Below are 57,671 nucleotides of genomic sequence, written 5' to 3' on the forward strand. Positions count from 1 at the left end.
GGGCGTGCACCCGGACCCAGGTGCGCCACCGGCGCGGCAGCGACTCGCGGACGAGCTCAAGCAGCCCGTCGAGGACGGCGTCCCCGGTGCGGGAGTCCAGGTCGGCGGGGGTGGCGATGCCCTCGTCGTCGGTGAGCAGACCGCGCTGGGCCAGCTCGGTCAGCGCGCCGGCCCGCACCAGGTGGTGGACCCGGGCGGTGTCGGTAGCCGTGGACCGCGCGGGGTCCCAGGCCAGCAGGCAGAGCCGGGCCGGCAGTGAGAGCGAGCCGTTGGGCACGGGGCCTCCTCGGGGCCGTGGACGGAAGCTGGGTCCGGGGTCCGGGCGAGTCCTGACCGGCGCCCCGCCCGGGTCCCGCGTAAATGCGTTGACAGGCCGACCGGTCTCTCCTAGGTTCGACATCGCTTCTGTTGCCGCCGATCGGAGAAGGACGTTGCTCGTCTGAGGTCCTGAGACACCGCGTCACACGTGTCCCACGTGTGTGCGCCGCGTGCGACCTCGGCGTTGAGCCGTCCGATCCGTCCCTTGCGGAGCAGGTACCCCCTCCTCCCCTCGTCCGACGGCGGCCGCCCGCTTCGGTGTCTCGATACGCGTTTGCCCCTGACCGCTTCGAGCAACCGCGGAGACCCCGTATGTCTACCCACTCTGCTTCCCCCGCTTCCCTCACCTGTACGTCCCTGTCCTTCGCCTGGCCCGACGGCACCGGCGTCTTCGAGGGCCTCGACGTCTCCTTCGGCCCCGGCAGGACCGGCCTCGTCGGCGTCAACGGGGCGGGCAAGTCGACCCTGTTGAAACTGATCGCCGGGCGGCTCGCTCCGGCCGGCGGCACCGTCCGGGTGACCGGCGAGGTGGGCTACCTGCCGCAGAACGTCACGCTCGACACCGGCCTGCGCGTCGACGAGGCGCTCGGCATCCGGGCACGGCGGGCCGCACTGCACGCCATCGAGGCGGGCGACGTGGACGAGGAGCACTTCGAGACCGTCGGCGACGACTGGGACGTCGAGGAACGCGCTCTCGCGACGCTCGGCGCGCTGGGTCTCGGCCACATCGGGCTCGACCGCACCGTCGGCGAGGTCTCGGGCGGCGAGTCGGTGCTGCTGCGGCTGGCCGCGCTGCTGCTGAGCCGGCCGGACGTCCTGCTCCTGGACGAGCCCACCAACAACCTCGACCTCTACGCGCGCCGGCGGCTGTACGCGGCCGTCCGGTCCTGGCCCGGCGTGCTCGTCGTGGTCAGCCACGACCGCGAGCTGCTCGAACTGGTAGACCAGATCGCCGACCTGCGGTCCGGCTCGGTCACCTGGTACGGCGGGAACCTCTCGGCGTACGAGGAGGCTCTGGCCGTGGAGCGGGAGGCGGCCGAGCGGATGGTGCGGGTCGCCGAGTCGGACCTGCGCAAGCAGAAGCGCGAACTGGCCGACGCACAGGTCGTCCTCGCCCGGCGCAGGCGCTACGGACAGAAGATGTACGACACGAAGCGCGAGCCCCGGGCGGTGATGAAGCTGCGCGCCCGCACGGCCCAGCAGTCGGCCGGCAAGTACCGCGTCATGCACGAGGAGAAGCTCGCCGAGGCCAGGGAGCGGCTGGACGACGCCGCGGAGGCCGTGCGGGACGACGACGAGATCCGCGTCGACCTGCCGTACACGGCCGTGCCCCCGGGCCGGACCGTGCTCACCCTGCGGGACCTGGAGCTGGCCCACGGCGCCCGGGTGACGGGCGGTCTCGACCTGCACGGTCCCGAGCGGATCGCGCTGGTCGGGCGCAACGGCGCGGGCAAGACCACGCTGCTGCGCACCGTCGCCGGGGAGCTGGCGCCGGTGGCGGGCGAGGCGACGGCCCATGTGCCGCTGCGCTTCCTGCCGCAGCGCCTCGACGTCCTCGACGGCGACCTGAGCGTCGCGCAGAACGTGGCCCGGTTCGCGCCGGGCGCCACCGACAACCGGATCCGGGCGCGGCTGGCGCGCTTCCTGTTCCGGGGGAGCCGCGCCGACCAGCGGGCGGCGACGCTGTCCGGCGGCGAACGTTTCCGGGCCACGCTGGCCGCGCTGATGCTGGCCGAGCCCGCGCCGCAGCTGCTGATGCTGGACGAGCCGACGAACAACCTGGACATGGCGAGCGTGCGGCAGCTCACCACGGCGCTGGAGGCGTACGAGGGTGCGCTGATCGTGGCCGGTCACGACATGCCGTTCCTGGAGTCGCTGGGCATCACCCGCTGGCTGCTGTTCGAGGAGGGCGAGCTGAAGGAGACCACGCCGGAAGCGCTCGGGGAGACCGGCACCGCCGAGCATCTCAGGAGGGCCACGGACGACTGACGGGGGTTCCGTCGACCCGGGTCCCCGCTGCATGATGACGGACCGGCGCCCGTGACGCGGCGCCGGACCGCCGGCGTCGCCCCGCGCCGGTCCCACGCCCCCGAGGAAGGCCCCGCGTGCCCAGCAAGAAGGCCCTCGTCCGCCGCCCCGGCCCCCGGCTCGCCGAGGGGCTGGTGACACACGTCGAGCGGCAGAAGGTCGACCGCGGCCTGGCCCTCGAACAGTGGGAGGCCTACGTCGAGGCCCTCGGGGCGCACGGCTGGGAGACGCTGGAGGTGGACCCGGCGGACGACTGCCCGGACTCCGTCTTCGTCGAGGACGCGGTGGTCATGTACCGCAACGTCGCGCTGATCACGCGGCCCGGCGCCGAGTCGCGGCGCGCGGAGACGGCCGGGGTCGAGGAGGCGGTGGCCCGGCTCGGCTGCTCGGTCAACTGGGTGTGGGAGCCGGGCACCCTGGACGGCGGCGACGTCCTGAAGGTCGGCGACACGATCTACGTGGGGCGCGGTGGGCGCACCAACGCGGCCGGCGTGCAGCAGCTTCGGGCGGTGTTCGAGCCGCTGGGCGCCCGGGTGGTCGCGGTGCCCGTGAGCAAGGTGCTGCACCTGAAGTCGGCGGTCACGGCGCTGCCGGACGGGACGGTGCTCGGGCACATCCCGATGACGGACGTGCCGTCGCTCTTCCCCCGCTTCCTGCCGGTGCCGGAGGAGTCGGGGGCACACGTGGTCCTGCTCGGCGGGAGCAAGCTGCTGATGGCGGCGAGCGCGCCGAAGACGGCGGAGCTGCTCGCCGACCTCGGCCACGAGCCGGTGCTGGTCGACATCGGGGAGTTCGAGAAGCTCGAGGGCTGTGTGACGTGCCTCTCGGTCCGGCTGCGGGAGCTGTACGCCTGAAGACGGCGGGCGAGGTGTCCTCACGGCCTCGGACCTGAGGCTCTCGGGGGCCGTGTCGCATCCCGCCGAACGCCTGCTGATCAGCGACCTTTACAGTGCGTTTAACCTACGCCCTCGTAACCTACGGTTTCGTAGCCTACGATCCCGTAGGTTCCCGGCACCGCTCGCCGGCTGCTCCGCTCTGTCGCACGTCCCCTGGAGTTCTCCGTGACGATCGTCTCCCCGCACCTCGGCACCTCCGCCGAATGGACCGACGCCCGGCTGCTGTACGCGCTTGAAGAAGTGGTCGAGAAGGAACTCGACCGGCATCTGCAGGTCGCCAAGGACTGGATGCCGCACGAGTACGTGCCCTGGACCGACGCGCGGAACTTCCCGGGGTTGTTCGAGGACGGCGAGCCCTGGGAGAAGGAGCAGTCCAAGGTCACCGAGATCGGCCGCATCGCCCTCGTGGTGAACCTGCTGACGGAGGACAACCTCCCCAGCTACCACCACGAGATCGCCAGCCTCTTCGGCCGCGACGGCGCCTGGGGCACCTGGGTGCACCGCTGGACCGCGGAAGAGGGCCGGCACGGCATCGTGATGCGCGACTACCTGCTCGCCTCGCGCGCGGTCGACCCGGACAAGCTGGAGCAGTTCCGCATGGCCCACATGAGCGAGGGCTTCGAGTCGGACAACCGGCACTCGATGCTGCACTCGGTGGCGTACGTGGCCTTCCAGGAGCTGGCCACCCGCATCTCGCACCGCAACACGGGCCACCAGTCCGGCGACCCGGTCTGCGACCGGATGCTGGCCCGCATCGCGACCGACGAGAACCTGCACATGGTGTTCTACCGGAACCTGCTGAAGGCGGCCTTCGAGCTGGCGCCCGACCTGACGATGCAGGCGGTCCGGGACGTGGTCGTCAACTTCCGGATGCCCGGTCACGGCATGCCCGGCTTCGAGCGGGCCGCCGCGCAGATGGCGATCGGCGAGGTCTACAACCTGCGCATCCACCACGACGACGTGATCCAGCCGGTCCTGCGTTTCCTGAAGATCATGGAGATCGACGGCCTCGGTCCCGAGGGGCAGCAGGCGCAGGAGGAACTCGGGCTGTACATGGGCGGGCTGGACGCGGAGGCCGCCAAGTTCGACGAGAAGCTGGCGGCGCGCAAGGTCCGGATGGCGGCCCGGGCGGCCGGCTGACCGCACCCGGCCCGACCCCAGCGGCCGGCTGACCGCACCGGCCCGACCCAGCGGCCGTCCGGCCCTGCCCCGCTCCGACCCCCGCCCCGGGCGCTCCGCGCGCCCGGGGCGGACCGCGCTCGGGGCGGGTAGCGCTCGCGCCGGGTAGCGCTCCGGCCGGGGCAGCTCGGGGCGGTGCTCAGGGCGCGGTGCGCCGCAGGGCCATCCGTTCCTTCTCCGACAGCCCGCCCCAGACGCCGAAGCGCTCGTCGTTGCTCAGCGCGAAATCCAGGCAGGTCGAGCGGATCGGGCACAGGGCGCAGATGCGCTTCGCGTCGCGTACGGAGCTGCCGGGCTCGGGGAAGAAGAAGTCTCCCCCGGTCTGTGCGCACAACGCCTGCTCCTGCCAGCTGAGGTCGGGCGCCGCGGTCGTCTCGATGTGCATGGGCAGCAGCGTGCCGGGAGGCGAAAAACGTTCGATCAACGCGGCATCAACGCCGCGCCCGCGCACCCCCGGCCGTACGGATGCTCCTCTGCCGCGCGACGCCGTGCACGGCGGCGCGCGGAAGCGCGTGTCAGTGGTCGGTGGAAGACTCGTCAGTGCAGGCAACGGGACCCTTCCGAGGAGGGCGATCATGCTCACCACCCGTTTCGTCACCGGCGCTCCGAACTGGCTCGACGTCGGCACCTCCGACCTCGACGGCGCCACGCGCTTCTACGGCGGCCTCTTCGGCTGGCGGTTCAGGTCGGCGGGGCCGGACGCCGGCGGCTACGGCTTCTTCGAACTGGACGGCAGGATCGCGGCCGGCGGCATGCAGACGCCGGAGGAGCAGGGTCCGCCGTCCTGGACGGTGTACTTCCAGGTTCCGGACGCCGGGGCCGCCGCCGAGAACTCCGAGCAGGCCCGCGGCGGCGTCCTGCTGCGGCCGGTGGACGTCATGGGCCAGGGCACCGTGGCGATCCTCGCCGACCGGGCGGGGGTGCCGTTCGGCATCTGGCAGCCGGGGCAGCGCGCCGGGCTTGACGTGGCCGGCGAGACCGGCACGCTCTGCTGGGTCGAGCTGCACACTGCGGACATCGCGGCCGCGGCCGCGTACTACCGGGAGGTGCTGGGCCTGGAGACCTCCGCCGTTTCCTTCCCCGGGGGCTCCTACACCTGCGTCAATCCGGCCGGGGAGGGCGAGGAGGCCATGTTCGGCGGCCTCGTCCCGCTCGCCGAGGACCCGGCGGACACCGACGCCGGATGGCTGCCGTACTTCGCGGTCGACGACGCGGACGCCGTGGTCGCCCGGACCACGGAGCTGGGCGGCACGGTGCGGATGCCCGCGACGGACATCGAGGGCGTCGGCCGTGTCGCCCGGCTCGCCGACCCGTACGGTGCCCGCTTCGCGGTGCTCAAGCCGATGCCGCGCGGGGCGTAGGCGCCGGGTTCTGCCGCGCCGGGCGCGGGGTGCCGGGTCCTCCCGCGCCGCCCGGGCTCACGCGGTGGCGCGGTGGACCAGGGTGGTCGGCAGGACGACACCGGGCGCGGTGGCCGACGGGGTCTCCGTGTCGTCGTCGGCCGCGGTGCCGTCCAGGCCGCGCAGCAGCAGGCGGGCCATCAGCCGGCCCATGCCCTCGATGTCCTGGCGGACGGTGGTCAGCGGCGGGTCGGTCTGTTCGGCGACGGGCAGCATGTCGTCGAAGCCGACGACGGCCACGTCCTGCGGCACCCGTCGTCCGCGCTCGCGCAGCACCCGCAGTGCTCCCGCCGCGGTGAGGTCGTTGGCGGCGAACACGGCGTCGAGCCCGGGGCACCGGTCGAGCAGCTCCCGCATCGCCCGCTCCCCGCCGCCCGGGGTGAAGTCCCCCTGCGCGATCAGCCCCGGGTCGGCGCCGGCCCGGACGTCGCGGAAGCCCGCGAGGCGGTCGGCCGCGGAGGTCTGGTCGAGCGGGCCGGTGATGTGCGCGATGCGGGTGCGGCCGAGTCCGGCCAGGTGGTGGACGGCCGAGCGGGCCCCGCCGCGGTTGTCGCTGTCCACGTAGACCACGCCGCCCCGTCCGTCGTCCCAGTCGGGGCGCCCGCCGAAGACGGTCGGTACACCGGCACTGCGCACCAGACCGGGCAGCGGGTCGTCGAGGTGCAGGGAGAAGACGAGGGCGCCGTCGACGTGGCCGCCGGCCAGGTAGCGGCCGACGCGGGCGTGGTCCTCGCGGCCCTCGGTGAGCAGCAGCACGAGCTGGTTGTCGTGGGCCGTCAGTTCCTTGCTGATGCCGCGCAGTTGCTGGGCGAAGTAAGGGTCGGCGAAGACCCGGGTCTCCGGTTCGGCGGCGACGACGGCGACGGCCCGGTGCCGCCGGGTCACCAGGGAGCGGGCGGCCTGGTTGGGCACGTACCCGAGTTCCTCCACCGCGCGCCGGACCCGCTCGGCCAGTGCCTCCCGCACCCCGTGCGATCCGTTGACGACGCGGGACACGGTGGCTCGTGAGACCCCGGCGCGTTCGGCGACGGCCTCCAGCGTGGGGCGCGGCGCGGTCTCGGTCACGGGCGGCTCCTCCTCGGCGGCTGCGGCTCAGGATAGCGGCAGGCCGTCGGGCGGAAGCGGGCCGTCGGGGCGGGGGACGCCCTGCGCGGAGGGGGCCGTCGGGGGCCCTCCGGCACCGGACCTCCGAGTGCGGGCCGGCCGAGGCCGGCACACCGGCGCGGTACCGGCGTCGACGCGGGCCACCGGCGCGGAGCCGGTCGACGCCGGACCGCCGGCACGGAGCCGGTCGACGCCGGGCCACCGGCACGGAGCCGGTCGACGCCGGACCACCGGCACGGAGCCCGTCGACGCCGGACCACCGGCACGCAGCCCGTCGACGCCGGACCACCGGCACGGAGCCGATCGAAGCCGGGCCCCCGGCGCCGGGCTGTCGTCGGCGCCGGGCCGTCGTCGGCGCCGGTTCAGTGCTCGTGCGCGTGGGCCGGTGCCTCCCCGGTCGTCGTCTCCCCGGTCCCTTCGGCCGCCGCGCCGTGCTCGTGCGGTTCGTACCCGGGGATCGTGCCGTCCGGCTTCTTCACCAGGAACAGGCCCACCATCCCCATGTCGGAGTGGCTCTGCACGTGGCAGTGGTACATCCACGCCCCGGCGCCCACCCCCTCCCCCGCGACGACCTGGAAGCCGAAGGAGTCGGCCGGGCCCGTGATCTTGTTGTCGATGACGCGGGACGGGTCGTCGGGGCCGGTGAGTATGCCGGTGCGGTTGTCCGCCCAGCGGTGACCGTGCATGTGGAAGGTGTGGTAGTACTCGCCGTGCGTGATCATGACGATCTCGACGCGGTCGCCCACGGTGGCCTCGAAGTCGGGCCCGGTGTGCGGCTTGCGGTTGTTGATGGTCATGTCGTTGAAGACGATCGTGTGCGTGGCGTCCGGCAGCACGTCCCCCTTGCGGCGCACGATCACCGGACCGTACAGGCCGTTGCGGATGCCCCCGGTGCCGTGCTCGGTGCCGACGACGTGGTCGTGGTAGTGCCAGTAGCCCGCGCTGCCCGGCCGCCAGGTGCCGTCGTCGCGGCGGCCCGGCTTGTGGGTGCGCCACGTGTAGGTGCGGGTGCCGCCGGGCTCGACGTCGCTCCTGTTCATCGCGGTGCCGTCGCTGGAGATCTCGTAGTCCAGGCCGTGGACGTGCAGGCTCGCCCGCACGTCCATGGTGTTGGTGAACTCGATGTGCACCGTGTCGCCCTCGTTGAGCTCGATCAGCGGGCCCGGTACGGTCGCCTTGCCCTTCTCGAAGCCGTAGCCCATCTGACCGTCCGCCAGCTTCTCGGCGTACATCCTGAGGTGTCTCACCTCGCCCCCGGCCGGCGCCGTCCGCGCGGTGACGGCCTTGGCCCCGGTGGCCGCGCCAGCGACCTCCGGAGCGATGGACAACGATGTCGCGGCGGCCGCACCGCCCAGCAGCACGCGTCGGTTGAAGCCTCGCCTGTCCATGCCGAACTCCCCACGCCGATAAGGAATGTGCGCAGTCTCAGGGTCTGATTGGCTGTGACGAACCTGTGGGACCGTACCGGTTGCCGACGGGTTTATCCACACTCAGGACAAAGTTCGTTCGATCCCGGTCATACCTATTGGCGGATCGAGCAAAGAGGTCTAGCTTCCTTGGCGCTGCTGCCGTGACCGAGGAGGTGCCCATGCCCTTGAGTGGGTTGAGCGCGAGAAGAAAAGGCTGGGCGGCGTGTGCCACCGCCGCCTTCGTCGCCGCGGGACTGCTGGCCGGCCCTGCCGCCAGCGCACGTCCGGCGCCGGACCCATCTCTGACAACGATGTCGATCAAGTCGCCACCGGGCGGCTCCAATGTGAAGGTGCTGGTCTTCTACGGGTCCGCCGCGGCCGGGGACGAGTCACCGGTCGTCAACGCCGGGATCGCGGCCGTCGAACGGATCGGTCTCTCCGGGCCCGCCTCGGAGCAGTTCCAGGTCGAGGCCACGGACAACGCCGGCGTCTTCACCAACGAGAAGAAGCTCGGCCGCTTCAACGCGATCGTGTTCCTGACCGGCGGCGGCGACGTGCTGACGGCCGCTCAGGAGGCGGGGCTGGAGGCGTACATGGAGGCCGGCGGCGGGTTCGTCGGCATCCACGACGCGGCCCGCGCGGAGCCGTACTCGGACTGGTTCACCGGTCTGGTCGGCGCCCGCCCGGCCGCCGGTGCTCCGGCCAAGGTCCAGCGGGCCACGGTCGAGGTCGGTGACCGGCGTCATCCGGCCACCAAGGACCTGCCGCTGGAGTGGAAGCGGCCCGACGAGTGGCTGAACTGGCAGAAGAACCCGTCCGGCGAGGTCCACACCGTGGCCCGGGTACGCGAGTCGACGTACTCGCCGGGAGCGGGCGCCAACGGAGCGGACCACCCGGTCAGCTGGTGCCGCGACTACGACGGCGGCCGGTCCTTCTACACCGGCATGGGCGGCACGGTGTCGTCGTACGACGAGACCGACTTCCGCAGCCACCTGCGCGGCGCCCTGCTGTGGACGACCCGTCTCTCGCAGGCCGACTGCAAGGCGACCATCAACGCCAACTACAAGGCCGAGCGGCTCACCGACCCCAACCAGCCCGGGCAGAACGACCAGATCGGCGAACCGCACGGCCTGGTCACCGCGCCCGACGGCCGGGTGTTCTACATCGGCCGCGGCGGCACGGACTCCTCCCACCCCGTGGTGACCGACTGGAACGACCCGAACGTCGGCAAGGGCACGGGCGAGATCCACGTCTGGGACCCGAAGACCGACAAGGTCACCCTCGCGGGCGCGCTGACCGTCTTCGGCAACAAGGGCGGCGGCGACGAGCTGACCAAGGTCGAGGAGGGTCTGCTCGGCATCGAGCTGGACCCGCGGTTCGAGGAGAACGGGTGGGTGTACCTGCACTACACCCCGCACTCGCAGATCAACCGGGACACCCACATGGCCGAGCGGCGGGTCTCCCGCTTCACCCTCGACCGGGCGACGAACAAGCTGGACCTGGGCAGCGAGAAGGTGCTGCTGAAGTGGCCGGTGCAGATCCACAGCTGCTGCCACGCGGGCGGCGGGATGGCCTGGGACTCCAAGGGGAACCTGTACATCGCCACCGGTGACAACAACTCCAGCGGCTTCAGCGACGGTTACTCCGGCAACAACCCGGAGCCCAACTTCAAGGGCGTGTCCTTCGCCGACGCGCGCCGCACCGCCGGCAACACCAACAACCTCAACGGCAAGATCCTGCGCATCCACCCGGAGCCGGACGGGACGTACACGCTCCCCGAGGGCAACCTCTTCACCGGCAAGGAGACCGCCGAGGGCGGTGGCAAGACGCGGGGAGAGATCTACGTGATGGGCGTCCGCAACCCGGCGCGCATCTCGGTCGACAAGAAGACCGACACCCTGTACGCGGGCTGGGTCGGCCCGGACGCCGGCGCCCCGTCCACGACGTGGGGTCCGGCCAAGTACGACACGTTCGCCACCATCACCAAGGCGAGCAACCGGGGCTGGCCGTACTGCATGGGCAACAAGCAGCCGTACCGGGACCGGAACCTGCCGGACCCGTCGAAGCCGCTGGGCTGGTACGACTGCGACCACCCGAAGAACGAGTCGCCGAACAACGACGGCCTGGTCAACCTGCCGCCGGTGACCGGCAACAACATCTGGTACTCGCCGCAGGGCGGCGGCCCCGACTTCCCGCGCGACGAGAACGGCGTCCCGTCGTACAAGCAGGACGAGGCCGTCTACCGGCTGCCCTGGCTCAAGGGCGGCGGCCAGGCCGCGATGAACGGCCCGGTCTACCGCTACGACGCCGGCAACGCCAGCGACACCAAGTGGCCGGCGTACTGGGACGGCAAGTGGTTCGTCGGTGACTTCTACGACGCCGACCAGCCGCGCAACGCGGTGCTGATGGACCCGAAGACGCAGGGCGACGGCGGACTGCCGGTGCACTCGGAGTCCCTGAAGAAGATCGTGCCGATCGGCAACGACGGCATCAAGAACCTGATGGGCTGGAAGTTCGGCCCGGACGGCGCGCTGTACGTCCTGGACTACGGCCGCGGCTTCTTCACCTCGGACTCCAAGTCCGCCCTGTGGCGGGTCACCTACAAGGGCGGTGGGCCGACGCCCGCCGCCGGACAGCTGGCGAGGGGGTCCGAGTGATACGCCGACGAAGAATGTGGGCCGCGTTGTTGGCCGGCCTGCTGATGGTGCTCGGTCTGCAGGCGACGTCCGCCTCCGGACAGCCCGCGGCGGCGCCCGCCGCGGCGGCCGCCGACCAGGTACTGACCTGGACGGCGGGCGACGACATCACCAAGTACGTGTCGGCGCCCGAGACGGCGGTGGCCGGACCGGCCACGATCGTCTTCGAGAACAGTGAGGCCACCGGCAACACCACCGGCATGCCGCACACGCTGACCTTCATGACCAGCGATCCCGCGTACAACCAGGACGTCCAGCTGAACATCCTGGCCAACCCGAACGACGCCCAGGGCGGCAAGCACACCGCCGAGGTCACCCTCACGCCCGGCAAGTACATGTACCACTGCACGATCCCGGGCCACGGCCAGATGACGGGCGTGCTCGTGGTCACCGAGGGCGGCGGTGGCGAGGACACCACGGCGCCGGCGACCTCGGCCGAGGTGGGCGGCACGCAGAACGCCGACGGCGCGTACGTCGGTTCCGCGACCGTGACGCTCGCCGCCACCGACGAGGGCGGCTCCGGCGTCGAGCGGATCGAGTACGCCCTCGGTGCCGACGGTGCCTGGCAGCCGTACACCACGCCGGTCGTCGTCGACCAGGTCGGCGAGCACACCGTGCGCTACCGCGCCTTCGACAAGGCGGGCAACGCCGCCGAGGAGAAGAGCGTCACCTTCGCGGTGGCCGCGCCGGACACCGACGACACGACCGCGCCGGAGACCTCGGCGACGGTCAGCGGCGAGAAGAACCCCGACGGGGCCTACATCGACATGGCGACGGTGACCGTCACCGCCTCCGACACCGGTTCCGGCGTCAACACCATCGAGTACGCGGTCGGCGACGGTGCCTGGACGGCGTACACGGCGCCGGTCATGGTGCACGAGACCGGCGAGCACACCGTGCGCTACCGGGCCACCGACAAGGCGGGCAACGTCGCGGCGGAGAAGAGCGTCGCCTTCACCGTGGCCGCCGCTCCCCCGCAGGACACCACCGCGCCGGTGACCGGCGCGACCGTGGACGGCACCAGGAACTCCGACGGCGCCTACGTCGGCAGCGCGAAGGTGACCGTGAACGCCGCGGACGAGGGCGGCTCCGGCGTCGCCGCGGTGGAGTACTCGCTGGACGCCGGGCCCTACCTGGCGTACTCGGCCCCGGTGGTCGTCGACCGGGTGGGCCGCCACACCGTGGCCTACCGGGCCAGCGACAAGGCGGGCAACACCTCCGAGCCGCTGACCGTGAGCTTCACGGTGGTGGCCGGCGGGGTGCCGGCGCCGCCCTGCCCGGAGTACGACGAGCGCCTCACGGTGATCGTCGGCACGGTCGACTCGGGGGTGCCGAACCGGGTCACCGACAACCGGTGCCGGATCAACGAGCTGATCGAGGACGAGAAGGAGTGGACGTCCCAGGCGCTCTTCCTCAAGCACGTCGGGCACGTCCTGGACGCGCTGCGCGCCCAGGGCGTCGTCGACAAGCGTGAGGTCAAGGCGATCAACAAGGCCGCCAAGCAGTCGAAGATCGGTCTGCCCGGCCAGACCGAGGGCTACCGCACCATCATGGACGGCAGCCAGGACTCCTTCGCCAAGTGGGAGCAGGTGGGCGGCGGTTCGTTCGGGCTGAACGCGGACGGGTCGATCACCTCCAGCACCAGCACGCCCGGCATGGGCATGCTGTGGTTCCCCGAGCGCACGTACGGCGACTTCTCGCTGAAGCTGCAGTGGCGGGACGACGCGGCGGGCACCGCGAACACCAACGGCGGCGTCTTCGTGCGCTTCCCGCAGGTGCACGACCACCCGGAGGAGTCGCGCCCCGAGTGGGTCGCCATCAAGTACGGGCACGAGGTGCAGGTGTTCGACAGCCCCACCGGCGACATGTACAAGACGGGCTCCCTCTACGGCTTCGACCGGGTCGGCCTGGCCGGCGCGGGCGTGACGGAGAAGGGCACCTGGAACGACTACGAGATCCGGGTGGTGGACCAGCACTACTCGGTCTACCGCAACGGCGTGCTGATCAACGAGTTCGACAACATCGGCGGCCAGACCTTCTACCCCGAGCGCTCGGACGACCCGGGCACCGACGGGCGCCGGTTCGCCTCCGGCTACGTCGGACTGCAGGTGCACAGCACCTCGGACGTCGTCTCGTACCGGGACGTCCGGATCAAGGAGCTGTAGCCGGGCCCGGTGTCGTGGCTCAGTCCGGGCCGGGAGCCTTCTTCCTGGCCCGGCTGGGCTGCACCCGGCTCGGCTCGCCCGGCATCTTCGGATACTCGGGCGGGTAGGGCAGGTCGCCGAGCCCGTGTTCGTGCTCGTCCTTCGTCGCCAGCTCCAGCAGGGCGTCGAGGGAGTACCGCACCTCGTCCATGCCCGCGTGCACGTCGCCGAGTTCGGCGAAGCGAGCGGGCATCGTCGTGATGTCGAAGTCCTGCGGGTGGGCGACCCCCACCTCGTCCCAGGTCAGCGGCGCGGAGACCGGGGCATGGGGGCGGGGGCGCACGGAGTAGGCGGAGGCGATGGTGCGGTCGCGGGCGGTCTGGTTGTAGTCGATGAAGATGCGCTCGCCGCGCTCCTCCTTCCACCACTTGATGGTGACCCGGTCGGGCATCCGCCGTTCCATCTCGCGGCCGACGGCGATCGCGGCGCGCCGCACCTGGGTGAAGGTCCAGCGGGGCTCGATCGGCACGAAGACGTGGATACCCCGTCCGCCCGAGGTCTTGGGCCAGCCGCGCAGTCCCCCGAACTCCTCCAGCACCGCCCGCAGTTCGTGGGCGGCGCGGGCGGCGTCGTCGTAGTCGGTGCCGGGCTGCGGGTCGAGGTCGATGCGCAGCTCGTCGGGGTGGTCGACGTCGTCGCGGCGCACCGGCCAGGGGTGGAAGGTGAGGGTGCCGTACTGCGCGGCCCACAGCACGGCCGCCTCCTCGGTCGGGCACATCTCGTCGGCGCTGCGTCCGCTGGGGAAGGTGATGTGCGCGGTCGGGATCCAGTCGGGCATCCCCTTGGGCGCGCGCTTCTGGTAGAACCACTCGCCGGTGATCCCGTCGGGGTAGCGCTGCAGGGTGGTGGGCCGGTCCCGCAGGGCGCGCAGGATGCCGGGGGCGACGGCCTGGTAGTACCGGGCCACGTCGAGCTTGGTGTAGCCGCGCTCCGGGAAGAACACCTTGCCGGGGCTGGACAGCCGCACGCTCCGCCCGCCCGCCTCCAGTTCCACCGCTTCCGCCATGCGAGCCACCGTAGGCGCAGCGCCCCCGCTTCGCATATCGGACGTCCAGGCGAAGGAACGTCCGGCCGCGACCCGTTCGACCGCCGGCCGCCTATTTGCCGAGGCTGATCCTCTCGTTGTCGAGGAGCGCGGTGTGCGTGGCAGCGGTGATGATCAGCAGCACGAGGAGGAACCCCGGGACAGGGTTGGTGTCGTCGGGATCCGGGCTGATCGCGATGGCGGCGGAGAAGACGGCGATCTCTCCGACGATGTACACGCCCGCCAGCCAGGGCTTCACGACGCCCTTGACCGCGGCGACGACGAACGGAACCGCGGCTGCGAGTCCCAGCGTGACGACCGGAACCAGCGTCCAGATCACCTTGGCCGCGACGGACGCGTACATGCGGGGGCGGACCGGTGTGAGCGGGGCGTTGAGGTAGGGACTGGCCACGAGTGCTCCCGTCGCGTCGAAGGTGTGTAGGCAGTGTGGTGGCAACGCGCCGATCCGTCAGCCGAATCGCCCGGATCGACCCGACCGGGTTCCGTCGGCGGTACCGGACCACTTGCTGCGCGCCGGGTCCCTCGGATGTTGCGCTCGACGGGCAGGCTGCCATCGCAGCCGTACAGAATCGGACCATGGACCTCCCCGTCATGCCGCCCGTGAAGCCGATGCTCGCCAAGTCCGTGGCGAGGATCCCGCCGGGTATGCACTACGAGGCGAAGTGGGACGGGTTCCGCGCGATCGTGTTCCGGGACGGCGACGAGGTGGAGCTGGGCAGCCGGACGGGCAAGCCGCTGACCAGGTACTTCCCCGAGCTGGTGACGGCGGTGCGGGAGCGGTTGCCCGGGCGGTGCGTGGTGGACGGGGAGATCGTGATCGCGCGGGAGGGGCATCTGGACTTCGACGCGCTGACCGAGCGGATCCATCCCGCGCAGTCCCGGGTGCGGACGCTGGCCGAGCGCACGCCGGCCTCGCTGGTCGCCTTCGACCTGCTGGCCCTGGACGACGAGTCCCTGCTCGACGTGGGGCTGGCCGATCGGCGGGCGCTGCTGGTGCGGGCGCTGGCCGGGGTGACGCCGCCGGTGCACGTGGCTCCGGCGACGGACGACATCGAGGTGGCCCGGCGATGGTTCGAGCAGTACGAGGGCGCCGGACTCGACGGTGTCGTCGCCAAGCCGCTGGACCTGCGGTACCGGCAGGACGAGCGGGCCATGTTCAAGATCAAGCACGAGCGCACGGCCGACGTGGTCGTCGCCGGGTACCGCTTCCACAAGAGCGGCCCCGTGGTCGGCTCGCTGCTGCTCGGCCTCAACGACGACCGGGGCGTCCTCCAGCACGTGGGGGTGAGCGCGGCCTTCACGATGAAGCGCCGGGCCGAACTGGTGGAGGAGCTGGAGCCGCTGCGCATGGACGACGCCGGGGACCATCCGTGGGCGGCGTGGGCCGAGGAGGCGGCGCACGAGTCGGCCCGCCTGCCGGGCGCGCCCAGCCGGTGGTCCGGCAAGAAGGACCTGTCCTGGGTGCCGCTGCGGCCGGAGCGCGTCGCCGAGGTCGCGTACGACCACATGGAGAACGGGGCGCGCTTCCGGCACACGGCCCGCTTCCGCCGCTGGCGCCCGGACCGGACTCCCGAGAGCTGCACGTACGCGCAGCTGGAGGAGCCGGTCCGGTACGACCTGGCGGAGATCCTCGGCGGGCCGTGACGTCCGTGGGCGCTACGGCTTCATCAGCACCTTGACCGCGCCGTCCTGCTTCTTCTGGAACATCTCGTACGCGTGCGGCGCCTCGGCCAGCGGCACCCGGTGGGTGGCGAAGTCGTCGACGCCCAGCGGGTCGTCGTCGGTCAGGTACGGGACGATGTCGTCGCTCCAGCGGCGTACGTTCGCCTGGCCCATGCGGAGCTGGATCTGCTTGTCGAACATCGTGAGCAGCGGCATCGGGTCGGCCATGCCGCCGTACACGCCGGACAGCGAGATGGTGCCGCCGCGGCGCACCAGGTCGATCGCGGTGTAGAGGGCCGAGAGCCGGTCGACGCTCATCCGCTCCGCGAGGGGCCCGCTGAGGGCCCTCGGCATCACCGCGGCGGCCTGCTGCACCAGCTTGGCGACGGCACCGCCGTGCGCCTCGGTGCCGACCGCGTCGATCACGGCGTCGGGGCCGCGCCCGTCCGTCCGGTCCTTGATCGCCGCGACGAGGTCCTTCTCCTTGTCGAAGGACCGCAGGTCGAACGTCTCCACGCCGCGCGCCCTGGCCCGCTCCAGCCGCTCCGGCACGAGGTCGACGCCGAAGACCTTCTCGACCCCCTTGAGCCGGGCGATCCGGCAGGCCATGTCGCCGATCGGGCCGAGGCCCAGCACGGCGAGGCTGCCGCCCTTCGGGACGGCCGCGTACTCGACCGCCTGCCAGGCGGTGGGCAGCACGTCGGAGAGGTAGACGAAGCGGTCGTCCGCCGGCCCCTCGGGCACCTTGATCGGACCGAACTGGGCCTGCGGCACGCGCAGGTACTCGGCCTGGCCGCCGGGCACCGCGCCGTACAGGCGGGTGTAGCCGAACAGCGGGGCGCCCATGCCCTCGCCCGTGACCTGGGTGGTCTCGCACTGGGTGGGAAGTCCGGTGCCGCACATGTGGCAGTGGCCGCACGCGATCTGGAACGGCACCACGACCCGGTCGCCGGGCTTCAGGTTGGTCACCTCCGCGCCGACCTCCTCGACGATGCCCATCGGCTCGTGGCCGAGGATGTCGCCCGGTGTCATGAACGGCGTGAGCACCTCGTAGAGGTGCAGGTCCGACCCGCACAGTCCGGACGAGGTGACGCGGATGACCGCGTCGGTCGGCTGTTCGATCCTGGGGTCCGGTACCTCCTCGACCCGCACGTCCCGCTTGCCCTGCCACGTCACTGCCTTCATCGCCCCGTGCTCCCTCCGTCGCCGTGCGGGTCCGTTCCGCGTGGCGGCCGGGTACCCCGAGGCTCCGGCCGTCGAACCCGGTGGTCTTTTCGGCCGAACAGCGGATTATCCACCCGGTTCCGTGTGCCGTATCCGATCCGGTCAGGTATGGCCCTGAATGCTTACAGAAGCGCACAATCGATGACACGGGACGGGTGGTCGCATGGCCGGAACACGAAGAGGACAGCGCAGGGGGCGGTGTGCCGCCCTGCTGACGGCGGCGGTGGCGGTCTCGCTGGCCGCGGCGGGCTGCACGGCGGGGCCCGGGGCCGAGGACGACGGACGGACGCCGGACCACGCGCGGTCGCCCAGTGCGGCCCCCGCGTCGGGGCCGGTGCTCGCCGTGAAGGTCGACAACGTGCCCGCGGCCCGCCCGCAGTCGGGCCTGGAGGACGCGGACGTGGTCTACGCCGAGCCGGTGGAGGCGGGACTGAGCCGGCTGATGGCGGTCTACGCCTCCGAGCTGCCCGCGTCGGTCGGGCCGGTGCGCAGCGCCCGCGAGTCCGACCTGGAGCTGCTCGGCCAGTTCGACCGGCCGGTGCTGGCCTTCTCCGGCGCGCAGAGCAAGCTCCTGCCGCTCATCGACAAGGCTCCCCTGCGCGCGGAGCCGGCCCGCGAGGACTCCGACGCCTACGTCCGCGCCGACGACCGCCGGGCCCCGCACAACCTCTACCTGCACCCCCGCAAGCTGCTCGACGAGCCGTCGGGTCCGGCGGCGCTCACGACCGGGTTCGCCTACGGCAAGGCCCCCGCGGGCGGGCGGCCGGAGTCCACGCACACGGTGCGCTACCCCTCGGCGAGCTTCACCTTCACCTGGTCCGGCGGCGAGAACCGGTGGCTGGTCTCCATGGACGGCACCCCGGCGCGCACGGCCGACGGCGGGCGGCTGGCCCCTGCCACGGTCGTCGTGCAGCACGTGACCGTGCGCGAGTCCGGCTTCCGCGACTTCCGCGGCAGCAACTCGCCCTACGTCGAGTCGGTGGGCTCCGGAGAGGCGGAGGTACTGCGCGACGGGCGCGCCTACGAGGCCACCTGGAAGCGCGGGGCGGCCGGGGACGGCACGGCCTTCACCGCCGAGGACGGCAAGCCGCTGAAGTTCGCCGAGGGCCAGGTGTGGGTGGTCTTCGCGGGCACGTCCTGACCCTGCGGGCCCCCGTCAGCCCGGTGCGGCTGCCGGCTCCGTCGGGTTGCGGAGCCCTTCCGCGGCGTCCGAGACCCGGCGGATGAGGTCGATGAAGACCGCCTGCTCGTCGGCGGCGAGCGGCGCGAGGAACACCTGGTTCATCCGGGCGATGCGCACGCCCAGCCTGCGGTGGACGCGCACACCGTCGTCGGTGAGCCGGAGCAGGGACCGGCGGCCGTCCTGCGGGTCGCGGACCTTGTCGAGCAGCCCGCGGCGGCCGAGCCGGCTGACCACCTCCGCGATGGTGGAGCGGTCGAGGCCCACCCGCTCCCCCACACTGCGCTGGTCGAGCCCCGGCTCGGCGACCAGGGCGTTGAGGACGGCGTACTGCGGCGAGGTGGTCTCCTCGGAGACCATCGTGTTCCACAGCAGGTAGTGCGCCTGCTGCAGCCGCCGGGCCAGATGGCCGGGGTGGGTGGCCAGATCGACCGCTGCCATACGCGCGCTCCCGTGGGTGACTTTCATCGGTGCACTGACGATACACGGCGGCGAGGGCGACCACCGGGAAGCTCCTCACACGATCTACCTCGTCTTTCTCGGGTCTTGACGCCTCGCCCGCCCGATGGCAGCGTGTGGACGACCTCGCTGAAATAATCAGTGCCCTGACTATCTGCTTCCGGGGCACGTGCAAGGGATGGGGCTTCTCGGATGGACAAGGTGGTGGCCACAGCCGGTGAGGCGGTGGCCGACGTGCCCGACGGCGCGTCGCTCGCGGTGGGCGGTTTCGGGCTGAGCGGTGTGCCGAACGTGCTGATCCGGGCGCTGTACGAGCGCGGGACCGGTGGGCTGTCGGTGGTCTCCAACAACTGCGGGGCGATGGACACCGGGCTGGCCGTCCTGCTGGCCGCCGGCCGCATCGCCCGGGTGACCGGGTCCTACATCGGCGCCAACAAGGAGTTCGCCCGCCAGTACCTCGGCGGCGAGCTGGAGGTCGAGATGATCCCGCAGGGCACCCTGGCCGAGCGGCTGCGGGCCGGCGGAGCGGGCATCCCCGCCTTCTACACCCCCGCCGGGGTGGGCACCCAGGTCGCCGACGGCGGGCTGCCGTGGCGGTACGACGGGTCCGGCGGGGTCGCGCTGGCCTCGCCCCCGAAGGAGGTCCGCGAGTTCGACGGGACCCCGTACGTCCTGGAGCGCGGCATCCGCACGGACTTCGCGCTGGTCCGCGCCGCGAAGGGCGACCGGCACGGCAACCTGGTCTTCGCGAAGTCGTCCCGGAACTTCAATCCGCTGGCCGCGATGGCCGGACGGGTGACGATCGCCGAGGTGGAGGAACTGGTCGAGCCGGGCGGGATCGACCCGGACGCCGTGCACCTGCCGGGGATCTTCGTCCAGCGGGTGGTGGCCCTGACGCCCGAGCAGGCCGCCGACAAGAAGATCGAGCGGCGTACGGTCTCCGTGCCTCCCGCACGAGGGACGGTGACCTCCTGATGGCCTGGACGCGTGAACAGATGGCCGCGCGGGCCGCCCTCGAGCTGCGGGACGGCCAGTACGTCAACCTCGGCATCGGCCTGCCCACCCTGATCCCGAACCACCTGCCCGAGGGCGTCGAGGTCACCCTGGAGTCGGAGAACGGCATCCTCGGCACCGGCCGGTACCCCACCGAGGCCGAGGTGGACCCCGACCTGATCAACGCGGGCAAGGAGACGGTCACGGTCCGGCCGGGCGCCGCGTTCTTCGACTCGGCCCTGTCCTTCGGCATGATCCGGGGCGGGCACATCGACGTGGCGGTGCTCGGCGCGATGCAGGTCAGCGCCGGCGGCGACCTGGCCAACTGGGCCGTCCCGGGAAAGATGATCACCGGCATCGGCGGCGCGATGGACCTCGTCCACGGCGCACGGACCGTCATCGTGGTCATGACCCACACCGCCAAGGACGGCTCTCCCAAGATCCTCGAGGAGTGCGCCCTGCCGCTCACCGGCAAGGCCTGCGTCGACCGCGTCATCACCGACCTGGGCGTCCTCGACGTCACCGCCGACGGCCTGGTCCTGGTGGAGACCGCCCCGGGCGTGACCGCCGACGAGGTCGCCGACCGGACCGGCGCCGGACTCCTCGTCGCGGAGGGACTGAAGTGAGGGACGTCTACATCGTCGACGCGGTGCGCACCCCGTTCGGCAAGTACGGCGGGGGCCTGGCGGGCGTACGCCCCGACGACCTGGCGGCGCACGCGATCCGCCGGCTGCTCGGCCGTGCTCCGGACCTGGACCCGTCCCGGATCGACGACGTGTACGTCGGCAACGCCAACGGCGCCGGCGAGGAGAACCGCAACGTCGCCCGCATGGCCGCCCTCCTGGCCGGCCTGCCGACCACCGTCCCCGGCGTCACGGTGAACCGGCTGTGCGCGTCCGGTCTGGAAGCGGTGATCCAGGCGGCCCGCGCCATCGCCGTGGGCGACGCCTCGGTCGTGCTCGCGGGCGGCGTGGAGTCGATGACCCGGGCACCGTACGTGCTGCCCAAGGCGGACCGGCCGTTCCCCGCCGGGCACGCCGAGATGTACTCGACCACCCTGGGCTGGCGGATGGTCAACCCGGCGATGGACCCGCAGTGGACGATCCCGCTCGGCGAGTCGGCGGAGCTGATCGCCGACAAGCACGGGATCACCCGCGAGCAGCAGGACGCGTACGCCCTCGCCTCGCACCGCAAGGCCGCCCGTGCCCGGGCCGAGGGCCTCTTCGACGCCGAGCTGGCGCCCGTGCCCGTGCCGCGCCGCAAGGGCGACCCGGTGGACTTCGCCGCCGACGAGTGTGTACGCCCGGACGCCTCCCTGGAGGCGATGGCGAAGCTCGGGCCGTCCTTCCGGACGACCGGCGGCACGGTGACCGCCGGGAACGCCTCCCCGCTCAACGACGGCGCCGCGGCGCTGCTCCTGGCCGACGAGGAGGGGCTGAGGGCCGTCGGACGCGAGCCGCTCGCCCGGGTCTCGGCGACCGGCGTCTCGGCGACCGACCCGCAGTACTTCGGTCTCGCCCCCGTCGAGGCCGTGAACCGCGCGCTCACCAGGGCCGGCCGGACGTTCGCCGACCTGGACGTGCTCGAACTCAACGAGGCCTTCGCCGCCCAGGTGCTGGGCTGCGTGGCCGAGTGGCCCGAGTTCGACCCCGCGATCCTCAACCCGCAGGGCGGGGCCATCGCCCTCGGCCACCCCCTCGGCGCGTCGGGCGCGCGTCTCGCGGGCACCGTCGCCCACCAGCTCGCCCGCAGGGGCGGCGGCACCGGTGTCGCCGCCCTCTGCATCGGTGTCGGCCAGGGCCTGGCCCTGGTCCTCGACCGCTAGTCACCCCAGGGAATCCCCATGACTCTCACCCAGCACGACATCGACGCGGAGATCGCGGCCGAGCACGCCGCCTACGAGAAGCGGGTCGCCGGGGGCGCGCCCGTCGAGCACCACCCGCGCCGCGACTACGCCCCGTACCGCTCCTCGGTGTTGCGTCACCCGAAGCAGCCACCGGTCGCCGTCGACGTCTCCAAGGACCCCGAGCTGGTCGAGCTGTCCTCGCCCGCCTTCGGGGAGCGGGACATCACGGAGATCGACAACGACCTGACCCGGCAGCACGCCGGGGAGCCGGTCGGCGAGCGCATCACCGTCTCCGGCCGCCTGCTCGACCGCGACGGCAGGCCGGTGCGCGGCCAGCTCGTGGAGATCTGGCAGGCCAACTCGGCCGGGCGGTACGCGCACCGGCGCGAGCAGCACGACGCGCCGCTGGACCCGAACTTCACCGGCGTGGGCCGCACCCTCTCCGACGGCGACGGCTTCTACCGCTTCACCACCGTCCGGCCCGGCCCCTACCCGTGGCGCAACCACGTCAACGCCTGGCGCCCGGCGCACATCCACTTCTCGGTGTTCGGCTCGGCGTTCACCCAGCGCCTCGTGACGCAGATGTACTTCCCGAACGACCCGCTGTTCCCGTACGACCCGATCCTCCAGTCGGTGACGGACGACGCGGCGCGGCAGCGGCTGATCGCGACGTACGACCACAGCCTGTCGGTGCCGGAGTTCTCGCTCGGCTACCACTGGGACATCGTGCTCGACGGCCCGCACGCCACCTGGATCGAAGAAGGACGCTGACCCGCCATGACGAAGACCGACACCAGCGGCCCGGAGCAGGTGCCGCCCACCCCGTCGCACACGGTCGGCCCCTTCTACGGGTACGCGCTGCCCTTTCCGGGCGGCGAGGACATCGCGCCCGCCGGGCACCCGGACACGATCACCGTGCACGGGTACGTGTACGACGGCGCGGGCAGCCCGCTGCCGGACGCCCTCGTCGAACTGTGGGGACCGGACCCCGAGGGCCGGGTCCCCACCGCCGACGGCTCGATGCGGCGCGACCCGGCCTCCGGCGGCTTCCTGGGCCGCAACGGCGTGGAGTTCACCGGTTTCGGCCGCATCCAGACCGACGCGAACGGCCACTGGTACGCGCGGACGCTGCGTCCGGGGGCGCGGGGGCACAGCGCCCCGTACGTCAGCGTGTGCGTGTTCGCGCGCGGGCTGCTCGTGCACCTGTACACCCGGCTCTACCTGCCGGGCGACGAGGCGGTGCTCGCCGCCGACCCGCTGCTGTCGCGGGTGCCGGGCGAGCGCCGCGACACGCTGATCGCCGCGGACGAGGGCCGCGGGACGTACCGTTTCGACATCCGCCTTCAGGGCGAGGGCGAGACGGTCTTCCTGGAGTTCCAGTGACATCACCTGCCGACCCCGCCGAGCCGGACGCCGCCGCCGGCACGAGCCTGCTGGCCCCCGGGTGGACGGGCTCGCCGGCCGCGTCCGCGACCGGTGACCGCGCGTATCTGCGGGCGCTGCTCGACGCGGAGGCGGCGCTGACCCGCGCCCAGGCCGCGCTGGGGCTCGCCCCGGCCGAGGCGGCCGAGGCGGTGGACGCCGCCGCCGCGGACCCGGGCGCCTTCGACGCGTGCTCCCTGGCGGAGCGGGCCCGGGCCGGCGGGAACCCGGTCATCCCCCTGGTGGCGGACCTGACGAAGGCGGTCGGTGAGCCGTACGGGTCCTACGTGCACCGGGGCGCGACCAGCCAGGACATCCTGGACACGGCGACGATGCTGGTCGCCGCCCGCACCCTGGACCTGCTGCGGCCCGATCTGGCGCGCACGGAACGGGCGCTGGCCCGGCTGGCCGCCGAGCACCGGGACACGCCGATGCCGGGCCGGACGCTCACCCAGCACGCGGTGCCGACGGCCTTCGGGCTGAAGGCCGCCGGCTGGCGTTCGCTGGTGCTGGACGCGCGGGACCGGCTCGCGGCGGTGCGTTCCGCGCTGCCCGCTCAACTCGGCGGCGCGGCGGGCACCCTGGCCGCCTTCGAGGCGTACGGAGCGACCGACCCGGCCGCCCTGCCGGCCGCGTACGCCCGTGAACTCGACTTGTGCGAACCCGGGTTGCCCTGGCACACGCTGCGCACCCCGGTCGCCGACCTGGGCGGCGCCCTGGCCTTCACCGCCGGGGCGCTCGGGAAGATCGCCGCGGATGTGCTGACGCTGTCCTGCACCGAGATCGGCGAGGTCGCCGAGGGCAGCGGGGGCGGCTCCTCGGCGATGCCGCACAAGGCCAACCCGGTGCGGTCCACGCTGATCGCGGCGGCCGCCCGGCGCGCGCCGCAGCTCGCGGCCACGCTGTACGGCTCGCTGGCCGCCGGGGACGAGCGCCCGGCCGGGGCCTGGCACGCCGAGTGGGAACCGCTGCGGGACCTGCTGCGCCTCGCCGGTGGCGCGGTGCGGGACGCCGCCGAACTGGCCGAGGGGCTGCGGGTGCGTCCGGACGTGATGCGCGCGCATCTCGGTCTGACGCACGGCCTGATCGTGTCGGAGCGGCTCTCGGCCGCACTGGCCCCGGTGCTCGGGCGGGCCCGCGCCAAGGAGCTGCTCACCGAACTGGCGGCGCGTACCTACGCCGAGGACCGGGACCTGAGCGAACTGCTCGCCGAGGTGGCGGAGGTGCGGGGACTGGACCTGGCCTCCCTGACCGATCCCGCCCGCTACACGGGTGCCGCCGCGATCCTCACCGACCGTGCTCTGGAGCGACGTTGACGACCCTGCTCAACCACCTGTCCGAAGGCCCCGTCTCCGCACCCCCGCTGCTGCTCGGGCCGTCGCTGGGCACCTCGTACGCACTGTGGGACGCGGTGGCACCCGAACTGTCCACGGGGCACCGGGTGATCCGCTGGGACCTGCCGGGGCACGGCGGTTCACCGGCGGGCCTCGTCGGACCCGGCGCCACCGTCGGCGACCTGGCCGCCCTGGTGCTCGCGCTCGCCGACTCGCTCGGGGTGGAGCGGTTCGCGTACGCCGGGGTGTCCCTGGGCGGTGCGGTGGGCCTGCACCTGGCGGTGCACCACCCCGAGCGCGTGTCGTCGCTGGCGGTGGTCTGCTCGTCGGCGCACTTCGGCGGCGTGGAGCCGTGGCGGGAGCGGGCCGCGCAGGTGCGTGCGGAGGGCCTGGCACGGCTCGCCGAGAGTGCGGACGCGCGGTGGTTCACCCCGGGGTTCACCGTGCCGCGGCTGGTCCGGGACCACCGGGGTGCCGACCCGGAGGCGTATGCCGCCTGCTGCGACGCGCTGGCCGCCTTCGACCTGCGGGACCGGGTCGGGGAGATCGCCGCACCGACGCTGCTGGTGGCCGGGCGCGAGGACCCGGCGACGCCGCCCGCGCACCTGCGCGAGCTGGCCGACGCGGTGCCGGGTGCGACGCTGACCGAGATACCGGGTGCCTCGCACCTGGCGCCGGCCGAGCGGCCCGAGGCGGTGCTGACGGCGCTGCGGGCCCACTTCGACGGCGGTGCCCGGCGGGGCATGGCGGTGCGGCGCGAGGTGCTGGGCGACGCGCACGTGGACCGCGCACAGGGGCGGCAGACGCCGTTCACCGCCCGGTTCCAGGACTTCATCTCGCGCTACGCCTGGGGTGAGATCTGGACCGACGAGACGCTCTCGCGGCGCGAGCGCAGCATGGTCACGCTGACGGCGCTGGTCGCGCACGGCCACTACGAGGAGCTGGCCATGCACGTACGGGCGGCGCGGCGCAACGGGCTGTCGGCGGACGAGATCGGCGCGGTGCTGCTCCAGACGGCGGTGTACTGCGGGGTCCCGGCCGCGAACTCCGCGTTCGCCACCGCCCAGCGGGTGCTGGCCGAGGAATCCGGCGCCGCCGAGGGGTGACGCCCCCACCGCCCGCCCTGACGGCGCCTCAGCCCGCGCGTCCCACCGCCAGGGCCTCGCGGGCGCGGGCCACGAGTCCGTCGGCGCCGCACGAGTCGGCGAGTGCCAGGCCCCTTTCCAGCTCGGCCGCCGAGCGGGCCGCGATGCCGTACTCCACGCGGGCGGCGGCGTGCTCGTACTGGCAGGGCGAGGCCTCCAGGTAGGTGACGGCCTGGGCGGCGAGCCGGACCGCGCGCTGCCCGGTCTCCAGGGCGGAGGCGCAGCGCAGGGCCTCTCCTATCGCCGTGTCCGTGCCGAAGCGCTCGGCCTGGCGGCGGGCGTCGGTGGCCAGCCGGGCGGCCCGGCCGGGGTCCTCGGCGGCCAGCGCCCGGGCCAGTTCGGTCGCCCAGGGGACCACCACCGGGTTGTGCCGGCCCCGCGCGGCCGCGGCCTTCTCGGCGGCCTCCAGTTCGTCGACGCCTTCCTTGGTGCGGCCGGTGGCGATCAGCAGGCGTCCGCGGACCGGGCGCGGGTCGGGCAGCACGATCGTCGACGGGTACGGCGGCGCGAATCCGTACTGGTCGGCCACGGTCCGGGCCTCCTCGACGTGGCCGCGGGCGAGCAGGGTGTCGACCAGGTTGCAGGTGGCCGACCAGTACAGCGGCAGCCCGCGGCCCACGCGTTCGGCGATGCGCAGGGATGCCCGCAGGGACTGCTCGGCCTCCCTGAGGCGGCCCCTCCTGCGGTGGCCGAGGCCGACGTAGGCGTGCGCGAGGGCGAGGTGCCCGCCGCTCCAGCCGGCACTCTCGTAGGCGCGCAGAGCTTCAGTGAACAGTGCCTCGGCGCGGTCGAGACGGTCGCTGTAGGCGTAGGAACTGGCCAGCATCATGGGCAGTTCCAGGCCCCACTCGGTGTCGGTCCAGCCCAGTCCGGGGGCGAGGCGGCCGTTGACGAGGGCGCGGTCGCACAGTTCGACGACCTCTTCGGCGCTCTCGCCGTGGGTCATGGCGTCGAAGCCGCGCAGGATGAGCAGGGCGCGCTCGGCGTTGTCGCGGCCGGTGCAGGTGGCGGCGAGTTCGGCCAGGCGCGCGGAGCGGCGGGGTGAGGAGGTCTCGCCCGCGTGGATTCCCTCCCACATGTACTGGGCCGCCTGCAGCCGCAGTCGCGCGGAGGGATCGGGGTTGCGTGCGGCCTCCGCCTCGACGGTGCGCACGGCCTCCTCCAGCTGGTCGTTGTGGAGCAGGGCCTGGGAGAGCCGGAAGACGGCGTCGACGCGCTGCTCGCCGTCCAGTCCCGGCATGGCGAGCGCGGTGCGCAGGTGCCCGATGGTGGTGGCGGGCGCGGTGAGCAGCGTGGCGCAGCCCAGTTCGAAGAGCACGCGCGCGTGGGCGTCGGGCAGCGGCGGCTCCTGCAGGGCGCGTTCGAGGCACCGGCGGGCCGCGTCGGGCGCTCCGACGGCGAGGTGTTCGCGGGCGGCCTCGCGCAGCTGGGCCACGACCTCCTGGTCGTCGTCCGGGTGCACCTTGAGCAGATGGCGTGAGGCGGCCGCAGCGCCGAGTCCGGAGTCGGTGACCAGCTGGGCCGCTATGCCGTGCATGGCGGTGCGCAGCGCGTCGGGGATGGAGTTGTAGACGGCGGTGGCGATCAGCGGGTGGACGAACTCCAGCTCGTCGGCGCCCGGTTGTCCGGCGGAGGCGTCCGGTACGGACAGGATCCGGGCGCCCCGGAGCAGTTCGGCGCAGCGGGCGGCGTCGGCGCGGTCCAGGGTGGCGAGCCTGGCCACCATGTCCACGGTGATGCCGCCGCCCAGGATGGCCGCGGCCCAGGCGAACCGGGTGGAGTCGACGCCGAGTTGCTCCAGGCGGGCGACGAGACCGCCGCCGCGGGCGGAGCGGTTCAGGGCGCGCAGCTCGGCGGCCTCGGCCTCGACGGGTTGCAGCTCGCTGTCCTGCACCTTGGCGAGGAGTTCGACGGTTTCGTAGGGGTTGCCGCCGGTGACGGCCCACACCTCGCGGCAGAAGGCGGCCTCGGCGTGCTCGCCCAGGGTGGCGCGGGTGAGGCCGGCGGTGGCGTCGGGGGTGAGGGCGTTCAGCGGGCCGAGGGGCCGTCCCATGGCGGTGGCCGCTTCCAGGTGGCGGGCGCTGTCGCCGCTGACGTCGCCGGGGCGGCGGGCTATCACGATCAGGACGGAGGTCTCGTCGAGCCGTTCGGCGAGCGCGGCGAGCCAGCGCAGGGTCTCCTGGTCGGCCCAGTGCGCGTCGTCGATCAGCAGCACCAGCGGCCACTCCCGGCGGGCGAGGCGACGGACGGCGGCGACCAACCCGTCGCACACGCCCTGCGGGTCGGCCTGGCGCTCGCCGGGGTCGGCTATGCCGAGCGCGGGGCCGGCGATGTCGTACCAGTCGCCGAGGTACTCGCGGGCCTCCTCGGGGAGCATGGACACCAGGGCGGGCTGGAGCAGTTGGCGCACCACGTTGAAGGGGACGGACCTGAGGGTCTCGCCGCCGCGTGCCGACCAGACGGTGCAGTTGCGGGCCTCGGCGATGCGGCGGGTCTCGGCGAGCAGCGCCGTCTTGCCGACCCCGGCCTCGCCCCGGGCCTCCAGCAGCGTGCCGGGGGACGAGCGGTCCGCGCACAGGACGTCGACCGCGCGCGTGATCGTGGCGACTTCCTCGTCGCGCTCCCAGAGGGAGGCCGAGGCGGCGCCCGTCCGCCGTACCTCCGTCATCCCGCTACCTCCCCGAGTCGCCCGAATGACGTACAGGGCCTGAGCCTAGCCCTCCGAACGCGCCAGTGGTGGGCGCTCCAACGACCAGTTGCCGTGACGGGTGACATGCGGTAAAGCGTGAACGACGCCCCGGGCCCGTCATCAGCGGCGGTGTGGTCGGGCGTCCGTCAACGTCCGGCCGCCGGCGCCTCGCGGCGCGGGCGCCGGCGGCCGGACGAGGCGTACGAGCGGGCCTCTCATCTGGCTTTCACCGACGCCTCATACGGTGGGCCCATGACGCAGGCGACTCCTCCCGGGTGGTACCCGGACCCCGGACAGAAGAATGACGGTCCCGCCACCGAGCGCTGGTGGGACGGAACGGCGTGGACCGACCAGGTGCGCCCGGCGGGAGCGCCCGCCGCATGGACCCCGCCCGCGCAACCGCCGGTCCAGCCTGCGGTCCAGCCGCCGGGGCAGCCACCGGTCCATCCGCCGGTGCAGCACGCCGTGCCCGGGTCCTATCCCGTGCACCCCGGCTACCCGGGCCACCCCGTGCAGCCGCCGTCCGCGCGCCGGCGGCGGCTGCGGACCGGCATAGCCGTCGCGGCGGCCGTGGCGGTGCTGGCCGGCATCGGCGTCGGCGTGTACGCGCTGACCGACGACGGCTCGGGTGGCGGCAGCAGCGCGAGCGGTTCGGAGCAGGACCGGCGCGGACCCGGCGACCGGAACGGCCCCTTCGGAGACTCCGGCGGCGGAAACGGCGGCGGCAACGGCGAACAGCCCGCGCCGGAGTCCCCGGACCCGTCGGAGCCGCCCACGGTCGACAGCGGTTCGGTGACGGACGCGCTCAGCGGGATCAGCCTGCCCATCCCGGACGGCTGGTCCGGACAGGAGTTGCAGGTCGGCGCGCAGGTGACGTCGGACGACTCCTACAAGTGCCCCGGCGACACCACCAAGACCTGCACCAAGGGCGGCGCCTACTCGGCCCCGGCGGAACTGCTGCGGACCAAGGGCGACACCGCGGAGAAGGTCGCGAAGGCCGACATCGCGGCGAACGCCGAGGAGTCCTACGGCGCGGAGTCCTACGGCAAGATCACCTCGCACGACGAACTGGCCGCCGAGGCGGTCACGGTCGCCGGGCAGAAGGGCTACCTGGTCCGCTGGAAGGTGGTCACCGCCAAGGGCTCCGACGGTTTCGTCGAGTCGCTGGCGTTCCCCTCGCCCGCCGACGACGCGCGGATCGTCGTCGTCCGCTTCGGTGTCGACGTCGACCAGGAGCAGAAGGTCATCGACGAGATCACCCGGGGCATCGAGGTGGACGCCTCCGGCGGCGGTGGCAGCGGCCAGGACGTCTGACCCCGGCCCGCCGGTGCCCTCGGGGCACGGCCGGGGAACGGTCCGGCCGACGGGGCCGGACATCGGTCGGCCGGGTGGGGCGCCCTTCCGCTCAGAGGGCGCTCCACCCGGCCGGGGGTGCGCGCCGCCCCCGTCCCCACGGTGCGGCGCGGGCAGGCCACCGTCCAGTCATCCCGTGGACGGCGGCCTGGGTCTTCAGGGGAGGCCGAGCGCCGGCAGCACGACGGCCTCCACGAACCGGACGAGGTACGCCGCGTCGGCCTGCTCGCCCTCCAGGACGGGACGCATCCGCAGCATGCCGAAGAGCTGCGCGGGCACGTACTCCAGCGCCGGGTGGCCGGCCGGGACCTCTCCGCGGGCCACACCGCGCGCGAGGATCGCCCGCAGTGCGGCGATCTCCGGCTCGACGAGCGCCTCGCGCAGGGCGCCCTTCAGTTCCGGGTCCTCCATGACCGCGTGGCCGAGCGCCTGGAGCAGGCCGGTGTCCTTGCCCGTCCCCTCCCCCGCGGCCGCGGCCGCCTGGCGCAGGTCCTCGGCGAGCGACCCGGTGTCGATGTCGGTGAAGCGCATACGGCGGCTGGAGCGCAGCGCGGCGGCCACGAACTGGGGTTTGGTCTTCCACTGCCGGTAGAGCGTGGACTTGCTGCACCGGGTGCTGGCGGCGATGCCCTCCATGGTGACGGCGTCGTAGCCGCAGGAGCGGAGCTGTTCGAGGACGGCGTCGAAGAACTCCTGCTCACGCTCCGGCGTGATCTTGGAGCGGCGCGAGGTGCCCACCGTTTCCGGCCGGTCCGCGTCCTGCGACGTCATCGGCCCTGCTCCTTCTCGCTCGCCCGCGAAGCCGCCTCCGGCCCCGCACCCAGTGTGTCGTATGTCTATCGATACGCCAGTGTACCGGTACACCACCGTATCGGTACACTGGCGTATCGGAACGAGGTCGTATCGATGAGAACCGTCACACGCGCCCCCGTACCCGACGAGCCACACGCACCACCGTCAGCGAAGGGGCCGGGGGATGAATGCCCGCAGCGAGCCTGCACCAGCGGGGCCGGACGCGCCCGCACGCCCACCACTCGTCCGCGAGCTGCTGCTCGTGGCCGGACTCTTCCTCGTGTACAAGTTCGGACGGCAGCTGGCGACGGGACACACCGCCGAGGCCTTCCGCAACGCCCACCACGTCCGGGACTGGGAGCGCGTGCTCCGGCTGCCCGACGAGGGTTCGGTGCAGTCCCTGCTCCTGCACGGCGACACACTGATCCACGTGGCGAACACGTACTACGCCGCCGTGCACTTCCCGGCCACCCTGGCCTTCCTGGTCTGGCTCTACCTGCGCCGGCCCGCGCACTACGTCTGGGCCCGCCGCGTCCTGGCCGCCGTGACCGGCGCCGCGCTGGTGCTGCACCTGCTGTTCCCGCTCGCCCCGCCGCGCATGCTGGGCGCCGCCGGCCTGATCGACACGGCCAGGGTCTTCGGCCCCTCGGTGTACGGTCCGCCGCGCACCGACGCGTTGTCGAACCAGTTCGCGGCGATGCCCTCGCTGCACTTCGGCTGGGCCCTGATGCTGGCGATCGGGCTGATCGTCGCGACGCGGACGCGGTGGCGGTGGCTGTGGCTGCTGCACCCGCTGGCGACGCTGCTGGTGATCGTGGGCACCGCGAACCACTACTGGCTCGACGTGATCGTGGCGACCGCCCTGCTCGGTCTCGCGCTGACGGTGCTCCGGCTGCCGCGGCCGTCGCAGCGGTCGCGGTGCGCCCTGCCCCACCGGCGGGCCGAGGACCGGCCCCGGTCGTCGGCCGAGCGGCCCGAGCTGGTCGGAGCGGGCCGATGAACGCCGCGCTCGTCGCCGTACTGCTGTCCCTCGTCTCCGCCTGTGCCTACGCCGCCGCGGCCGTCGCGCAGGAGCGGCTGGCCGCGCGCGCCTCCGGCGCCGGTCCGCTGCGGATGCTGGTCTCCGGTGCCTGGTGGTGGGCGGTGGCGCTGAACGCCTCGGCCGCGCTGCTGCACGTCGTGGCGCTCAAGTACGGTCCCCTCACCGTGGTCCAGCCGCTCGGGGCGCTCACCCTGGTCGCGGCCGTGCCCCTGGGGGCGCGGCTGGCGGGCCGGCGGGTGAGCGTGGTCGAGTGGCGGGGCACCGGCCTGACGCTGCTGGGGCTCGGGGCGCTGCTGCTCACCGCGTCCGGACCCGCGCCGGACGACGTGCTGAGCGTGCCAGAGGCACTGACGGTCTCCGGTGCGACGGCGGCGCTGATCGGCATGCTCTCGTGGCCCGGCACCCGGCCGGGGCTCCGGCACGCGACGGCGTCCGGCATCGCTTCCGGCGTCGCCTCGGCGCTCACCCAGACCGTGACCGTCGCCGTCACCGACCGGTCGGGTCCGCTGCTCAGCGTCCAGGTGATCGGCGTGGCCGTGCTGGTGGCGGCCTTCGCGACGGGCGGTCTGCTGCTGTCCCAGACCGCCTACCGGGGTGGCCTCGGCGCCCCGCTGGCGGTGGTGACCCTGGCCAATCCGGTGGCCGCCGCGGTGATCGGGCTCGCCCTGCTCGGGGAACGGCTCAGGGGCGGCGCGGGCGGCGTGCTCCTCGCCCTGACCGGCGCGGCGCTGGCCGCCTGGGGTGTGCTCCAGCTGAGCCGGGCGACCCCGGACCCGGCCCCGGGCGGACCCGGCCCCGGGCCCGCCGGATCGGTGCCCGCGCCCGCGATGTCCGGGCCCGCACTGTTCGAGCCCGCACTCTCCGGGCCTTCGGCGCTCCCGCCCGCGGTGTCCGGGTTCCCGGCACCACCCGGGCCGGAGACCGAGGGGCCGGGGCGGGCGGGGGCCGTGCGGGTGCCCGGGCAGCCGGGGCCGGGGCACCTCACACGGCTGTAGTCGCGGCCCTCCCTCGGCCCTGGCCTCAGTCGGTGATCAACGCCGGGTCGCTCACCCCCGGCCTGCCGTTCTCCACGTGACCGGCGAAGCGCCGCAGGAAGGCCGGGTCGGCCTCCGCGGTGACCGTCACGTCGTACCAGCGCAGACTGCCCGCGAGGTCGACGGTGTGGTGCACGGTGGCACCGGGGCGCACGGTGAGGGTCCGGGGGCGGCCGCCGTAGGCGCTCGCGATCCGGAGCCGGGCCGTGCCGGTCCCGGTGTGGGTGACGGTGAGCCGGAGGTCGTCGCCGTGGTGCCGTGCGGTGACCTCGGGCCCGGCGGGCCCGGCCACCCGGTTGGCGCCGCGGAAGACCCTGAGGAAGCCGGCCGGGCCGTGCACGGTCAGGTCGTAGGCACCGCCGGAGTACGCCGAGTTCCAGGTGTCCGCGAGGGTCTTGCCGGCCTCGGTGGTGTACGTCCAGGGGCCGTCGGTGCGGTTGCCCGAGGTGACGAGGAAGGCGGCGCCGGCCCGGGTGCCGGAGGCGAAGGTCAGCGTGAACTTCCCGGCCGCGGTGTCCGGGGCACCGTCCACGTACGGGTCGTAGCGCAGCGGCCGGGAGGGACGCGTCCCGCGCTCCTGCCGGGGCATGCCGGGTTCGGCGGGCGGCGTCGGCCGGTAGGTCGGGTGGCGTTCGCGGTCCGGGGGCTCGTAGGCGTCGGTGTCCGGCAGGCGGGCCGGGCGGCTGTCCGTGCGGGAGAAGTCGAAGGCCGAGGTCAGGTCGCCGCAGATGGCACGGCGCCACGGTGAGATGTTCGGCTCGCGGACGCCGAACCGGCGCTCCATGAAGCGGATCACCGAGGTGTGGTCGAAGGTCTCGGAGCAGACGAAGCCGCCCTTGCTCCACGGGGAGACGACCAGCATGGGCACGCGCGGTCCCAGCCCGTAGAAACCCTCGCGCTGGGTACCGCCGCCCGCGAAGACGTCCAGGGAGACGTCGACGGTGGAGCGGCCCTGCGCGGCGGACTTCGGCGGCAGCGGCGGCACCACGTGGTCGAAGAAGCCGTCGTTCTCGTCGTACGTGATGAACAGGGCCGTCTTCGCCCACACCGCCGGGTTGGAGGTGAGGGCGTCCAGGACCTGGGAGATGTACCAGGCGCCGTAGTTCGACGGCCAGTTGGAGTGTTCGGAGAACGCCTCCGGGGAGGCTATCCAGGAGATCTTCGGCAGCCGGTCCGCCTTCACGTCGGCGCGGAGCCGGTCGAAGTAGCCCTCGCCGCTCTTGGCGTCGGTGCCGGTGCGGGCCTTGTCGTACAGGGGGTCGCCGGGCTTCGCGTTGCGGTACGTGTTGAAGTACAGCAGGGAGTTGTCGCCGTAGTTGCCGCGGTAGGGGTCGTCGATCCAGCCCCAGCCGCCGGCCGCGTCGAGGCCGTCGCCGGTGTCCTGGTAGATCTTCCAGGAGACCCCGGCCGCCTCCAGCCGCTCGGGGTACGTCGTCCAGTCGTAACCGCGTTCGTCGTTGCCGAGGACCGGGCCGCCGCCCCGCCCGTCGTTGCCGGTGTGGCCCGACCACAGGTAGTAGCGGTTGGGGTCGGTGGAGCCGATGAAGGAGCAGTGGTAGGCGTCGCAGACGGTGAAGGTGTCGGCGAGCGCGTAGTGGAAGGGGATGTCCTCACGGGTCAGGTACGCCATCGTGGTGGTGCCCTTGGCGGGCAGCCAGCGGTCGTACTTGCCGTTGTGGAAGGCGTCCTGGCCGTCGGACCAGCCGTGCGGCAGCCCTTCGAGGAACTGCATGCCGAGGTCGTCGGCCTCCGGGTGGAAGGGCAGCACCTCCGTGCCGTCGCCCTTGCGCTGGTGCCACACCGACCTGCCGTCGTCCAGCGTCACCGGGTGCGGGTCGCCGAAGCCGCGGACACCGCGCAGCCTGCCGAAGTAGTGGTCGAACGAACGGTTCTCCTGCATCAGGACGACGATGTGCTCGACGTCCTCGATCGATCCCGAGCGGTGGTTCGCCGGGAGGGCGGCCGCCCGGTCGATGCTCGCGGACAGGGCGCTGAACGCCGTCGTGGCGCCCGCGAGTTGGAGGAATCTGCGCCGGTTGACTTCGGCCATGGGGTGAGGGACCTCTCGCCTTGGGGGGTTCAACCGGCCGGACGGTGCCGGAAGATGACGTAATGCGCGCGAAAGGAGTGTTCCAGGAGCAGCAAACGTCAGGGAAGGGTGCGGTGGCGCTCGTGTGAAAGTCACCGGTACGCGCGGTGTTCCGGGCCCGCCCCCGTTGCGCGCTGACGACCGCTTCCTGGCACCGCTGCCGCGCCATCACTTCGCGGGGCACCGGAGTGCCGCGTGAAGGACGCCTCTCCGTTCAACTGGATTCGCGGACCACGAGTTCGTTCGGCATGATCACCGGCTTCCTGGGGGCGCCCTCGATGAGCGCCAGCAGCAGGCGCACCGTCGCGGTGGCCTGGTCGGCCATGGAACTGCGCACCGAGGTGAGCGCCGGAGTGGTGTAGGCGGCGGCCTCGATGTCGTCGAACCCGACCACGGCCACGTCGTCGGGCACCCGGCGGCCCGCCTGGTGCAGGGTCCGCAGTGCCCCGATGGCCATGAGGTCGTTGGCCGCGAACACCGCGTCGACGTCCGGGTCGTCCTCCAGGAGCTGCCGCATGGCCTCCGCGCCCGACACCCGCGTGAAGTCGCCCAGCGCGACGATCGAGCGGCGGCCGGTGTCCCGCAGGGTCGCGCGGTACCCCTCGAGCCGTTCGCGGGACTCGTACAGGTCCAGCGGCCCGGTGATCGTGGCGATCCGGCGTCTGCCCCGCTGGAGCAGGTGCTGTACGGCCAGCTCCGCACCGCCCGCGTTGTCCAGCGCCACGTACGGGACGTCCGTCGCGGCGGTGCGGTTGAAGGACGCGACGGGCAGGCCCATGCGGGCGAGCGCGGCCGGCAGGGGGTCGGCGCCGTGCAGGGCGACGAGCATCACGCCGTCCACGTGGCCCCCCGCCACGTAGCGCTCCACCCGGGTCCGGCTCTCGTCGGACTCGGCGAGGATCAGCACCACGCGTCTGCCGACGTCCTCCAGCTCCCGGCTGACGGTGCGCACCACGGTGGAGAACAGCGGGTCGTCGGAGACCACGCCCTTGGGCGGGTCGGACACGACCACGGCCACGGCGTCCGTGCGGCGGGTGACCAGGTTGCGGGCGGCGGCGTTCGGTACGTAGCCGAGTTCCCGAACCGCCTGCATGACGACGTCCCGGATCTCTGGCGCGACGGTGGTCTCCCCGTTGACGACTCGGGAGACGCTCGACTTCGACACGCCGGCCCGGGCGGCGACCACCGCGAGCGTGGGTCGTTTCATCGCCTTCCGATCATCGCCTTCCGATCGCCGGTTTCCCGTCGTCCGTGTCCGGTCGTCGAGTTCAGGGAGCGTTCTCCACAGGATGACCTCGGCCCGATCCGCCTGTCAACGACGCTTTCCGTGCACCTGGTCGCCCGTTCTCTGCTTCAACCGGCCGGTATCCGGCGCCGGTCGGCCGGTGGCACGCATGCCGCCGCAATGGATCTCAGGAAGCGTTCCCTGGCACGCGGCACGTGCGTCGGGGGTGTAACAGACCTGTTGCCGAAAGCCTTGACAGGTCACTGTCACCGGCCCATTCTCACCCCTCAGGGAGCGCTCCCTCACCCTTCCCCCATTGAGGAGTCGCCCGTGCATCCCCTGCTCCGCCGCTTCGGCTTACCCGCCCTGGTCGCGGCCGTCCTGCTCACCCTCGTCGGCCTTCCCGCGCCCCGCGCCCACGCCGCCGAGACCCTGCTGTCGCAGGGCCGGCCCGTCGTCGCGTCGAGTACCGAGGACCCGTTCACCGCCCCGGGAGCCGTCGACGGCGACCCGGGGACGCGCTGGTCCAGTGCCTTCTCCGACCCGCAGTGGATCAGGGTCGACCTCGGGGTCCCTGCCCGGATCAGCCGCGTTGCCCTCCAATGGGAGGCCGCCTACGGCAAAACCTTCCAGATCCAGGTGTCGGACGACGCCGTGACCTGGTCCACCGTCCACGAGACGGCGAACGGCACCGGCGGCACCCAGAACCTGACCCTCACGGCCACCGGCCGCTACGTCCGCATGTACGGCACCCAGCGCGCCACCCAATACGGCTTCTCCCTCTGGGAGTTCCAGGTGTATGGCACAGCCGGCACCGGACCGGACCCCGGCGGCGAGGACACCCTGCTGTCCTACGGGAAGACCGGCGCGGCCTCATCGTCGCAGAGCGACGGCAACTGCTGGGAGTGCACACCGGCGCGGGCCTTCGACCGCGATCCGGCCTCCCGGTGGGCGACCGGCCCCACCACCGGCTGGACCGACCCCGGCTGGATCTCCGTCGATCTGGGCGCGACCGCGCAGATCACCAGGGTCGTCCTGCAGTGGGACCCCGCTTACGCCAGGTCCTTCCAGATCCAGGTCTCGCCCAACGGCACCGACTGGACGCCGATCTACTCGACCACGTCCGGCACCGGCTTCAAACAGACCCTGGCCGTCTCCGGCACAGGGCGCTACGTCCGCATGTACGGCACCGAACGGGCCACCCCTTACGGCTACTCCCCATGGGAGTTCCAGGTCTACGGCACCGGAGGCGCTCCCGTCCCGGCGCCGCCGCTGCCGCCGGACCCAGGGCAGCCGCCGCGGCTGGTGTGGAGCGACGAATTCGACGGGGCCGCCGGCGGCAAGCCCGACCCGGCGAAGTGGCGCGCCGACCCCGGCACCGGCCAGAACGGCGAGCTGCAGTACTACACCGACCACCAGAACGCGGCGCTCGACGGCGGCGGCCACCTCGTCATGGAGGCCCGCAAGGAAGCCAGCCCCGGCCGGTCCTGCCCGCCCGACCCGCTGACCGGCAGCACCACCTGCCAGTACACCTCGGCCCGCATGAACACCGGCGCCACGTTCCAGTTCACCTACGGACGCGTCGAGGCCCGCATCAAGGTGCCCAAGGGCAACGGGCTGTGGCCCGCCTTCTGGATGATGGGCGCCGACTTCCTCACCGGGCGGCCGTGGCCGTACAACGGCGAGGTCGACATCATGGAGATCCTCGGCAAGGACGTGAAGACGGCCTACTCGACCGTCCACGCGCCCGCCTACAACGGTGGAGGTGGGATCGGCTCGCCGTACCGGCTGCCCTCGGGCGCCGACTTCTCGGACGACTACCACACCTGGGCCGCCGACTGGAACAGCAAGGGCATCGTCTACAGCCTCGACGGGCGCACCGTGTTCACCCTGGACAAGGACGAGGTGGAGCGTACGCGCGGGCCCTGGATCTTCGACCACCCGCACTACATGATCCTCAACCTCGCGGTCGGCGGCGACTGGCCCGGCCCGACCGACGCGTCGACGCCGTTCCCCTCCCGGCTGCTGGTCGACTACGTGCGCGTCTACCAGTAGGACGGCCGACACCCGGCCCTCGTACCGGTTGTACCGGCCCCTTGTCGGGTCCGGCCCGGACACCTCGGTTCCGGGCCGGACCATGGCCGCACCACGCCACACCCCCTCCGATGGGAAGTGACATGCGCAGACACCCCGTACACCTCCATCGCTCACACCTCCGTCCCTTGCTGATCGGTGCCCTGGCGATCGCCCTGGCCGCCGCCCTCGGCATCACCCTCGGCGCCCCCGCGGCGCGGGCCGCCGACGTCACCGTCCAGGCCGAGTCCTACGCGGCGCAGTCCGGCGTCACCCTGGAGACGACCGGCGACATGGGCGGCGGACAGAACGCCGCCTTCCTCGCCGACGGCGACTGGATGCGCTTCGACCAGGTCGACCTCGGACCCGCCGGCCGCCTGACGGTGTCGGCTCGCATCGCCGCCGCCACAGGCAGCGGGTCCGTCGAACTGCACACCGGTTCCCTGACCGGCCCCCTGCTCGCCGTGATCCAGACCGGCCCCACCGGGGGCTGGCAGACCTGGGCGACGCGCAGCGCCGACGTCACCACCCATCCGACCGGCGTCCAGACCGTGTTCGCGGTGCTGCGCAGCACCACGCCCGGCGACTTCGTCAACATCAACTGGTTCTCGTTCGCCGGCGGCGGCGACGGGCCCGCGCCGGGCTGGGTCGATGTCGACCAGACCAAGTGGCAGGCCCAGCTCGCCCAGTTCCGGGCGATGACCCCGGCGCCGGTGCTCGGCAACGCCGTGCGCGTCCCCGAGTTCAACGCCACCTGCACCTACAGCCATTCCAAGCCGGACGACCCGATCGTCGTCCCCGGCCTGCCCGGCGCGTCCCACATGCACAGCTTCTTCGGCAACAAGAGCACCGACGCGTTCACGACCACCCAGAGCCTGCTGAGCAACACCGGCACGACGTGCACACCCGCCAAGGACCTCTCGGCCTACTGGATCCCCACGCTCTACGAGCGCGGCAAGGCGGTCGAACCCGACGGGATGATCGTCTACTACGGGTCGCGGCTGCCCGACCCCACGGCGACCATGCCCTTCCCGGAAGGGTTCCGCATGATCGCGGGCAACGCCAAGCTGCAGGTGGCCACCCCGGCCGGCTCGCCCAACCAGTTCTGGTGCGCCGGAGCCGGCGGCGAGATCGGCCGCAGCGCCGACGGCAACTGGCCGCGGTGCGCCTCCACCGCCAAGCTGGTGTACCAGCTGGTCTTCCCGGACTGCTGGGACGGCAAGCACCTCGACAGCCCGGACCACAAGTCCCACGTCGCCTTCACCTACGACGGCAAGTGCAGCGGCGCCTACCCGGTCGCCATCCCCTCGGTGTCGTTCGTCATCAGCTACCCGACCAGCGGGAGCGCCGACGGGTTCAGCCTCGCGTCGGGCATGGCCTCGTCCATACACGGTGACTTCTTCAACGCCTGGGACACCGCGGCCCTCGGGCAGCGTGTGAAGGACTGCATCGTGCAGAGCGCCAAGTGCAACTCAGCCGGAACGTTCTGACCCGGCGGACGGCGGCCGCCCTTCTCCTGGGCATGGCGGTCGCCGGCTGCACCTCGCAGCCGGCGGCCGACAGGCCCGCGCCCGCCGCCTTCAACGACACCGACACGGCATGGATCCAGCTGATGATCCCCATGAACGAACGGGCCTCGCTGCTCACCGACTTGGCCCCCGCCCACGCGGGTCGCCCGGTTCTGGCCGACTGGGCCGAGGAGGCAGGAAGGAGAATGAAGAGCGAACTCGCCGACCTGCGCGAGCTGTTGGCGGCCCCGGGAGTTCCCGACACCCGCCCCCACGAGGGGCACAACATGCCGGGCATGGTCACTCTCGACACGGTGCGCAGGGCGAGAGCGGTGCGGGGAGAAAGCTTCGACCGCCTCCTCGCCGGCAGTCTGCGCGCCCATCTGGTCCAGGTCCGCATGCTGTGCGCGAGCGAACGCACCGCAGGAAGTTCCGAGCGGGCGACGGGCCTGGCCACCGTCGTCGAACGGAGCGTGGCCCAGCGCATCACCCGGCTCGACGCCCTGACGGGCGGCGACGGCGGCGGGTAGCCGGCGGCTGCGGGCCGAGCGCTTCGACCCACGCGTGAGCAGGGATTCCTCTGGGAATGGGTCAGGATCATGACAGAGATCCTCACGACCACGCCCCGCCCCGCTCGTCCGCTGCGCCAGCTCCTCGCCGCCTCCGTCGGCAACGCCGTCGAGTGGTACGACTGGTACGCCTACACCTTCCTGGCCACCTACATCGCGGACCAGGTCTTCCCCGAGAGCGCGGACAACTCGCTGGTGCCGCTGCTGTCGACGTTCGCCGTGTTCGCGGTGGGCTTCTTCATGCGGCCGGTCGGCGGGCTGCTGATGGGCGCGATCGCGGACCGGCGGGGGCGGCGCGCCGCGCTGACCGTCACGATCCTGCTGATGGGCGGCAGCAGTCTGCTGGTCGGGCTGACCCCGACGTACACGGCGGCCGGGGTGCTGGCCCCGGTGGTCCTGGTGCTGGCACGGCTGCTCCAGGGGCTTTCGGTGGGCGGTGAGTTCGCGGCGTCGACGACCTTCCTGGTGGAGTCGGCGGGGCCCGGCCGGCGCGGCCTGTTCTCCAGCTTCCAGTACGTCTCGACCACGGCGGGGCAGCTGGTGGCCTCCGGGCTCGCGACGCTGCTGGTGGACACGCTGAGCGAGGACCGGATGAACGGCTGGGGATGGCGGGTCCCGTTCGTGTTCGGCGCCGTCCTCAGCCTGGTCGGCTTCTGGATCCGGCAGGGCGCCCAGGAGACCCGCAGCACCGAGCAGCAGCGGGCGCCGCGGCCCGCCCTGTTCGAGGCACTGCGCCGTCATCCGCGCGAGTCGCTGCTGATCTGCGGCATCACCGCGGGCGGCACCATCGCCTACTACACGTGGACGTCGTACCTGCCGACGTACGCCGAACTCGACGCGGGCGTCGCCAAGTCGGACGCGCTGCTCGCGGGGACGATCTCGCTGGCCTTCTTCGGGCTGCTCCAGCCGCTCGGCGGCATGCTCTCCGACCGGTTCGGGCGCCGCCCCCTGCTGCTCTTCTTCGGCGTGGGGTTCTCGCTGCTGAGCGTGCCGCTGCTGCACTCCCTGCGCGACTCCTTCGCCGTGCTGCTGCTCGTGCAGTGCGCCGGCATGGTCCTGCTGACCGGCTTCACCTCCATCAGCGCCGCCGTCAACGCCGAGGTCTTCCCGCCCCGGGTGCGGGCGGCCGGCATCGGCTTCCCCTACTCGCTCACCGTGGCGCTGTTCGGCGGCACGGCGCCGTACGTGGGCACGCTCTTCAAGGACCTGGGCCACTCCGGGCTCTTCCCCTGGTACGTCGCCGTCCTGTGTCTGCTGTCCTCGCTGGTGTACCTGCGGCTGCCGGAGACGGCGCACAAGGAACTGGAGCGCTGACGGCCCGGGCGACCGAAGGACGGCGAGAATGTGCGGGCCGTCGCCGACCACCACGATGTCCCGCAGTGCCGTGCACTCGGCGGCGTGCCGGTCCAGCGACTCGGCGAAGCGCTGGAATGCGAGCACCTCGGGCCGGTCCCGTATCTCCGCCGACAGGGCGCGCTCCCACGTCCCCTGCTGCCGGCCAACCCATCGGCTCTTCGCCTCTCCTCACCACCAGGACTCGCGGCACAGCAGGTGCGGCGGCCCTCGATCGGCACGCTCCGCTGCAACGTTGGCCAAAGACCAGGGGTGCCCACCGGCAGTGCCGGACGGCGCCGGGCGCGGTCCTTTCGCGCCAGATTGCACAACGACGGTTTTCGGCCGGGTCCGTCCCCGGTCGCGCCCCGTTCCGTTCCGGCCGGGCCGGCGAGCGGGGCCCGCCCCGGCGGGCGGGACACCGCCCTGGCCAGGCCGCCCGGGTCCGGTGCGCGGAGACGACGGCCGCCCACCGGCTCCCGAACGGGCCGGCACCGGCCCCGGATCGGTGTGTTATCCGCCCTTCTTCACGCGCACACCCGTCCCTCCCGTCCCCCGACAGGGCCGCGACGACGGCGAATTGGCTTCGCTGCGGTTCGCACGGGCGTACGTGTCGTGTTCCACCGTCCCGCACCGGGGCACATGGCCCGTGGCGCGGGGGCGCGCGAAGCCGGCGGTCCGAACGGGACCGCCTTCGACATGGGGTGGGGCAGATGGTTCGTACTGTCGTGGTGCACGACGAGGAGCTGCTGCGGTCGGCGTTGGTGCAACTGCTCAGATCCGACGACACGCTGGAGGTGTCCGCGCAGTGTCCCGACGCGGACGGTCCGCAGGGCGAGGCCTTACCGGCGGACGTCTGCGTCGTGGACGGGGAGTGCCTGACGGGGCCGGGCGACGCACGGTCCGCGCGCCTGCGGGCCCGCTGCGGGGACCGGCTCGTGGTCCTGGCGACCGCCAAGCGGCCGGGCGTGCTGCGGCGGGCGTTCGACGGGGGTGCCCTGGGGCTGGTCGACAAGAACGCCCCGGCCCACCGGCTGATCACCGCGGTGCACACGGTCGCCAAGGGCGAGCGCTTCCTGGACGAGACGCTCACCGTGGCACTGCTGGAGGGGGCGGCGATGCCGCTGACCACACGGGAGCTGGGCGTGCTCACCCTGGCCTCCCAGGGATCGCCGATCGCCGAGATAGCGGCGCGCCTGCACCTGTCCCGGGGCACGGTCCGCAACTACATGGCCACGGCGATCCGCAAGGTGGGCGCCCGCAACCGGGTCGACGCGATCCGCATCCTCCAGAGCGCCGGCTGGACGTGAGGCGACCGTCGCCGCGCTCGCGGGCCCGGACGGCGGGCCGCTGTCACATCGGCCGGGGCTGCGCCCCGTTCCAGTGGCCCGTCAGGTCCCGGTAGAGCGGCGACCGGCCCAGCAGTTGCTCGTGCGTGCCGCACTCCGCCCCCACGCCGTCCAGGACCAGCGTCCGGTCGGCGCGGACGGCCGAGGACAGGCGGTGTGCCACCACGAGCAGCGTTCCGGGCCGCCGCGAGAGGGCCTCCTCGGCGCGGGCCTCGGACGCCGGGTCGAGATGGCAGGTGGCCTCGTCGAGCAGCAGCAGGGGGGCCGGCGACAGGTACGCGCGGACCAGCGCGAGCAGTTGCCGCTCCCCCGGCGAGAGCTCGGCGGGCCGCACCGGGCCGTCCAGCCCGCCCAGCCTCTCGACCAGGGGTCGCAGACCGAACGCCGCCACCGCCGCGTCGAGTTCCTCCCGGCGCGCGTCGGTCCTCAGGTACGCGAGGTTTTCGCCGACCGTGCCGGTGAACACGTACGCCTCCTGCGGGACCAGGGTCCGCAGGGCGGCCAGCTCACCGGCGGGGCGCCCCGTCACCACGTCTCCGGCCACCCTCACCTCGCCGCCGCTCGGTGCGAGGGTTCCGGCGACCAGGCGGGTCAGGGTCGACTTGCCGATGCCGCTCGGGCCGACGACTGCGAGGTGTTCACCTGGGGCGACGCACAGGTCGAGCGAGTCGAGCACGGGGTCGGCGCGGACCCCGTAGGAAAGGGTGACGGACCGCAGTTCCACCGCCGGGGCCGCCGCGGCCGCCGGTTTCGCCTGGCGTGGCAGCGGGTGGGCGCGGCGGGCCGGTGGCCTGGCCCCGTCGTCGCGGGCGCGGCCCGGGGCCGCGGTGCCCGCCCGGGGGTCCGCGGTACCCGGGGCGTCGATGGTGTCCGGCTCCGGGCCGAGGATCCGGTCGAGGACGACCAGCAGCCGGGACCCGGCCGCGCCCAGCGCGGTCATCAGCGTGTGCAGGGCGGGCAGCAGGGACTGCGCGAGGTAGGTGAACGCGCCGAGCAGCGCCCCGGCGCTCACCCCTCGCCCGCGCAGCCACGGCACCGCCACCAGCAGCGCGAGCACCGGCAGGTGGCCGGCGACGCCGAGCGCCACGGTGCGCACCGCCGCCCATCCGGCCAGCGTCCGGGCCTGCGCGGCGGCCTCGGCGACCAGGTCCGCGCCGTGCCGCTCGGCCCGGGGGCCGGTCCCGCAGGCGGCGAGGTCCCGCAACGCCGTGCGGGCGCGCGCCGCGTGGTCGCCCAGGGCCTCGTCGGCGGCCAGGGCACGGCGCTGGGCGGCCGCCATGGGCCGCAGCGTCACCAGGAACAGCGCGAGACCCGCCGCGAGGGGCGGCAGGACCACGACGAGGAGAGCCGGATGCAGGGACAGCAGGCCGAGCAGCGCGCCGGCCGCGGTGAAGACGAAGGAACGCAGGGTGAGGACGAGACCGGCGAAGCTGTCCCGGGCGATCTCGACCTGGTTGCTCAGCCGCGAGACGGCCGCCCGGTCCGTCCCGCCGGGTGCGGCCGGCGCCGCCGGGGCCATGGACCGGTCGACAGCGCGCCGCACCAGTCCGTCCCGCAGCGGCTCCGTCAGCCCGGCCAGCTGCGCGAACACGCCCCGGACGACCGGGGCGCCGGACACCACGGCGACCAGGGCGACGCCGAGCCACAGCATCCCCCTGCGCGGTTCCCCCGCCAGGAACCCCTCGTCGACGGAGCGGGCGACGCCGTGGCCCACCAGGAAGGCCTGCGCCGACTCGGCCAGCGAGAAGAGCCCGAGCCGCACCAGTACGCCCTTGCGGTGCGCGAGGAAACGCCGCGCCGGCGGCGCGAGGCGGCGCAGCGCCCCGGCCCCGGGTCCCCGGGTCCCCGGGTCGTCCGGTGCCGGGGCGCGGAGGTGCCCGGCGGACGTCACGGACGCACCTCCTCGGGCTCGTGACGGCGATGGGGCCCCGCGTCCGCCCTCGTGCCTCCCGTCCCGTCCGCGTCCGCGTCGGCGTCGGCGTCGGCGTCGGCGTCGGCGTCGGCGTCGGCGTCGGCGTCGGCGTCGGCGTGAGCACCGGTGCCGGCTCCGGCTCCGAAGACCGCCCGGTAGCCGGCCGTGTGCCACAGTTCGCGGTGGGTACCGACGGCGCGCACCTCCCCGTCCTCCAGCCAGAGCACCAGGTCGGCCCGGTCCGCGACCGACGGGCGGTGCGCGACCACGAGCCTGGTGCCCGGCCGCACCGAGCGGCGCAGTGCCAGGTTCACCTCGTGCTCCGTGGCGGTGTCCAGACTGGAGGTGGCGTCGTCCATCACCAGCAGCCGCCCGGCGTGCGCGAACGCCCGTGCCAGCCCGAGCCGCTGGTGTTCGCCGCCCGAGAGGGGCGCCTGCGGCAGCGGGGTGTCGTAACCGCCCGGCAGCCGGCGTACGAAGCCGTCGGCGCCCGCCGCGCGGGCCGCGCGCCGTACGTCCTCGCGCGACAGCCGCCGCGGTCCCGCGGCGACCGCTTCGGCGACGGTGCCCTCCCCCAGGACGGGGCGTTCGAAGGCGTACGCCACCTCGCTGCGCAGCGCCTCGCGGGTCAGGTGGTCGAGCCGGACGCCGTCCAGCAGCACGTGTCCCTCGTCGGGGTCGATCAGCCGCCCCGCCAGGGCGGCCAGGACGGACTTGCCCGCACCGCTGCGGCCCACGACCGCGACCGTGCTGCCGCCGGGCACCCGCACGTGGTCGGCGCGCAGCACCTGTCTGCCGTCGCGCAGCACGCGCACGGAGCGCAGGACCAGCTCTCCGGGTCCGTCCGGGGGCAGGCGCAGGGTGCCGTACTCCGACGCGGGCATCCGTTCCAGCTCCAGGGTCCGGTTCCGGGCCTCGCGGGCCCGTACGATCGCCCCGAGCAGGGACGCGGCCGCGCCGACGCCGGCGGTGAGCTGGGCGTACCGGCCGACGGCGAGCAGGTCCCCGACGCTCAGGGCGCCGGCCGCGAGGCGCAGCCCGCCGACGGCGGTGGCGACCAGCGTCAGCAGCGGGACCAGGACGCCGCTCCTGCCGAGGGCCCGTCCGTGCAGCGCCCACATGTGCCGGCCCTGGGCGGCCAGTTCCGTCAGCGGCGCCAGGATGCGGGCGCGCTCCCGGTCGCCGGTTCCGGCGGCGGTGACGGTGGCGGTGCCCTCCAGGGCTTCGAGGAGCCGCGAGGCGATCAGGGACTGGGTGCGCTGGTAGGCGGCGACGGTGGCGCCCGTGTCGCGGGCGAAGGAGCGCAGCACCAGCGCCAGGGCGGGCAGGCCGGCCAGTACGGACAGGGCCACCCACACGTCGACGAGGAACAGCGCCACGAGTGCGCCCAGCGGGGTGATCAGCGAGGCCGCCAGCGCCGCCCGGGCCGCCGGGGCGCCGCCCGCGTCCGCGGCGTTCAGGGTCACGCGGGTCCCGACGTCCCCCGGCGGATGCGGGCGGGCGTGTTCGGGTACGGCGCGCAGCAGGCCGAGCAGGGCACGGGAGCGGACGGACGCCGTCCAGGTGGCGTTGCAGCGGCCGGTGAACAGGGCGGTCGCGCCGTCCAGCAGCAGTTCGCCCAGGAGCAGCCCGGCGCTCAGCGGGAGCCACCGGCCCGCGTCGCCCTCGCGCAGCAGCAGGTCCAGGGTGCGGCCGAGGACGAAGGGCTGGGCCACGGCGGCCGCGGCCGCTCCGACCGAGCACAGCAGCACCAGTGCCGCCAGGGCGCGTCCGGGCGCCGAGCCGTCGGTCCCGTTCCGCGTACCGGGCGCGTGCCGCGCCACGGGCGTGCTCGTGCGCACCGGTGAAACACCTCCGTACGTCCCGCGCGGACAGGCGTCGGCGCCCCGGGCCGGAACCCGGGGCGCCCGCGCCCGGCGACATGGCTCAGCACGTCGCCGCGGTCTGGAACTCGTGCGTCAGTTACAGGTGGTGATGCTCAGGCTGCTGTCGCCGCAGAGCAGGAGGCTCGCGCGGCTCCCGGTCTCGACGTCGCCCATGGCCTCTTCCTTCGGGGTCTCCATCGACTGCAGGTCAAACAGGTTCATGTCATCTTCCTTTCGTCCGGCAACGGTGTTCTTCTCACGACCCCGGGTGGGGCCGAGTCAGGGGGGCCGCCGCTGGGCGCGGCGGCGGAAGGAACGGCAGCGTGGCCCGCGTGTCGCCCAGTACGGAGGCGACGGCCAGCAGGCATCCGGCCGTTCCGGTGGAGAGGTCCATGGACAGGCGCATCATCTGCTCGCCGGGGAAGGCCAGCCGGTCGCGGTAGGACATCGCGTGCCAGGACAGGGCGTCGAGTTGGCGCCGTACGGCCTCGGGGCCGGTCCCGGGCACCGCGGCCGTGGTGCGGCCCAGGTACAGGACCATGCCGGCCACGCCCCGGTAGAGGCCCGGCTGGGCGTAGAACATCGCCTGGGCCGCGGCCACGATCTCGGTCCTGGCCCGCGCGAACTCCTCGTCCGGCCGGTGTGCCAGGTAGTCGTCGAGGACCATGCCGATGCCCACGCTGCCGGCGCCCAGATAGGGCATGGTGCGCCAGCCCTCGTCGACCTGCAGGGCGCCGCCCGCGCCGACGACGCAGCGGTCGAGGTCCTGGCGCAGCGCGTCGTGGGCCAGGTCGAGGAACGCGGAGTCCCGGGTGCGTTCGAACAGGCGCAGGAAGAGCAGCGCACGCCCCGCGCCGCCGTGCAGCAGTCCGGCGCGGGCGCGGCCTCGGCTCACGCGTCCCGGGGATCCGCCGTCGGCGGCCAGCTCGGCGCAGCGCAGGGCCGCCGAGTGCGGCGCGCTCTGGCCGGTGGTCGCGGCCAGCGAGTCCAGGGCCAGGCCGAGGCCGGCGGCACCGCCGTGCAGGTCCGGGCCCAGGTGGTCGAAGGACTGCTCGAGGAGGAGTTCGGTGAGGTCGAGGGCGCGGTCGCGGTGGCCGAGACGCTCCAGCGTCCAGGCGACGCCGGCGAGCCCGTCGTGGAAACCGAGCGGCATGCCCGACGGCGGCTGCTTGGTGCGTTCCAGCAGCCACTGCTCGCCGTCCTCGTCCCGTCCGGCCCCGCTCTCGGCCAGGGCGTACAGCACGCCCGCCGCACCGTGGGCGAACGACAGCCCGCCGCCGGCCGTGGCGAACTGCGCGATGTCACCGGGGAAGAGACGGTCGGTGCGGGTGGGTGTGGCGGAGGCGAGGATCGCCCCGGCCATGGAGTCCCGGCTGCGCGGCCAGTCGTCCGGACGGACCGGCGCCACCGGTCCCGCGGGGCGTGGCCCGGCCGGGGGCGAGGGACGCCGCGTCGCCGGGGCCGCCCCGGCACGCGAGCCCCGGTCGTCCCGGGTGACCTCGTCGTCCCGGACGACCTCGTCGGACCGGGTGACCTCGTCGTCCCGGGTGACCTCGTCGTCCCGCGCAGCCTCGGCGGACCGCGTGATCTCGTCGACCGCCGCGTCCAGGAAGGCCCGGTCCACCGGGAAGTGCTCCGCCACCACGTCCGCGAGGTGGGCCGCCTTGCGCCGGTCGATCGCCAGCAGACTGGTGAGCGGGAGGAAGAGCGCGAGCCGCAGGCAGGCCAGGGCGTACCGGTCCACCGCCACACCACGCCGGTCGGACGGTGCCACGAACCCGGGGTTCGCCACGGTCTGCCGGCCGGGTTCGTCGACGCGGTGGGCGGCCTCGAAGTCCAGCAGGGCGACGCTGTCGTCGTCCCGGATCATGATGTTGAACAGATGCAGGTCGTTGAAGACCACGCCCCGGGCGTGGACGTCCTCGACGGCCCGCTCCACCCGCGCGTGGACGTCGAGCGCCCAGGCGGTGTACTCGGCCAGTCTTCGTTCGCCTGGGTCGGCCTCGATGAGCGGGTGGCGGCGGGCGAAGAAGGTGTTGAGCGGCTTGCCGTCGATGTGCTCCAGGACCAGGAAGTGGTGCTCGCCGACCGTGAGGTGGTCGAGGACCTCGGGCGTGCAGTCGAGGCCGGACAGCTGCTCCAGCGCCCGTCGTTCGCGGTGCAGCCGGGCCACGGCGTCGGCGCCGTCGGCCGCAAGCCCGGCGTGCGGACGGGCCTCCTTGAGGACGACCTGCTCACCGGTGCGGGTGTCGCGGGCGAGGTAGACGCCGCCGCCGTTGGAGAAGTGCAGCGCCGACTCGACGGTGTACGGCATGTCGGTCACGGTCACCGCGGAGCGGGCGTCGAGGTGCGGGCGCAGGAAGGCGGGCGGGTCGACCCAGTCCGGGACGCGGAAGACCGGGCCGCGCGGGTCGGGCACCAGCACGCCGTCGGGGCGGGCCACGGCCGGCCGCAGTTCCCCGTCCGCGTCGTAGCAGTCGCGGCGGGTGAAGCCGCCGTAACGGACGTGCACCGGGCCCTCGCCGATGCGCAGGTCGCTCAGGATGTGCGGCCCGGGCTCGCCGGCCAGCAGGCCGGACAGCTCCCCCACGAGCCGTTCGAACTCCGCCTCGTCCGCCGGGTACACGGTGACGAACTTGCCGCTGCCGGCCCGGTCCGCGTACTTGGCGTTGCGCTGGTGCAGCAGGTAGCGGCTGGGCACGAACTTGAAGGCGATCCGGCCGGTGACGCAGTGCCGCCACACGCGGTCGAGCACGGACTCCGCGTTGTCGAGGCAGGCGGAGACGTGGATCTTCCACCCCTGGGCGGGCAAGTCGGTGTCGACCGGGCGCAGCGCGAGCCAGTCCCCGCTCTCGTGGCGCTGCCACCCGTCCGGCACGGGCGAGGCCGCCAGAGCGTACCGGGAGCGCGAGGCACCGGTCCGGGGAGACGTGCGGTGCGGGGCGTCGTAGAAGTGCGGATCCGCGTCGCAGTACACGGCGTAGCCCTTGTTCACGCCTTCTCCCTCCCACCGGTCGCTGACGGAGATGACGCTGTCACGCGGCGTACCGCGCCGCACAGTTGCCGCTGTCATGACTCCGGCGTGCGGAACGCACGGGTAACTTCGCGGGAAGGGGCGCCCGGAGCCCGTGGAGGGAGCGGTTCGGCGTCCAGGCGTCTGCTCCCCGTCCGCTGTCCCCGGCGTGACGAACGACGGTCGCTGGTAGGGGAACCGCGCGGGATCGCCGGCCTCGCCGGACATCGCGAGGACGGCCGGTGACCGGTCAGTGGGAGTGTGACCCGCCGTTCACTCGGCGGTGGGGACCACCCTCAGGTGGGCGGTGGTCCGGCCGGCCCGCGGTGACCGCTGCACGGTGCGGCGCGGTTCGCGCAGGACCAGCGTCACCCGGGTGCACTCCAGCTCCTGGAGGGTCCCGGAGGCCTCCATGACGACGCGGCATTCGGTGGTGCCCCGGCGCGGGTCGGGGTGGTGCAGCGGCCGTACGGCACCGTCGTGTTCGACGGCGCGCGCGCCCACGGCCCGGACCCAGTGCGGCAGGCCCTGGCGGTAGGCGGCCTCCATGATCGGGTCCTGGGCGATGTCGCGCCGCACGGCCTGCAGACCGGGGTCGTGGCCGTACCGCTCCAGGGTCGCGGCGAAGTGCGCCAGCATGGGCAGGCACCAGCTCGACTCGTGCTCGCCGAGGACGGTGGAGGCGTCCGGGTGGAAGAGGACGAACCTGAGGAAGTTGTCGTCGGGCATGGCCGTCGGATGCGGTCCGGCCCCCTGGAAGAGTGTCCGGAAGGCGCCGTTGGCCAGCACCACGTCCCAGCGGTGGTCGACGACGAAGGAAGGGAAGGGGACGGCCTCCAGGAGCGCGGCGTAGTCCTGGAGATAGGCCTGGGCCTCGGGGGTCGTGGGGGTGGGCCGCGGCGCCGACCGCTGCCCTCCTGCCTGAAATGCCATCGGGAGGTCACCCCTCTTGCCTATGCGGCCTTCTCGCGGCGTCCCGCATCCTGGCGCCCTGACCTGCCGCGTGTCAACTATCGTGGCATTTCGTGCCTGTTGACGGCTGAAATAGGCCACAGTTGTGGCGATACCTGGATGTGAGTTCGAGCGGCAGGCTAATCTCCGGGAAGTTCACGGCAACTGCTTGTGAGAAGCCTGTGAGGCTCGTGAGAGACGTAGGAGAGCTGTCGGTGACGGGTGGCTTCGAAGGTCCGGGTGCCCTGCCGACCACCACGCTGGCCGCCGTAGTCGCCCGGGTCGGCACGCTCGCGGACCGGCTCGGCGTGGCGCACGGCGAGGTCTTCGACGTGGGCCGGCTGAGCGCCGCCTCCGGGGTGCCCGAGCCCGTCGTCGGGGCGCTGCTCGGCGGCCGGCCGGCCGGCGAACCCGATGTCCAGACCAGGTTCGTGCAGCGGCTGGACCTGCTGCGCCGCACCCGGCTGAAACCGAACGGCCGCAGGTACACCCAGCAGGAGATAGCCGACGGCGCCGGGATGTCGCGGCAGCAGGCCGGTGCGCTCATCAACGGCGACCGGCGCCCCACCATGGAGCACTGCGACGCCATCCAGCGCTTTTTCCGGGTGCACGCCGGATTCCTCACCGCCGAGGATCCCGAGGCGCTTTCGGGTGCCCTGCAGCGCACCGAGCAGGAACTGCTGCAGCAGCTGGCCGACCGGGAGCGGGAGGCGGCGGCCGCCGAGTCCGACCCGCTGGAGCGGCTGCTGCAGGACCACGGCGTGCGCGGCATCGCCTGGCGGGCCGCGCAACTGCCCACCGACCAGCACCGCGACAAGGTCGCCGAGTGGCTGGACATGCTCCTGGAGAGCGTGCAGCGGCCCGAGTCGTGAGCCTGTGGCGCGCCCGGCCGCGCCGATGGGCCCGATCGGTGCGCGGGAGCCGGGGCACGGGCGCGGCCGGAGGGGATTGTCAGTGGCGGGCGGCAAGCTGGGAGGGTGCCACCGCCGTGCGGGGGCGCGTGACCGCTGACGTCGTTTGGGGAGAGCCGACCGATGACCACCGCCGTGCTGACCGATCACGAACGCACCGCCGTCCAGGCCTACTTGCGGCTCTTGCACACCGTGCGGGCCGGTTTCGACACCGGGGCGGGCCCCGGCGGTCCTCCCCGGCCGCCCGTCGTCCCGCCCTCCGTGCTGGCCGAGGCGGAGCAGGCCCTGGAGGCGGCGGGCCTGACGGGGAACGAGGAGGCGTTCTTCCGGCTGCTGCGCGACTGGTGTCCGTCTGCCTGACCGGGAGGGCGGGCCCGGTCCGCCGTCAGGTGTGCGGGACCGTGATCGCCGTGGTGACCAGACCGTTGCGGGCGGACCACTGGCCGGTGAAGTGCGTCAGGCGCCGGCCGCCCACGGTCGGTCCCGCCACCAGGAGGGCGGCGCGCAGGGTGCCCCGGCGCACGTCGGCCGGGTCGACGGAGATCTCGATGTCCGCCTCCGAGAAGTCCAGCCACTTCCCGGTGAGGGGGAACCACGCCTTGTAGACCGACTCCTTGGCGCTGAACAGCAGCCGGTCCCAGGGGAGGCCGGGCCGTGCCTCGTCCAGCCCGCGCAGGCGCGCCGTCTCGGCGGGCAGGGCGATGCTCTCCAGGACTCCGTCGGGGAGCGGCCCGTCGGGTTCGGCGTCGATGCCGAGCGAGGCCAGGTCGGTCAGCCGGACCAGGGCGGCGGCGCAGTAGGCCTCGCAGTGGGTCATGCTGCCGGTGAGCCCGTCCGGCCAGCGCGGGGCCCCGCGTTCGCCGGTGAGCACGGCCTGCGGGGGCACGCCGAGCTTCTCCATGGCCCGGCGGGCGCAGGACCGTACGACGGTGAACTCACGGCGCCGCTTGGCGACCGCGCGTGCGACGATCGCCTCCTCCTCCGGGTACAGCGGCAGGTGCCCGGCGTCGTCGTGGCCGAACGCCTCCACGGACACGGCGGTGTCGGGCAGCAGTTCCTCGATCAACGGGTCGCCTCCTGGCGCGACGGGGACGGGGACGCCGACGTGAACGGCAGGATACGGCGCAGCCGTCCCGGCGGCCCGGGGCGCTTGCGCCACTCGCGGGGGTAGCCCACCGACACCTCCTCGAAGCGGACCCCCTCGTGCCAGGTGGTGCGGGGGATGTGCAGATGCCCGTAGACCATGGTGTCGACCCGGAACCTGCGGTGCCAGTCGGCGGTCAGGGAGGTGCCGCACCACATGGCGAACTCGGGGTACCACAGGACGTCGGTGGGGTGCCGGTCCAGCGGATAGTGGTTGACGGGGATCACCGGCAGGTCCGCGGGTGCCTCGGCGAGCCTGCGCTCGGTCTCGGCGACCCGGGCCCGGCACCAGTCCTCCCGGCTGGGATACGGGTCGGGGTGCAGCAGGTACTCGTCGCTGCACACCACGCCGGTGCCCTGGGCGTACTCCAGCCCCTCGGCCTTGGTCGCGCATCCCTGGGGCAGGAACGAGTAGTCGTAGAGCAGGAAGAGCGGCGCGACGACGGCCGGGCCGCCCGCGCCCTCCCACACCGGGTACGGGTCCTCGGGAGTGGTCACGCCCAGCTCGCGGCACATCTCGACGAGGTGCTCGTAGCGGGCGACGCCGCGCAGGGCGACCGGGTCCTTGGGGTGCGTCCACAGCTCGTGGTTGCCCGGGACCCAGACGACCCGGCGGAAGCGCTTCGCCAGCGTGGCGAGCGCCCAGCGGATGTCGGCGACCGTCTCGGCCACGTCGCCGGCCACCAGGAGCCAGTCGTCACCGGACTCGGGACGCATCTCCTCGACCAGGGCCCGGTTCTCCTCGTAGCCGATGTGCAGGTCGCTGATGGCCCACAGCTGCCCCGGAACACCACGCCTCGACGTCATCCCTTCCCCCTCCCAGACACACGTTCGACGCCACGAGATCACATCGCCGCGCCGGTCACAAGGCGGCCCGGCGCCGCCGCCCGGGCGGCTCCCGAGGGCCGGCGCGCGACCGGTCGGCGCATCCGTGTGACGCGCGTTGCGCTCGGGGCCGGGCGTACCCCTATGATCGCCCCAACACCACCGCCACGCCCCCTTCTTCGCGCAGAGCGGCTCGGTGTCCCTCCCAACCCCTGGCCGGGCACGGCCCGCTTCGCCCTGCCCGCGAACCCTGGAAGGCGGCTCGCATGGCTTCTCCCGTACGCGTCTGGCTCAACCGCACGTACGCGGAGAACGTCTTCTTCATGGATCAGCTGCGCAGAAATCCCGCCGACCGGGCCGTCGAGATCCATGCCACGCACGGCGACCCGGACTCCCCCGTGCTGGCCGCCGCGGACACCGCCGACCTGGAGCCGGAGGGCCTGTCCCCGGCCGGGTACGTCGAGTACGCGCTGGACCAGTGCGCGCGGCGCGGCATCGACGTGTTCGTGCCCCGGCTGCACCAGTCGGCCGTCGTGGCGCACCGCGCCGAGTTCGAGGCGGCCGGGACGGCGCTGCTCGCGCCGACGGCGCGGGCCGTGGCCCTGTTCGAGGACAAGGTGGTCGCCTACGAGGCGGTCCGGGCGATCGGCGTTCCGGTACCGCCGTGGTGGCGGGTGCGCACGGCCGACGAGCTGGTCCTCGCGGTGGAGGAGCTGGAGGCAGGCGGCCACCGGGCGTGCTTCAAACCGGCATCCGGCGCCGGCGGGGTGGGCTTCCGGATGGTCACCCGGGACTCCTTCTCGCTCGCGCACCTGACCGGCTTCCCGAGTCCGTCCGTGCCGCTCCCCCTGGTCGTGGAGGCGCTGCGGGCGGCCGAGGAGCCCGTGGACTGGCTGGTGATGCCGCGCCTGGAGCAGCCGGAGGTCTCGGTGGACTGCCTCACCGGCCCCGACGACCGGGTCCGGCTCGCGGTGGGGCGCACCAAGAACGGCCGCCGTCGCGGCTTCACCCTGCACGAGCGGTGGCTGGCACCGGCGCGGCGGATCGCCGAGGAGTTCGGACTGCACCACCTGTCCAACGTGCAGTTCCGGATGTACGGCGACCGGCCCGTCCTGATGGACGTCAACACCCGCCCGGCCGGCGGGCTGCACCAGCTGGCGCTGTGCGGCGTCAACGTGCCGTGGGCGGCGCTCCGGCTGGCCCTCGGCGACGACCCGGGCGAGCTGGAGCCGCCGTTCCTGGGCCAGGACTACGCGGTGGTGTCCGGACCGCGCCCCCTGCGTCCCGTGTCCCTGCCGCACCAGCGCGCCGAGCTGTCCGCCCCGCCCGTCGTGCCGACAGCGGCGGACGCACCGGCACCGGCCGTGGCACCGGCACCGACTGCGGCTGCGGCTGCGGCTGCGGCTGCGGCGTCGTCGGCGCCCGTGCCGTCGGCCCCGGCGGGACTCAGCTGAGGTACGCCAGCCCCGGGTGCACCGCCCGGTAGCCGTCGACGAGGCGCTCGGCCACCCCGACCGAGTCGACCAGGGGGTGCAGGGCGAAGGCCCGCACCGCGGCAGCGCGGGAGCCGGTACCGGCCGCCGTCAGGATCTCGCGCTCCACGGTCTTGACCGCGCAGACCAGGCCGGTGGCGTGGTCCGGCAGCGGGTCGACGGCCATCGGGTGGGCGCCGTTGGCGTCGACCAGGCAGGGGACCTCGATCACCGCGTCGCGGTCGAGGACGGACAGCGTGCCGCGGTTGCGGACGTTGAGGACGAGGGTGGCGCGTTCGTCACGGGCGACGGCGCGCATCAGTGCCAGCGCCACCTTCTCGTAGCCGCCGGACAGGTCCTCGGCCTCGCGCTCGCCCGCGCCCGCCGTCTCGCGGTTCTCGGCCATGTAGGTGGCCTCGCGTTCGGCCCGGGTGCGGTTCCAGGTCGCCAGGGCCGGGGTGCCGGGGCGGCGCATCGCGTCGTAGAAGCGGTCCTGCTGGTCGCGCAGGAACGCGCCGCGCGTGCGGTCGGCCTCCCGGTAGGCGCGGACGGTCTCCCGGTTGAAGTAGTAGTAGTGCAGGTACTCGTTGGGGATCGCGCCGAGGGAGCGCAGCCACTCGGGGCCGAAGAGCCGGCCCTCCTCGAAGGAGCCGAGCAGCTCCGGGTCGGCGAGCAGCCGGGGCAGCTCGTCGCGTCCGTCGACCCGCAGGCCGCGCAGCCAGCCGAGGTGGTTGAGGCCGACGTAGTCGACGAAGGCGCGGTCCGGGTCGGCGCCCAGCACCCGGGCCACCCGCCGGCCGAGGCCCACCGGTGAGTCGCAGATGCCGACGACCCGGTCGCCGAGGTGCCGGGACATGGCCTCGGTGACCAGTCCCGCCGGGTTGGTGAAGTTGATGACCCAGGCGTCCGGCGCCAGCCGGGCCACCCGCCGGGCGATGTCGACGGCGACCGGGACGGTCCGCAGTCCGTACGCGATACCGCCCGCACCGACCGTCTCCTGGCCGAGGACGCCCTCGGCGAGCGCCACCCGTTCGTCGTCGGCGCGTCCCTGGAGGCCGCCGACGCGGATCGCGGAGAACACGAAGTCGGCGCCGCGCAGCGCCTCGTCGAGGTCGGTCGTGGCGGTGACCGTCGGCGCGTCGGGCACCCCGGCCGCCTGCTCCGCGAGCACCCGGGTCACCGCGGTCAGCCGGGCCGGGTCAAGGTCGTGCAGGACGACGTCGGTCACGCGCCCCTCGGCGCGGTCCCCGAGGAGCGCCCCGTACACGAGCGGCACCCGGAACCCGCCGCCGCCCAGCATCGTCAGCCTCACGTCCCGCACCCTTCCGCCGCCCGCGGCCGCACTTGCGTACGGCGCCGATCATGGCACGGCCGGGTGCCCCCGCGCGCACACCTCGCCCTCCCCGGTCACGGGGCCGGACGGGCGGGGCCACCGGGCGGTGACCCCGCCCTGAGCGGGACCCGTTCACAACGGGCCGACGAGACGCTGGAGTTCGATCTGACGCAGTCACTGGCGTCCGGCGAGAACCTCCCGGAAAGGGTCGCGCGGGAATGCCCGCTGAGCATGTTCCTCGGCGACCTGCACGACGCGGACAACACCCTGCTGGACTGCGTCGGCAGGATGAGCAGTGAGATGACCCGGGTGCCGTTGTTCATCGTGGCCGCGGCGCGACCCCAGCTCTTCGACCGGTGCCCGGGCTGGGGTGGCGGAACGCCTCAGTTCACCACCATGTCCATCGATCCGCCGGTGGCGGCCTGGCGGACGCCGGCCAAGCTTGCGGCCGCACCGGCGAACCGGTCCTTCCCCGGTCTCGCCGACTGCACGCCCTGACCGCCGCTCCCCCACGCGTCGCGGAGGGGCCGGGCACCGTCCACGGACCCTCTCCTCCGGCTCAGTGGTGCAACCCCTTCTTACCGGGTGTCCGACCACCTGGAAGCGGCCTTGCGCGACCTGTGCTCCCTGTTCCGCGACGAGGACGAGCGGCGCCTGACGGGCTGACGGCCCTCCGTCCCCGCTCCCCACGGCACGCCGCCCGGTCCCCCTTCCCGGGCGGCGTGCCGTCACCGGGAACCGGTCGTGGGCGGTGTCCCCCGTCCCCCGGGGCACTCGGCAGCGGTCGGCATTGTCGCGACATCACGACGTTCAGGGGCTGAACTCCCCATCCCCGCACGGACTTTCTCGGCTTCACCTCTTGACGGCGGCGTCGGCCCGGAGCACATTGGCGGCACTCTGAGAGCGCTCTCAAAACCCCCCGGGAGCGTGCTCGGGCGTTCCGCTTCCCACTCCCGCATCGAGAGGCGACCCCACATGAGTCAGACATCCGGCAACCCGCCCAGACGCCGGCCGCTGCGCCGGGCGCTGGTGGCCGTCGTCGGCACGCTCGGCCTCGCCGCGGCGGCGACGACCGTCACGAGTCCGTCGGCGGGCGCGGCCGTGCCCCCTCCCCCGACCGGCTGGACGCAGGTCTTCGCCGACGACTTCGGCGGCGCGGCCGGCTCCGGCGTGAACACGTCCAACTGGCAGTACGACACCGGCACCTCGTACCCCGGAGGTCCGGCGAACTGGGGCACCGGCGAGATCGAGACGATGACGTCGTCCACGGACAACGTCTCCCTGGACGGCAGCGGCAACCTGCGCATCACCCCGCGGCGCGACGGCGCCGGCAACTGGACCTCGGGCCGCATCGCCACCAGGCGCGCCGACTTCGAACCCCCGGCCGGCGGCAGACTGCGCGTGGAGGCCCGCATCCAGGTCCCGAACGTCACCGGGTCCGCGGCCAAGGGCTACTGGCCGGCGTTCTGGATGCTCGGCGCGCCCTACCGGGGCAACTACTGGAACTGGCCCGGGGTGGGCGAGATCGACATCATGGAGAACACCCAGGGCCTCAACACCGTCTGGTCCACGCTGCACTGCGGCACCTCGCCCGGTGGTCCCTGCAACGAGACCAGCGGCATCGGCGGCAACACCCCGTGTCCCGGG

The 57,671-nt window shown here is 73.3% G+C and carries 48 protein-coding genes (2 of these 48 only partly in view); 28 read left to right on the plus strand and 20 right to left on the minus strand.

Features of this window, described 5'->3' with window-relative positions; all coding sequences use genetic code 11:
- Positions 1-277, minus strand: the 5' end (the start) of a protein-coding gene (locus EV562_RS04330) for a GPP34 family phosphoprotein (protein WP_133885271.1). Its footprint begins 395 nt before the window's first position; 277 of the gene's 672 nt are visible here — the first part of the coding sequence; its start codon is at positions 275-277; its stop codon lies beyond the left edge, outside the window.
- A 353-nt stretch (positions 278-630) separates the two neighbouring features.
- On the opposite strand from EV562_RS04330, the gene EV562_RS04335 reads away from it, so the two are divergent.
- From EV562_RS04335 to EV562_RS04345, 3 genes are all read left to right on the plus strand, one after another.
- Positions 631-2,307: an ABC-F family ATP-binding cassette domain-containing protein gene (locus tag EV562_RS04335; RefSeq protein WP_133885272.1), complete on the plus strand. Its 1,677-nt coding sequence runs from the start codon at positions 631-633 to the stop codon at positions 2,305-2,307.
- 116 nt (positions 2,308-2,423) lie between these two features.
- Positions 2,424-3,200, plus strand: coding sequence for a dimethylargininase (ddaH, locus tag EV562_RS04340; RefSeq protein ID WP_133885273.1), 777 nt, complete (start codon positions 2,424-2,426; stop codon positions 3,198-3,200).
- Between the two features lie 207 nt (positions 3,201-3,407).
- Positions 3,408-4,382, plus strand: coding sequence for an acyl-ACP desaturase (locus EV562_RS04345; protein ID WP_133885274.1), 975 nt, complete (start codon positions 3,408-3,410; stop codon positions 4,380-4,382).
- 178 nt (positions 4,383-4,560) lie between these two features.
- Here the strand turns inward: EV562_RS04345 and EV562_RS04350 are convergent, their stop codons facing one another.
- Entirely contained in the window at positions 4,561-4,806 is a 246-nt protein-coding gene (locus EV562_RS04350; RefSeq protein ID WP_133885275.1) for a WhiB family transcriptional regulator, read from the minus strand.
- 190 nt (positions 4,807-4,996) lie between these two features.
- On the opposite strand from EV562_RS04350, the gene EV562_RS04355 reads away from it, so the two are divergent.
- A complete protein-coding gene (locus EV562_RS04355) occupies positions 4,997-5,782 on the plus strand; it encodes a VOC family protein (protein WP_133885276.1) in 786 nt (261 codons plus the stop codon).
- A 57-nt stretch (positions 5,783-5,839) separates the two neighbouring features.
- Here EV562_RS04355 and EV562_RS04360 read toward each other — a convergent pair whose 3' ends face one another.
- Positions 5,840-6,886 carry a LacI family DNA-binding transcriptional regulator gene (locus EV562_RS04360; protein ID WP_133885277.1) on the minus strand — a complete coding sequence of 349 codons (1,047 nt, stop codon included), beginning with the start codon at positions 6,884-6,886 and terminating at the stop codon, positions 5,840-5,842.
- A 401-nt stretch (positions 6,887-7,287) separates the two neighbouring features.
- Positions 7,288-8,313: a multicopper oxidase domain-containing protein gene (locus tag EV562_RS04365; RefSeq protein WP_133885278.1), complete on the minus strand. Its 1,026-nt coding sequence runs from the start codon at positions 8,311-8,313 to the stop codon at positions 7,288-7,290.
- A 200-nt stretch (positions 8,314-8,513) separates the two neighbouring features.
- Here EV562_RS04365 and EV562_RS04375 point away from each other — a divergent pair, with 200 nt between their 5' ends.
- Both EV562_RS04375 and EV562_RS04380 read left to right on the plus strand, forming a co-directional pair.
- The gene (locus EV562_RS04375; RefSeq protein ID WP_208298283.1) at positions 8,514-10,991 is read left to right on the plus strand and encodes a ThuA domain-containing protein; all 2,478 of its coding nucleotides are present in this window, start codon (positions 8,514-8,516) and stop codon (positions 10,989-10,991) included.
- A gap of 14 nt (positions 10,992-11,005) precedes the next feature.
- Entirely contained in the window at positions 11,006-13,195 is a 2,190-nt protein-coding gene (locus EV562_RS04380; RefSeq protein ID WP_133885281.1) for a family 16 glycoside hydrolase, read from the plus strand.
- A 19-nt stretch (positions 13,196-13,214) separates the two neighbouring features.
- On the opposite strand, the gene ligD is transcribed toward EV562_RS04380, so the two are convergent.
- Complete coding sequence (gene ligD, locus EV562_RS04385) at positions 13,215-14,240, minus strand: non-homologous end-joining DNA ligase (protein WP_133885282.1); 1,026 nt, start codon at positions 14,238-14,240, stop codon at positions 13,215-13,217.
- Positions 14,241-14,331: 91 nt separating this feature from the next.
- On the minus strand, positions 14,332-14,670 hold the full coding sequence (locus tag EV562_RS04390; protein WP_133885283.1) for a hypothetical protein: 339 nt from the start codon (positions 14,668-14,670) through the stop codon (positions 14,332-14,334).
- Between the two features lie 185 nt (positions 14,671-14,855).
- Here EV562_RS04390 and EV562_RS04395 point away from each other — a divergent pair, with 185 nt between their 5' ends.
- Positions 14,856-15,923, plus strand: coding sequence for an ATP-dependent DNA ligase (locus EV562_RS04395; RefSeq protein ID WP_133885284.1), 1,068 nt, complete (start codon positions 14,856-14,858; stop codon positions 15,921-15,923).
- A gap of 12 nt (positions 15,924-15,935) precedes the next feature.
- On the opposite strand, the gene EV562_RS04400 is transcribed toward EV562_RS04395, so the two are convergent.
- Entirely contained in the window at positions 15,936-17,126 is a 1,191-nt protein-coding gene (locus EV562_RS04400; RefSeq protein WP_133885285.1) for a zinc-dependent alcohol dehydrogenase, read from the minus strand.
- A gap of 202 nt (positions 17,127-17,328) precedes the next feature.
- On the opposite strand from EV562_RS04400, the gene EV562_RS04405 reads away from it, so the two are divergent.
- On the plus strand, positions 17,329-18,306 hold the full coding sequence (locus EV562_RS04405; RefSeq protein ID WP_133885286.1) for a DUF3048 domain-containing protein: 978 nt from the start codon (positions 17,329-17,331) through the stop codon (positions 18,304-18,306).
- Between the two features lie 15 nt (positions 18,307-18,321).
- On the opposite strand, the gene EV562_RS04410 is transcribed toward EV562_RS04405, so the two are convergent.
- Positions 18,322-18,786: a MarR family transcriptional regulator gene (locus tag EV562_RS04410; protein WP_133885287.1), complete on the minus strand. Its 465-nt coding sequence runs from the start codon at positions 18,784-18,786 to the stop codon at positions 18,322-18,324.
- A gap of 210 nt (positions 18,787-18,996) precedes the next feature.
- Here EV562_RS04410 and EV562_RS04415 point away from each other — a divergent pair, with 210 nt between their 5' ends.
- From EV562_RS04415 to pcaD, 7 genes are read left to right on the plus strand one after another with little or no spacing between them, the layout of a single operon-like run.
- Positions 18,997-19,779, plus strand: a complete 783-nt coding sequence (locus EV562_RS04415; protein ID WP_133885288.1) for a CoA transferase subunit A — start codon at positions 18,997-18,999, stop codon at positions 19,777-19,779.
- The gene (locus EV562_RS04420) at positions 19,779-20,423 is read left to right on the plus strand and encodes a CoA transferase subunit B (RefSeq protein WP_133885289.1); all 645 of its coding nucleotides are present in this window, start codon (positions 19,779-19,781) and stop codon (positions 20,421-20,423) included. The genes EV562_RS04415 and EV562_RS04420 overlap by 1 nt, the downstream gene beginning before the upstream one ends.
- Positions 20,420-21,622 carry a thiolase family protein gene (locus EV562_RS04425; protein WP_133885290.1) on the plus strand — a complete coding sequence of 401 codons (1,203 nt, stop codon included), beginning with the start codon at positions 20,420-20,422 and terminating at the stop codon, positions 21,620-21,622. The genes EV562_RS04420 and EV562_RS04425 overlap by 4 nt, the downstream gene beginning before the upstream one ends.
- Positions 21,623-21,640: 18 nt before the next feature.
- Complete coding sequence (gene pcaH, locus EV562_RS04430; protein WP_133885291.1) at positions 21,641-22,414, plus strand: protocatechuate 3,4-dioxygenase subunit beta; 774 nt, start codon at positions 21,641-21,643, stop codon at positions 22,412-22,414.
- 6 nt (positions 22,415-22,420) lie between these two features.
- Entirely contained in the window at positions 22,421-23,026 is a 606-nt protein-coding gene (pcaG, locus tag EV562_RS04435) for a protocatechuate 3,4-dioxygenase subunit alpha (protein ID WP_133885292.1), read from the plus strand.
- Positions 23,023-24,381: a 3-carboxy-cis,cis-muconate cycloisomerase gene (gene pcaB / locus EV562_RS04440; RefSeq protein ID WP_133885293.1), complete on the plus strand. Its 1,359-nt coding sequence runs from the start codon at positions 23,023-23,025 to the stop codon at positions 24,379-24,381. Before pcaG ends, pcaB begins: the two co-directional genes overlap by 4 nt.
- On the plus strand, positions 24,378-25,505 hold the full coding sequence (gene pcaD / locus EV562_RS04445) for a 3-oxoadipate enol-lactonase (RefSeq protein ID WP_133885294.1): 1,128 nt from the start codon (positions 24,378-24,380) through the stop codon (positions 25,503-25,505). The genes pcaB and pcaD overlap by 4 nt, the downstream gene beginning before the upstream one ends.
- A gap of 28 nt (positions 25,506-25,533) precedes the next feature.
- Here the strand turns inward: pcaD and EV562_RS04450 are convergent, their stop codons facing one another.
- Positions 25,534-28,212, minus strand: a complete 2,679-nt coding sequence (locus tag EV562_RS04450) for an AAA family ATPase (protein WP_133885295.1) — start codon at positions 28,210-28,212, stop codon at positions 25,534-25,536.
- Between the two features lie 273 nt (positions 28,213-28,485).
- Between EV562_RS04450 and EV562_RS04455 the strand changes: the two genes are divergently transcribed.
- The gene (locus EV562_RS04455) at positions 28,486-29,547 is read left to right on the plus strand and encodes a DUF2510 domain-containing protein (RefSeq protein WP_133885296.1); all 1,062 of its coding nucleotides are present in this window, start codon (positions 28,486-28,488) and stop codon (positions 29,545-29,547) included.
- Positions 29,548-29,742: 195 nt separating this feature from the next.
- Here EV562_RS04455 and EV562_RS04460 read toward each other — a convergent pair whose 3' ends face one another.
- The gene (locus EV562_RS04460; RefSeq protein WP_133885297.1) at positions 29,743-30,357 is read right to left on the minus strand and encodes a TetR/AcrR family transcriptional regulator; all 615 of its coding nucleotides are present in this window, start codon (positions 30,355-30,357) and stop codon (positions 29,743-29,745) included.
- Between the two features lie 205 nt (positions 30,358-30,562).
- Between EV562_RS04460 and EV562_RS04465 the strand changes: the two genes are divergently transcribed.
- A complete protein-coding gene (locus EV562_RS04465) occupies positions 30,563-31,378 on the plus strand; it encodes a phosphatase PAP2 family protein (protein ID WP_133885298.1) in 816 nt (271 codons plus the stop codon).
- Positions 31,375-32,415 carry a hypothetical protein gene (locus tag EV562_RS04470; RefSeq protein ID WP_133885299.1) on the plus strand — a complete coding sequence of 347 codons (1,041 nt, stop codon included), beginning with the start codon at positions 31,375-31,377 and terminating at the stop codon, positions 32,413-32,415. The genes EV562_RS04465 and EV562_RS04470 overlap by 4 nt, the downstream gene beginning before the upstream one ends.
- Before the next feature lie 25 nt (positions 32,416-32,440).
- On the opposite strand, the gene EV562_RS04475 is transcribed toward EV562_RS04470, so the two are convergent.
- Positions 32,441-34,504, minus strand: coding sequence for a phospholipase C, phosphocholine-specific (locus tag EV562_RS04475; protein WP_133885300.1), 2,064 nt, complete (start codon positions 34,502-34,504; stop codon positions 32,441-32,443).
- 253 nt (positions 34,505-34,757) lie between these two features.
- Positions 34,758-35,750 carry a LacI family DNA-binding transcriptional regulator gene (locus EV562_RS04480; protein WP_133885301.1) on the minus strand — a complete coding sequence of 331 codons (993 nt, stop codon included), beginning with the start codon at positions 35,748-35,750 and terminating at the stop codon, positions 34,758-34,760.
- A 348-nt stretch (positions 35,751-36,098) separates the two neighbouring features.
- Between EV562_RS04480 and EV562_RS04485 the strand changes: the two genes are divergently transcribed.
- From EV562_RS04485 to EV562_RS04505, 5 genes are all read left to right on the plus strand, one after another.
- Entirely contained in the window at positions 36,099-37,823 is a 1,725-nt protein-coding gene (locus EV562_RS04485; protein WP_133885302.1) for a discoidin domain-containing protein, read from the plus strand.
- 167 nt (positions 37,824-37,990) lie between these two features.
- The gene (locus tag EV562_RS04490; protein ID WP_243859959.1) at positions 37,991-39,331 is read left to right on the plus strand and encodes a DUF1996 domain-containing protein; all 1,341 of its coding nucleotides are present in this window, start codon (positions 37,991-37,993) and stop codon (positions 39,329-39,331) included.
- The gene (locus tag EV562_RS04495) at positions 39,307-39,879 is read left to right on the plus strand and encodes a DUF305 domain-containing protein (RefSeq protein WP_133885304.1); all 573 of its coding nucleotides are present in this window, start codon (positions 39,307-39,309) and stop codon (positions 39,877-39,879) included. The genes EV562_RS04490 and EV562_RS04495 overlap by 25 nt, the downstream gene beginning before the upstream one ends.
- Positions 39,880-39,948: 69 nt before the next feature.
- Positions 39,949-41,232 (plus strand): MFS transporter, encoded by a 1,284-nt coding sequence (locus EV562_RS04500; protein ID WP_133885305.1) that lies wholly within the window; start codon positions 39,949-39,951, stop codon positions 41,230-41,232.
- A gap of 722 nt (positions 41,233-41,954) precedes the next feature.
- Positions 41,955-42,560, plus strand: coding sequence for a response regulator transcription factor (locus EV562_RS04505; RefSeq protein WP_166661555.1), 606 nt, complete (start codon positions 41,955-41,957; stop codon positions 42,558-42,560).
- A gap of 43 nt (positions 42,561-42,603) precedes the next feature.
- On the opposite strand, the gene EV562_RS04510 is transcribed toward EV562_RS04505, so the two are convergent.
- The 5 genes from EV562_RS04510 to EV562_RS04530 all read right to left on the minus strand — a co-directional run bounded on the left by EV562_RS04510 (position 42,604) and on the right by EV562_RS04530 (position 50,322).
- Entirely contained in the window at positions 42,604-44,418 is a 1,815-nt protein-coding gene (locus EV562_RS04510; RefSeq protein WP_243859971.1) for an ABC transporter ATP-binding protein, read from the minus strand.
- 68 nt (positions 44,419-44,486) lie between these two features.
- The gene (locus EV562_RS04515) at positions 44,487-46,352 is read right to left on the minus strand and encodes an ABC transporter ATP-binding protein (protein WP_243859960.1); all 1,866 of its coding nucleotides are present in this window, start codon (positions 46,350-46,352) and stop codon (positions 44,487-44,489) included.
- Positions 46,353-46,469: 117 nt separating this feature from the next.
- On the minus strand, positions 46,470-46,598 hold the full coding sequence (locus tag EV562_RS04520; protein ID WP_003972313.1) for a SapB/AmfS family lanthipeptide: 129 nt from the start codon (positions 46,596-46,598) through the stop codon (positions 46,470-46,472).
- A gap of 34 nt (positions 46,599-46,632) precedes the next feature.
- A complete protein-coding gene (gene lanKC / locus EV562_RS04525; protein ID WP_166661584.1) occupies positions 46,633-49,371 on the minus strand; it encodes a class III lanthionine synthetase LanKC in 2,739 nt (912 codons plus the stop codon).
- A 291-nt stretch (positions 49,372-49,662) separates the two neighbouring features.
- A complete protein-coding gene (locus EV562_RS04530) occupies positions 49,663-50,322 on the minus strand; it encodes a hypothetical protein (RefSeq protein WP_133885309.1) in 660 nt (219 codons plus the stop codon).
- A gap of 233 nt (positions 50,323-50,555) precedes the next feature.
- Here EV562_RS04530 and EV562_RS04535 point away from each other — a divergent pair, with 233 nt between their 5' ends.
- Together EV562_RS04535 and EV562_RS04540 are read left to right on the plus strand one after the other, a co-directional pair.
- On the plus strand, positions 50,556-51,212 hold the full coding sequence (locus EV562_RS04535; protein ID WP_133885385.1) for a helix-turn-helix transcriptional regulator: 657 nt from the start codon (positions 50,556-50,558) through the stop codon (positions 51,210-51,212).
- Between the two features lie 162 nt (positions 51,213-51,374).
- Entirely contained in the window at positions 51,375-51,611 is a 237-nt protein-coding gene (locus tag EV562_RS04540; protein ID WP_133885310.1) for a hypothetical protein, read from the plus strand.
- Positions 51,612-51,636: 25 nt separating this feature from the next.
- Here EV562_RS04540 and EV562_RS04545 read toward each other — a convergent pair whose 3' ends face one another.
- Both EV562_RS04545 and EV562_RS04550 read right to left on the minus strand, forming a co-directional pair.
- Positions 51,637-52,317: a 4'-phosphopantetheinyl transferase superfamily protein gene (locus tag EV562_RS04545; RefSeq protein WP_133885311.1), complete on the minus strand. Its 681-nt coding sequence runs from the start codon at positions 52,315-52,317 to the stop codon at positions 51,637-51,639.
- Positions 52,314-53,201 carry a metallophosphoesterase gene (locus EV562_RS04550; protein WP_133885312.1) on the minus strand — a complete coding sequence of 296 codons (888 nt, stop codon included), beginning with the start codon at positions 53,199-53,201 and terminating at the stop codon, positions 52,314-52,316. Before EV562_RS04550 ends, EV562_RS04545 begins: the two co-directional genes overlap by 4 nt.
- Before the next feature lie 284 nt (positions 53,202-53,485).
- Between EV562_RS04550 and EV562_RS04555 the strand changes: the two genes are divergently transcribed.
- A complete protein-coding gene (locus EV562_RS04555; RefSeq protein ID WP_133885313.1) occupies positions 53,486-54,673 on the plus strand; it encodes an ATP-grasp domain-containing protein in 1,188 nt (395 codons plus the stop codon).
- On the opposite strand, the gene EV562_RS04560 is transcribed toward EV562_RS04555, so the two are convergent.
- Positions 54,666-56,003, minus strand: a complete 1,338-nt coding sequence (locus tag EV562_RS04560) for a 6-phospho-beta-glucosidase (protein ID WP_166661556.1) — start codon at positions 56,001-56,003, stop codon at positions 54,666-54,668. The genes EV562_RS04555 and EV562_RS04560 overlap by 8 nt on opposite strands.
- Positions 56,004-56,066: 63 nt before the next feature.
- Here EV562_RS04560 and EV562_RS04565 point away from each other — a divergent pair, with 63 nt between their 5' ends.
- Together EV562_RS04565 and EV562_RS04570 are read left to right on the plus strand one after the other, a co-directional pair.
- A complete protein-coding gene (locus EV562_RS04565; RefSeq protein ID WP_133885314.1) occupies positions 56,067-56,522 on the plus strand; it encodes a hypothetical protein in 456 nt (151 codons plus the stop codon).
- Positions 56,523-56,999: 477 nt separating this feature from the next.
- On the plus strand, positions 57,000-57,671 hold the beginning of the coding sequence (locus tag EV562_RS04570; protein ID WP_133885315.1) for a glycoside hydrolase family 16 protein. Its footprint extends 729 nt past the window's final position; the window shows 672 of its 1,401 coding nt (coding positions 1-672); it begins with the start codon at positions 57,000-57,002; its stop codon lies off the right edge, out of view.

This window comes from Streptomyces sp. BK208 (genome assembly GCF_004364245.1).
In the GTDB taxonomy this organism is placed as follows: domain Bacteria; phylum Actinomycetota; class Actinomycetes; order Streptomycetales; family Streptomycetaceae; genus Streptomyces.

Excerpts from the sequence above, each read along its gene's own strand:
- EV562_RS04335 (WP_133885272.1), top strand. The coding sequence starts at position 631 with ATGTCTACCCACTCTGCTTCCCCCGCTTCCCTCACCTGTACGTCCCTG.
- EV562_RS04350 (WP_133885275.1), bottom strand. The coding sequence starts at position 4,806 with ATGCACATCGAGACGACCGCGGCGCCCGACCTCAGCTGGCAGGAGCAG.
- EV562_RS04355 (WP_133885276.1), top strand. The coding sequence starts at position 4,997 with ATGCTCACCACCCGTTTCGTCACCGGCGCTCCGAACTGGCTCGACGTC.
- EV562_RS04365 (WP_133885278.1), bottom strand. The coding sequence starts at position 8,313 with ATGGACAGGCGAGGCTTCAACCGACGCGTGCTGCTGGGCGGTGCGGCC.
- EV562_RS04375 (WP_208298283.1), top strand. The coding sequence starts at position 8,514 with ATGCCCTTGAGTGGGTTGAGCGCGAGAAGAAAAGGCTGGGCGGCGTGT.
- EV562_RS04380 (WP_133885281.1), top strand. The coding sequence starts at position 11,006 with ATGTGGGCCGCGTTGTTGGCCGGCCTGCTGATGGTGCTCGGTCTGCAG.
- ligD (WP_133885282.1), bottom strand. The coding sequence starts at position 14,240 with ATGGCGGAAGCGGTGGAACTGGAGGCGGGCGGGCGGAGCGTGCGGCTG.
- EV562_RS04395 (WP_133885284.1), top strand. The coding sequence starts at position 14,856 with ATGGACCTCCCCGTCATGCCGCCCGTGAAGCCGATGCTCGCCAAGTCC.
- EV562_RS04400 (WP_133885285.1), bottom strand. The coding sequence starts at position 17,126 with ATGAAGGCAGTGACGTGGCAGGGCAAGCGGGACGTGCGGGTCGAGGAG.
- EV562_RS04405 (WP_133885286.1), top strand. The coding sequence starts at position 17,329 with ATGGCCGGAACACGAAGAGGACAGCGCAGGGGGCGGTGTGCCGCCCTG.
- EV562_RS04410 (WP_133885287.1), bottom strand. The coding sequence starts at position 18,786 with ATGGCAGCGGTCGATCTGGCCACCCACCCCGGCCATCTGGCCCGGCGG.
- EV562_RS04415 (WP_133885288.1), top strand. The coding sequence starts at position 18,997 with ATGGACAAGGTGGTGGCCACAGCCGGTGAGGCGGTGGCCGACGTGCCC.
- EV562_RS04420 (WP_133885289.1), top strand. The coding sequence starts at position 19,779 with ATGGCCTGGACGCGTGAACAGATGGCCGCGCGGGCCGCCCTCGAGCTG.
- pcaH (WP_133885291.1), top strand. The coding sequence starts at position 21,641 with ATGACTCTCACCCAGCACGACATCGACGCGGAGATCGCGGCCGAGCAC.
- pcaG (WP_133885292.1), top strand. The coding sequence starts at position 22,421 with ATGACGAAGACCGACACCAGCGGCCCGGAGCAGGTGCCGCCCACCCCG.
- EV562_RS04450 (WP_133885295.1), bottom strand. The coding sequence starts at position 28,212 with ATGACGGAGGTACGGCGGACGGGCGCCGCCTCGGCCTCCCTCTGGGAG.
- EV562_RS04455 (WP_133885296.1), top strand. The coding sequence starts at position 28,486 with ATGACGCAGGCGACTCCTCCCGGGTGGTACCCGGACCCCGGACAGAAG.
- EV562_RS04460 (WP_133885297.1), bottom strand. The coding sequence starts at position 30,357 with ATGACGTCGCAGGACGCGGACCGGCCGGAAACGGTGGGCACCTCGCGC.
- EV562_RS04465 (WP_133885298.1), top strand. The coding sequence starts at position 30,563 with ATGAATGCCCGCAGCGAGCCTGCACCAGCGGGGCCGGACGCGCCCGCA.
- EV562_RS04470 (WP_133885299.1), top strand. The coding sequence starts at position 31,375 with ATGAACGCCGCGCTCGTCGCCGTACTGCTGTCCCTCGTCTCCGCCTGT.
- EV562_RS04475 (WP_133885300.1), bottom strand. The coding sequence starts at position 34,504 with ATGGCCGAAGTCAACCGGCGCAGATTCCTCCAACTCGCGGGCGCCACG.
- EV562_RS04480 (WP_133885301.1), bottom strand. The coding sequence starts at position 35,750 with ATGAAACGACCCACGCTCGCGGTGGTCGCCGCCCGGGCCGGCGTGTCG.
- EV562_RS04500 (WP_133885305.1), top strand. The coding sequence starts at position 39,949 with ATGACAGAGATCCTCACGACCACGCCCCGCCCCGCTCGTCCGCTGCGC.
- EV562_RS04520 (WP_003972313.1), bottom strand. The coding sequence starts at position 46,598 with ATGAACCTGTTTGACCTGCAGTCGATGGAGACCCCGAAGGAAGAGGCC.
- EV562_RS04530 (WP_133885309.1), bottom strand. The coding sequence starts at position 50,322 with ATGGCATTTCAGGCAGGAGGGCAGCGGTCGGCGCCGCGGCCCACCCCC.
- EV562_RS04540 (WP_133885310.1), top strand. The coding sequence starts at position 51,375 with ATGACCACCGCCGTGCTGACCGATCACGAACGCACCGCCGTCCAGGCC.
- EV562_RS04550 (WP_133885312.1), bottom strand. The coding sequence starts at position 53,201 with ATGACGTCGAGGCGTGGTGTTCCGGGGCAGCTGTGGGCCATCAGCGAC.
- EV562_RS04555 (WP_133885313.1), top strand. The coding sequence starts at position 53,486 with ATGGCTTCTCCCGTACGCGTCTGGCTCAACCGCACGTACGCGGAGAAC.